The organism is Polaromonas sp. P3_B1 (genome assembly GCF_056402935.1).
Window position 1 is genome coordinate 1 of the sequence record NZ_JBFUGK010000039.1, and the last position, 54764, is coordinate 54764.

Sequence of the window (54764 nt, forward strand, 5' to 3'; positions counted from 1 at the left end):
GTGTGGCTGCTGGGATGTCTGGCTAGCGAAAGATAGGGCAGCGAACTATATCACTGATGAGAGTAATTCTCATCTGAAAGACGGTGGAGCCCGTGCGGTTTTTGCCGGACTTCCTTCTCTTATGCGCGCAAAAAAGCCGCCCGGTTGGGGCGGCTTTTTTGTGTTCAGCGCTTCATCGCATCAAGGTTTCATTGCGTGGCGATGGGACTGCGGATCAGGTAATCAAAGGCGCTGAGGGCCGCCTTCGCGCCTTCACCGGCCGCGATGATGATCTGCTTGAAAGGCACGGTCGTCACGTCGCCGGCCGCGAACACGCCAGGTACCGAGGTCTGGCCCTTGGCGTCGACGATGATCTCGCCGTGTTTGGACAGCTCCACCGTTCCCTTGAGCCAATCGGTGTTGGGCACCAGGCCGATCTGGATGAACACGCCTTCGAGCGCCACGGTTTTCAGCTCGCCGCTGGCGCGGTCCTTGTAGACCAGGCCATTGACCTTCTGGTCGCCGGTGATCTCGGTGGTCTGCGCATTGGTGATCACCGTGACGTTCGCCAGGCTGTTCAGTTTGCGTTGCAGCACGGCATCGGCGCGCAGCGCGGTGTCGTACTCGATCAGCGTCACATGGCCGACGATACCGGCCAGGTCGATGGCCGCCTCGACACCCGAGTTGCCACCGCCTATGACCGCCACGCGTTTGCCCTTGAACAGCGGGCCGTCGCAGTGCGGGCAGTAGGCCACGCCCTTGTTCTTGAACTCGTGCTCGCCGGGCACGTTGATGTTGCGCCAGCGCGCGCCGGTTGAGATCACGATGGACTTGCTCTTGAGCGAAGCGCCGTTTTCAAGCTGGACTTCGATCAGGTTTTTGTCCGGCCCGCTATTGGGGACCAAGGCCTTGGCGCGCTGCAGGTTCATGATGTCGACGTCGTAGTTGCGCACGTGTTCTTCCAGCGCGTGGGCGAATTTGGGCCCTTCGGTTTCCTTGATGGAGATGAAGTTTTCGATGCCCATGGTGTCCAGCACCTGGCCGCCGAAGCGCTCCGAGGCCACACCGGTGCGAATGCCCTTGCGCGCGGCATACACCGCTGCGGCGGCGCCGGCCGGGCCGCCGCCGACGATCAATACGTCGAAAGCTTCCTTGCCGTCTATCTTTTTGGCTTCACGCTCCACACCGCTGGTGTCGATTTTTGCGAGGATTTCTTCCAGGCTCATCCGGCCGTTTCCGAACATGGTGCCGTTGAGGAAGACCGTGGGCACGCCCATGATCTCGCGCTCCTTCACTTCGTCCTGGAAGGTACCGCCCTCGATCATGGTGGTCTTGATGCGCGGGTTCTGCACCGCCATCAGGTTCAGCGCCTGGACCACGTCGGGGCAGTTGTGGCAGGTCAGCGAGACATACACCTCGAAGTCAAAATCCCCGTCGAGTGCGCGGATCTGGTCCAGCACGGCTTGCTCGACCTTGGGTGGGTAGCCACCGACTTGCAGCAGCGCCAGGATCAGCGAGGTGAATTCATGGCCCATCGGCAGGCCGGCAAAACGCGGGCCGTGGTTCTCGCTGGGGCGGTTGATCGAGAACGAGGGCTTGCGGTGGTTGTCGTCGCGGCTCTCGGTCAGCTTGACCAGCGGCGACGCCTCTGCAACGTCCTTGAGCAGCGACAACACTTCGCCGGAGGCCTCGCTGTCGTCGAGCGAGGCAACGATTTCTATCGGTTGCGTGGCGCGTTCGAGGTAACTTTTCAGTTGGGCTTTGGTGGCGTCGTCGAGCATAAGGAACTCACTTTCAATTTCAATAAGGAACAAAAAAGCCCGGGACGGCACACCTGGGGTGTGCCGGGCCCGGGCCTTCTTCGGGAAGGCAGGGCGCTTGAACGCTTAGATCTTGCCGACCAGGTCAATGGACGGGGCGATGGTCTTGGCGCCTTCGTTCCACTTCGCGGGGCAAACCTGGCCGGGGTGGGCTGCCGTGTATTGGGCGGCCTTCAGCTTGCGCAGGGTTTCCTTGACGTCGCGTGCAATTTCGTTGGAGTGCACTTCAGCGGTCTTGATGACGCCTTCGGGGTTGATCACGAAGGTGCCGCGCAGTGCCAGGCCTTCTTCGGGGATGAACACGTCGAAGGCCTTGGTCAGCGTGTGGGTGGGGTCGCCCACCAGCGGGAACTTGGCTTTGCCGACGGCGGGGGAGGTTTCGTGCCACACCTTGTGCGAGAAATGCGTGTCGGTCGTCACGATGTAGACCTCTGCGCCGGCCTTCTGGAATTCGGCGTAGTTGTCGGCAGCGTCTTCGACTTCCGTGGGGCAGTTGAAGGTGAATGCGGCCGGCATGAAGATCAGGACCGACCATTTGCCTTTCAGCGATTCGTCCGACACGTCGATGAACTTGCCGTTGAGGAAGGCTTGGGTTTTGAAAGGCTGGACTTGGGTGTTGATCAGAGACATTTGTATGGCTTCCTATAGGTTGTGAAAAAAGGCTGAAAACTTGCCGGCGAATCGATAGTATATCGCTTTTAATTTGCAATCATCGATTGATATTGACTATTGATTGAATAGGTATGGCGGCCTTATCCGGTGCCCGCTCGGCCGCCATCCTCCGCGCCTCGTATGACCTGATCGTGACTCATTGGCGAGCGGGAGACGCAGCAGGGCAAGTGTTTCCTCAATTAATTTTGCATCCAAATGTTGCGAATGAGAACAATTCGCATATACTGCGGTCTCTCCAGAGCCAGCCACAAGTGACCGGGAGCCGACAGGCTTACCGTTGTCGCCGCAGCAAGCCCTCCAAACCTTCTACTTTGGGCTTGCATGACTTCCATCCATCCTTCCTCCCGCTTCGCGCTGCGCGAAATCTCTCTATTGACGGCGCTGGCCTGTGGCGCCGGTTTTGCCGCACAGGCGCAAACCGCGGCACCCGCTGCGGTGCAAGTCGCCGCGCTCAAAGAAGTCGTCGTCAGCGGCTCGCGCAACGAGCAATCGGTCGACGATATTTCGCAAACCATCGACGTGATCAACGCCGCCGACATCGAGCAGGGGCAGATCCGCGACATCCGCGATGCGGCGAAAAATATTCCCAACGTTTCCGTGCGCCGCGCGCCCGCGCGATTCGGCCTGGCGCAGGGCGACACCGGCCGTGAAGGCAATGCCGGCTTCAATATTCGGGGCCTCGACGGCAACCGCGTGTTGATGATGGTGGACGGCATCCGCATTCCGCGCAGCTATGCCTTCAGCCCCAATTCCTTCGGGCGCGACAGCGTGTCCATCGACCTCATCAAACGCATTGAAATCGTCAAGGGCCCGGCCTCCGCCCTGTACGGCTCCGACGGCATTGCCGGCCTGGTCAACTTCATCACCTACGAGCCCGACGACTACCTGCGGGCCGGCAAGTCGCTGGGCGGCCGCGCGTCCATCAGCTACAGCGGCGACAACCATGAGACCGCCGCCAGCGGCACGATCGCCGGCCGTGTCAACGACATGCTGGCCTGGCAGCTGAACATGGCCACCAGCAGCGGCAAGGAACTGGAGAACAAGGGCGAAAACAGCGGCACCGGTTTTACCCGGACCGCGCCGAACCCGCAAAGCGACAAGACCAACTCCTTGTTGGCCAAAGTCGTGCTGACGCCGACCGCTTCGCAAAAACACGTCATCACTTTCGAGCACGTCGACAAGAAGAGTGACTACAACCTGCTGACCGCGCGTTCGGCCACGGTGCTGGATTCGTACTCGACTGGAAAGATGGATCGCGACCGGCTGACCTGGGATGCCAGGTACAAGGTCGACACTTCGCTGGCCGACAACATCCAGACGGTGCTCAGCTACCAGGATGCGAAGTCCAGCGACTATACCTATGAGCGCCGCACGGCGCTGCCGCAGGAGCGCGTGCGCGACACCACCTACAGCGAACGCACGCTGCAGGCCAGCATCCAGGCCGACAAGACCCTGCGCATGGGCGCCAGCTCGGCGCAGAAGATCACTTACGGCCTGGACCACACCAGTGCCAAAATCGAAAACCTGCAGACCGGCCTGGTGCCGCCCGCCGGTGAGACATTCCCGCTCAAACGCTTTCCCGACACCACGGAAACCGCCACCGCCGTCTACGTGCAGGACGAATTCATCCTTGGCGACTGGAGCGTGACGCCGGGCGTGCGCGCCGACAGCTTCAAGATCGACGCGGCGCAGGCCGGCTTCCCGGTGCCCGCGGTGTCCATGTCGGGCTCGGCCGTGTCGCCCAAGGTCGGCGTCATTTACCGCGCTACGCCGCAGTGGAGCTTCTTCGGCAACTACGCCAGCGGTTTCCGCGCGCCCAATGCGGGTCAGGTCAACGGCTTCTTCCAGAACCTGGCCGGCGGCTACCGCACCGTGCCCAACCCCAACCTCAAGCCTGAAAAAAGCCGCAACGTCGAATTTGGCGTTCGCGGGCGGCTGGACCAGCTGAGCTTCGACACGGCCATTTTTTATGGCCGCTTCAAGGACCTGATCCAGGACGGTGCCATCGTGAGCGGTGCTTTTGGCAACCCTGCCAACCCCGCCGTGATCCAGTCGATCAATATCGACAACGCGACCATCAGCGGTTTTGAGATCAAGGGCGACATGAGTTGGGGCAAGTTCGGCGACGGCAAGCTCAGCACGCCGTTCTCCTATGGCTATACCAAGGGCACCGTCAAGAACACCGGCAAGCCGTTGGACACCATAGACCCGGCCAAGCTCAGCGTCGGCCTGAAGTACGAAACCGCGACATGGGATGTGCGCCTGGACGCGAGCCACCATTCGGCCAAGAAGTTTGACGACATCAGCGCGCAGACCATTGCCGCCTCGCCGCCCGCCGTGCCTGTGGCGACCACGCAGTTCGCCGTGCCGTCCGCGACCACGCTGGACCTGACCGGCCAGTGGCGTTTCAGCAAAACCCTGCGCCTGAACGCTGGCCTGATCAATCTGACCAACAAGAAGTACTGGAACTGGTCGGATGTCCGCGGCGTGGCGGCGAACTCCTCCTTCCGCGACGCCTACAGCCAGCCGGGCCGGTACTTCAACGTCTCGCTGGTCGCTGATTTCTGATACCGACCTGCACCTTTTACAAGCCAGAAGGAAAGCGCATGAGCCAGTCTCCCGACCATGGTGCCAACGACGGCGACACCGCTGCAGCCGACGTGCAGGGCTTGCCCCCGGCGCAAGCCCTGCTGGCCGGGACGCTGGCGCTGATGACCGGCCATGCCCAGGCCTGCTGCGAAGGGCAGCGCGCCTTGCTGGCCCAAAGGATTACCGACAACCTCCTCATGCTGTCGCGCCATGTCGGCGCGCCGCCGAATTTCAGGGCCATTGCCGCCAACCTGCATCCCCTGTGGGTGCGCCTGTTGCAGCAGGGCCCCGACCAGCCACAGCAGGGGCTTTCACCTGCGGACCCTTCTGATACCCATCGCGTGCTTTGGCACACAACCCCGGAGACCCTTCAATGAGCGCAGTCCTTCAAACCCAGACGCGGCCCGACGCCGCAAGCCAGGCCGATGCCGGCACTGCTCCCCTGAACCCCGCCGCCCTGCGCGAGCGCTTCGCCGCCGCGCGCAGCAGCGGCAAGCGCGCCAAGGACGCCGCCGAAAGCTTAGGCATCACCGAAGGCCAGGCCGTCGCGGCCCACGCCGGCACGCATGAGCATGCCCTCAAGGCCACGCCGCTCAAAGGCCCGTGGGTCGAGATCCTGCAGGCGCTGGAGTTGTGCGGCCCGGTCATGGCGCTCACGCGCAATGAAGCCACCGTGCATGAAAAAACCGGTGTCTACCGCAACATCAGCGCGCAAGGCATGATGGGCCTGGCGCTGGGTGAAGAGATCGACCTGCGCATTTTCTTCAGCCGCTGGCATGCGGGCTTTTACGTCTTCGAGCCCGCCAACGACCCCAAGAACCCGGCCTCGGAAAGCCTGCAGTTTTTTGATGCGCACGGCGTGGCCGTGCACAAGGTGTTCGCGCGGCCCGAGACCGACCGCGAAGCCTTCAGGGACGTCGCCAACCAGTTCAGCGACGCCGGCAAGGCGTATAGCTTCACGCCCGCCGTGCCCAAGGAGGCTCCCAAGCCTGATGCGGAAATCGACGCCGCCGCGCTGGCCCAGGGCTGGAGCCAGATGAAGGACACGCACGAGTTTTTCGGCCTGATCGGCAAGGCCGGCGCGGAGCGCCAGCAGGCCTTTCGCCTGGTTGAAGGCCGTTTCACCCAGAAAGCCGACCTGGGCATCGTGCGCAAGCTGCTCGACGAAGCCTCTGTGGACGGCACGCCCATCATGGTGTTTGTCGGCAGCCCGGGCTGCATCCAGATCCACACCGGGCCGGTCAAGCGCATCGAACCCATGGTCACCCCGACCGCGCAGTGGATCAACGTGCTCGATGCCGGCTTCAACCTGCACCTGCGCGAAGATATGGTCAAGAGCGCCTGGATTGTTGAGAAGCCCACGACCGAAGGCCTGGTCACCTCGGTGGAAGTCTTCGACGGCGCGGGTGAGTTGATGGCGATGTTTTTCGGCGCGCGCAAACCGGGCGTTCCCGAACTGCAGGCTTGGCGCGACATCGTGGCGCGCCTGCCCCGGCTTTCATGAAAGCCGGCCTTTCCCTGCTCCGACGGCGCGATGCCCTGCGGTATTTTTCACTGCCGGTGGTTTCCGTTGTCCCTGGCGTTGGCGGCCTGGGTGCAACGGCTGCGCGGGCCCAGGGCCAGGCGCCGGTGAGGATGCCGCGCATCGTCTCGGTGAGCGGCGCGACCACGGAAATCGTCTACGCGCTGGGCGCTGAAAAGCAACTGGTCGGCACCGACACCACCAGCCTTTATCCCGCTGCGGCCTTGCAGACGCCCAAGGTCGGCTATATGCGCCAGCTGTCGGCCGAAGGCCTGCTCTCGCTTAAGCCCGACGCGGTGATCGGCACGACTGAAGCCGGGCCTCTCGTGGTGATGGACCAGATCAGAAGTGCCGGCGTCAAGCTGGAGCTGGTAGAGGCCGACCACACATGGACCGAAGTGCAGCGCAAGGTCGCCGCGGTGGGGCGGGCCACGGCCCGTGTGGCGCAGGCCGCCGCGCTGCAGGCCAAACTCGATGCCCAATGGGCCGAGGTGCTGGCGGCTGTCGCCCGCAAAGGCGGTCGCAAACCGCGCGCCATCTTTATTCTTTCGCATTCGGGTTCGCCGCAGGTGGCGGGCGAGAAAACCGCCGCGCACGCCATGCTGAATTACGCGGACCTGGACAATGCCCTCATCAGCACTGGCGGCTCCGCCAATTTCGCCGGATACCGCGCCATGACACCCGAAGCGGTGGTCACCGCAGCTCCCGACGTGATCGTCACCACCACGCAAGGTGTCGAAGCTGTCGGCGGCCTGGAGAAATTCTGGCAACGACCCGGCTTGGAGCTGACGCCCGCCTACAAACGCCGTGCGCTGGTCGCGCTTGACGCGCTCTACCTGATTGGCTTCGGGCCACGCCTGCCGCAGGCCGTGGCCGAGCTGCACCAGGCTGGGTTGAAGGCCGTCGCATGAAGGCCCTCCAGCACGGCGACCACAGGCGCTTGCCCGCGTCGCTGGTGCTGGCCGGGGGCGTGCTGCTGCTGGCCCTGAGCTTTGTGATTGGCAGCGCGCGCGGCGCGTATGCCATCAGCCCGCTGCAACTTTGGAACGTGCTGCTCGACATGCTGGGCGGTAGCACCCAGCCCACGCCCGAGCACCTGGTTTTCATGAACATCCGCCTGCCGCGGCTGCTGCTTGGCGTGGCGGCGGGTGCGGCGCTGGGCCTGTCCGGCGCGCTGATGCAGGGCCTGTTTCGCAATCCGCTGGCCGACCCCGGCCTCATCGGCGTCAGCAGCGGCGCAGCATTGGCCGCCGGCATGACCATCGTGCTGGGCAGCCTGTGGTTCCCTGAAATGCCGCGCACGCTGGGCAGCTGGACGCTGGTGGCTGCGGCTTTCACCGGCAGCCTGTTGGTCACCATGCTGGTGTACGCCCTGTCCCAACAGGACGGTGCGACGCGGGTCGGCCTGATGCTGCTCGCAGGTGTCGCCATCAACGCCCTGGCCGGCGCCGGCCTGGGCTACCTGACTTTCCTGGCCACCGACGAGCAACTGCGCAACATCCAGTTCTGGCTGCTGGGCAGCCTGGGCGGCGCGCGCTGGAGCGCGGTGGCCCTGGTGTTCGCTATGGTGACGGCGGCCGTAGGCTCGGGCATCGCGCTGGCCAGGCCGTTGAACGCCATCGCGCTGGGTGAGGCGCAGGCCGCGCTGCTGGGTGTTCCGGTGGAGCGCGTCAAGCGCCTTGCGGTACTGCTGACGGCGCTGGCGGTAGGCGCCGTCACAGCCACCACCGGCATCATCGGTTTCATCGGCCTGGTGGCGCCGCACTGCGTGCGCCTGGTGGCCGGGCCTGACCACCGCATCGTGCTGCCGGGCTCGGCCCTGCTGGGCGCGGCCCTGGTGCTGGCGGCGGACAGCGTGGCGCGCACCATGGTCAAGCCGGCCGAGTTGCCGCTGGGTGTGCTGACGGCTTTTGTCGGCGTGCCTTTCTTTTTACTGCTGCTGCGGCACTTCCGCARCAGGCTATGAGGTGCCCTTGAACGCGCGCAACCAGACCGATTTTTTTCCGCTCGCCGGCCTGCTCGAAGTGGCGGGCGTGGGGGTCGAGGTGACGGGTCGCTCGCTGCTGCAGGCAGCCTCGGCGCAATTCATCGCGGGGCATGTTACGGCCGTGCTGGGCCCCAACGGCGCGGGCAAGTCGACCTTGATGTCGCTGCTGACCGGTCAGCGCCAGCCTTCGGGCGGCCATGTCCGACTGGCCGGCAAGGCGCTGTCCGCCCATGCCCCCGCCGAGCTGGCCCGCATGCGCGCCTGTGTAGCGCAGGAAACCCAGGTCGCTTTCGAGTTCACCGTGCGGGAGGTGGTGGAACTGGGCCGCTATCCGCACCGCAGGCATCCGAGTCGGAACGAAGCCGACGTCGTGTTGCTGGCCATGCAGGCCACCGCGGTCGAGCATTTGCAGCATCGCGTGCTCAACACGCTCTCGGGCGGTGAAAAAGCACGCGTTCACCTGGCGCGCGCGCTGGCACAGGTGTGGGAGCCCTTGGAGGGCCAGGACACACGTTGGCTGTTGCTGGATGAGCCCACCGCCGCGCTCGATCTGCAGCACCAGCACCGCATGTTGCAACTGGTGCGCGCCTGGGCGACCGCTCAGGGCGTGGGCGTCGTGGCCGTGCTGCACGACTTGAACCTCGCATTGCGCTACAGCGACCGCTGTGTGGTGCTGCAGGGCGGCGAGGTGGTGGGCAGCGGCGCCACCGCCGAGGTACTCACGCCTGCCTGCATCGAAAAGGTTTGGGGCGTGGTCGCGCACCCGGTCGCGCCGCAGGGTGGGGCGGCCAGGCCTTCCCAGTACCTGTTTGAGGCACCGATTTAAAACCTAGGCTGCCAGGGCGATCACGACAGCCGACTCGTCGACCAGGGCCTGCACCAGGACCTTGGCCTTCAGGCCGCTGCCCGCCGCCGCAAAACCCACGAGCTGCAGGCCGCCGTCGAGCTGCAGCGACACTTCATCGCCGCTGGCGCCTCGGCTGATGCGTACAGCCTGGCCCTTGAGATTTTGAACGCCCGGCGGTGTGGCGCTTTGTGCACTCACCGTCACCGCCGTGGCCTTGCACAGTGCCAGCACCGCCTGTCCCTTTTGCAAGCCCAGCAGCTCGGCGCTGGCCTTGGTGATGCGCGAGACCAGCGCGGCACCGCCGGCCAGTTGCAGGTGCACGCGCGCCACCTGGCCTCGCACCTCCAGTTTGTCGACTTGGCAAGGAAGCTGGTTGCGCATGCTGGTGCGCACGCCCATGTTCGACAGCACCGGCAGCGCGCGCGGCAGCAGCAATTCGTTGGACTTGAAGCCGGCCAGTACCTGGCTACGGGTGTCGCTCAAGAGTCCCGCCACCGCCAGCAGCTTCTGGCCAGCCGGCGTGAGGGTGGCGCCGCCGCCGCCCGAGCCGCCCACGGCGCGCTCCACCAGCGCCACGCCGGCCAGGTTGGTCAGGGTATCTATGGCCTGCCATGCGGCCTTGTAGCTGACTTTCGCCTGGCGCGCGGCCTGTGAGATCGAGCCGCTTTCGCCGACCAGGCGCAGGATGTCGATGCGCTTGTCGGCCGGCTCGTGGCCCAGGGCGCTGGCGAAGGAGGGGGCGGTGGATGGGGCTGCGTTTTTTTTCATGGAAGGCCCAAGGGCAGGCAGCGCTATTCTAAAATAGAATAGCGCTTGGGTGGAGGGCCTGGCGGCCAAGGCCGCTTCGCCCATCACTTTCCCTCTTTCAGTTCCGGAGCCTTCTGATGCCCAAAACCTTGTTGCGCTGGTTGCCTGCGTTGTGTCTTGCACTGGTCTCGACAGCCACGCTGGCCGACGACGTCCAGGTCGCGGTCGCGGCCAATTTCACGGCGCCCATGAAGCTGATTGCCGCCGACTTTGAAAAAGACACCGGCCACAAGACGGTGTTGACCTTCGGCGCCACAGGCAAGTTCTACGCGCAGATCAGCAACGGCGCGCCCTTCGAAGTGTTCCTCGCGGCCGACGATGAAACCCCCGCCAGGCTCGAAAAAGACGGCGTGGCCGTGAACGGCAGCCGCTTCACCTACGCCACCGGCAAGCTGGTGCTCTGGTCCGCACAGCCCGGCCTGGTCGACGCGCAGGGCGAGGTCCTGAAAAAGGGCGACTTTAAAAAGATCGCCATCGCCGCGCCCAAGCTCGCGCCCTATGGCGCCGCCGCCGTCGAGACCATGAACAAGCTGGGCCTGCAAGCCGCGCTGGAGCCCAAACTGGTGCAGGGCGAAAGCATTGGCCAGGCTTTCAGCTTTGTCTCCACCGGCAATGCCGAACTGGGTTTTATCGCATTGTCGCAGGTCTATGAAGGCGGCAAGATCAAGTCCGGCTCGGCCTGGATAGTTCCCGAAAACCTGCATAGCCCCATCCGCCAGGACGCGGTGCTACTGGCAAAGGCCAAGGACAGCAAGGCCGCGGTGCAACTGATGGCCTATCTCAAGACCGACAAGGCCAAGGCGGTGATCCGCGCCTTCGGCTACGAGCCCTGAAGCGCGGCCGACCATGCTGGACTCGGCAGGCCTGCAGGCCCTTGCGCTGACCTTGCGACTGGCGGCCACCACCACCTTGGTGTTGCTGTTGGCCGGAACGCCGCTGGCCTGGTGGCTGGCGCGCACGCGCTCCTGGCTCAAGGGGCCGGTGGGAGCGCTGGTGGCCTTGCCGCTGGTCTTGCCGCCGGTGGTGCTGGGCTTTTACCTGCTGGTGCTCATGGGCCCGAACGGCCCTATCGGCCAAGTCACGCAGTCGCTGGGCTGGGGCCTGCTGCCTTTCAGCTTTGCCGGCTTGGTGATCGGGTCGGTGCTGTATTCCATGCCTTTTGTGGTGCAGCCGCTGCAAAACGCTTTTGAAGCCCTGGGCGACCGCCCGCTGGAGGCCGCCGCCACCTTGCGGGCCTCGCCGCTGGACACCTTCTTCAGCGTGGTGCTTCCGATGGCCCGGCCCGCCTACCTGACGGCCGCCGTCATGGGCTTCGCGCACACGGTCGGCGAGTTCGGCATCGTGCTCATGATGGGCGGCAACATCCCCGGCAAGACGCGCGTGATGTCGGTGCAGATTTACGACCATGTGGAGGCGCTCGAATACAGCCAGGCGCACTGGCTGGCCGGCGGCCTGCTGGTGTTTTCCTTCCTGGTGCTGCTGGCGCTCTATACCTTGAATACCCTGCAGCCGGGTCGGCGCAAAGGGCAGGGCGCATGAAACCCGAGGGCGGTGGCATCACCGCATCTTTCCGCCGCGCATTCACCGGCTTTTCGCTCGATGTGTCGCTGGCCGTCCCGGGGCGCGGCGTGACGGCCATTTTCGGCCCCTCGGGCTCCGGCAAAACCAGCCTGCTGCGCAGCATTGCCGGGCTGGAGCGCGCAGGCAGCGGCTACCTCGCCGTCAATGGTGAGGTCTGGCAGGACGATGCCGCCGGCGTTTTCCTGCCTGTGCACCAGCGCCCCCTGGGTTATGTGTTCCAGGAGGCCAGCCTGTTTGCCCACCTGGATGTGCGCCGCAACCTTGACTTCGGCCTGCGCCGTGTGCCGCCGGCTCGGCGCCGCGTCTCGCTGGAGCAAGCCATAGCACTGCTGGGCCTGCAGGCACTGATGCAGCGCATGCCCGACACCCTCTCGGGAGGCGAGCGCCAGCGCGTGGCGATCGCCCGGGCGCTGGCCACCAGCCCGCGCCTGCTGCTCATGGACGAACCCCTGGCTTCGCTGGACATCGCGCGCAAGGCTGAAATCCTGCCTTACCTGGAGCGCCTGCATGACGAACTCGACATGCCCGTGCTTTATGTGAGCCACGCCCCTGACGAGGTCGCCCGGCTGGCCGACCACCTGGTACTGCTGGACGGCGGCCGGGTCACGGCCTCGGGTCCCACGCGTGAATTGATGACGCGGCTGGATTTGCCGCTGGCGCATGGCGATGCCGCGGCCGCGGTGCTGGACGCTGTGGTGAGCGCCGTCGAACCCGATTGGCACATGAGCCATGCCGAGTTTCCGGGAGGCCGCATCAGCCTGCTCAATCCTGCGTTGCAGGTCGGCCAGCGTGTGCGCGTGCGCATCCAGGCGCGCGATGTGAGCCTCACGCTGGCGCGCCAGGAAGGCACCAGCGTGCAGAACATCTTCCCCGTCACCGTCACCGGCCTGGCAGCCGACAGCCCGGGCCAGCTCATGGTGGGCCTGGACGCCGGCGGCAGCGCGCTGCTGGCCCGCATCACGCAGAAGTCGGCCCAGGCGCTGCGACTGCAGCCGGGCAGCCGCGTGTTCGCGCAGGTCAAGGGTGTGGCGGTGTTGGGCTAAGACGTTCGGCTAAGAAGGTCAGGATTTCATCGCGCCAACCCCAGCCGCTACCGCAGGACGCAGGCTGGTTCGCCGTAAGTAACAGCGGGTTTCATTTCAATCCGTGCGCTGCGGGAACTGCGGATCGACGCCCGCGCCTGCTTCGATGTATGGTCTTCCCCGCATCCCTCGTTCCTTGTTGTTGGCATGGGATGTGCATCAAGAACTCTACATACACATCCATCCAGGCAGGAGAACATCACATGCGTTTTAGTTTCAAGGGCACCGTTCTGGCGTCCGCTTGTTCCCTCGTGCTGGCGTTCGGCGTTGCCGTTCCCGCCGCACACGCGCAGGCACAGGCCGACAAGGCAGTCCTCGAAAAAGCCGAGAGTTACAAGGGCGAGGCACTGGCCTTGCTGGAGAAGCTGGTCAACATCGATTCCGGCTCGGGCTATGAAAAAGGCCTGGCCCAGGTGCGGGCGATTTCCGTGGACGAGCTCAAGAAGCTCGGTGCCAGCATCGAGACCGTTCCTTCCGGGGATGGCGGGGCTCATGTCCTGGCGACGTTCGTCGGCACCGGCAAGGCCAGGATCCTGCTGATGGCGCACATGGACACCGTCTTCAAGGAAGGCACGGCGGCCGCCAAACCCTTTTACGTCAAGGACGGCCGCGCCTACGGCCCTGGCGTGATGGACAACAAGGGCGGCATCCTCGCCGGCGTGTATGCGATCAAGATCCTGCAGCAACTTCAGTTCAAGGACTATGCAAGGCTGACCTTCCTGCTCGACAACAACGAGGAGACCGGTTCGGCCATTGCGACGGCCCTGATCCAGAAGGTGGCCAAACAACATGACGTCACCCTGAACCTGGAGCCCGGCCGCCCGGCCGATGGCCTGGTGATCTGGCGCAAGGGGAGCGGCACAGCCACGGTGGAGGTCAAGGGAAAGACCGCGCACGCCGGTGTGGCGCCCGAGCTGGGCCGCAACGCGGCCATGGAGGCAGCCCACCAGATCCTGCAGCTCGGCAAACTGGGCAGCCCCGAGAAACAGACGACGATCAACTTCACGGTGCTCAAGGCCGGCGACCGCACCAACGTGATCCCGGACTCGGCCAGTGCCAAGGCCGATGTGCGCGTGGCCGTGCCCGAGGAGTTTGACCGCATCGAAAAGGATCTGGCGCGGGTGTCGGCCAACAAGCTGATCGCGGACACCGAGGTCAAGACCAGCTTGAGCCGAGGCCTGCCGCCCATGCCCCAAACCGCTCATCAGGATGCGCTGGCCGCCAAAGCCCAGGCGATCTACGGCGAAATCGGCCGCAAGCTGACGCTGGAAGGCAGCGGTGGCGCGGCCGATGCCAGCCTGTCGGCCGGGGTAGGCGTGCCAACCCTCGATGGGTTTGGCATTGTCGGCGGCAACATCCACACTGAAAACGAATACGCCGAAGTGGAAAGCATCGTCCCGCGCTTTTATCTGCTGGCGCGCATGGTGATGGAGTTGAGCAAGCCGAATTGATGCGCTTGCCCCGCCTTGAGAAAAACGGCCCTTCGAAGGGCCGTTTTCCATGGGGTGGCGCTGTGTTCAGTACTCCAGCCGCTCGGGCCGGATTTCCTGCAGGATGGTGGTCGAAATCTCTTCGATGGATTTCGTTGTGGTTGAGAGCCAGCGTATGCCTTCGCGCCGCATCATGGCTTCGGCCTCATGGATTTCCTCGCGGCAGTTCTCCAGGCTCGCGTATTTCGAATTGGGCCGGCGTTCGTTACGAATCTGTGCCAGGCGCTCAGGCGCGATGGTGAGGCCGAAAATCTTCTTGCGGTGCGGCACCAGGGCCGGCGGCAGCTGGCGTCGCTCAAAGTCTTCGGGGATCAGCGGGTAGTTCGAGGCCTTGAGCCCGTACTGCATGGCCAGGTAGAGCGAAGTCGGTGTCTTGCCGCTGCGGCTCACGCCCACCAGAATCACGTCGGAGCCGGCCAGGTCGCGATTGCTCTGGCCGTCGTCGTGCGCCAGCGAGAAATTGATGGCCTCGATGCGGTCGTCGTATTCCTTGCTCTTGGAGGCATCCGAAAAGCGGCCCACCCGGTGGTTGGACTTGATGCCCAGTTCGCCCTCCAGCGGCGCCACGAACATGCCGAACATGTCCAGCAGCATGCCGTTGCAATGGGTTTTGATGACGGCCAGAATTTCCATGTTGACCAGCGTGGTGAAGACGATGGGGCGTTTGCCCTCGACTTCGGCCGTGTGGTTGATCTGCCGTATCGCCTGGTGGGCTTTGTCCACGCTGTCGATAAAGGGCAGGCGGACGTGGCGCGGCTTGAACTCGAACTGGGCCAGGATGGCGTTACCAAAGGTTTCCGCGGTGATGCCGGTGCCGTCGGAGATGAAAAACACGGTGCGTTGGGACATGGTGGTGTTTGAATGGGCGTCTGGCTGATTGAAAGCTGGGTGAAAGGCTGACGCGGCACATCCGGCGGCAGACCCCTACAATTGAGCCAATTATCCAGTTTGCCACGCCATGCCCCGCCACAACCCCCTAGAACAACAACAAGGYTGCCTGCCGCGCATGGCGAATTCCCCGGTTTTTAAACCTCCCGGAGTATTTTCATGTCCAAGCTGTTCGAGGCGACCGCCCTGGTCGTACCGTTTGAAAACCTGAGGATGACAGACGTCGAGGCCGTTGGCGGCAAAAACGCCAGCCTCGGCGAGATGATCTCGCAATTGCCCACCGGCCCCGAGGGCGTGCGGGTGCCCACCGGATTCGCCACCACGGCCCACGCTTTTCGCGTGTTCCTGGCCCACGACGGGCTGGATAAAAAAATCAACGGCGTGCTGGACGCGCTCAACACCGACGACGTGCGGGCCCTGGCTGAGGCCGGCGCCAAAATCCGCGCGCTGGTCGAAGCCCAGCCCTTCCCGGCCGACCTCGAAAAAGCTGTGCGTGACAGCTTTGCCGTGTTGAGCGCCGGCAACGCCCAGGCCAGTTTCGCGGTGCGCTCCTCGGCCACGGCCGAAGATCTGCCGGACGCTTCTTTCGCCGGCCAGCAGGAAACCTTTCTGAATGTGGTCGGCATCGAGGACGTGCTGCACAAGATGAAAGAGGTGTTCGCCTCGCTTTACAACGACCGCGCCATCAGCTACCGCGTGCACCAGGGCTTTGCCCATTCCGACGTGGCGCTGTCCGCCGGCATCCAGCGCATGGTGCGCAGCGACAAGGGCGCGGCCGGTGTGATGTTCACGATAGATACCGAAAGCGGTTTTGAGGACGTGGTCTTCATCACCTCCAGCTACGGCCTGGGCGAAACCGTGGTGCAGGGCGCCGTCAATCCCGACGAGTTCTATGTGCACAAGCCCATGCTCAAAGCCGGCAAGCGCGCTGTGATCCGCCGCAACCTGGGCTCCAAGCTGCTGCAGATGGAGTTCGCCACGCCGGAAGAGAAAAAGGCCGGCGGCAAGCTGGTCAAGACCACCGACGTGCCGACCGAGCTGCGCAACCGTTATTCGCTGACCGACGACGACGTTGAGCAACTGGCCCGCTACGCGCTCATCATTGAGGCCCACTACGGCCGCCCCATGGACATCGAATGGGGCAAGGATGGCACCGACGGCCTGCTCTACATCCTGCAGGCTCGCCCCGAGACGGTAAAGAGCCAGGCCAAGGGCAAGGCCGAGCAGCGCTACAAGCTCAAGGGCACCGGCACGGTATTGGCCGAGGGCAGGGCGATCGGTCAGAAGATCGGCACCGGCCCGGTGCGCATCGTGCACGACATCAAGGACATGGACCAGGTGCAGGCCGGCGACATCCTCGTTACCGACATGACCGACCCGAACTGGGAGCCGGTGATGAAGCGCGCCAGCGCCATCGTCACCAACCGCGGTGGGCGCACCTGCCACGCGGCCATCATTGCGCGCGAGCTGGGCATCCCGGCCGTGGTCGGCTGCGGCGACGCGACTGAGACGCTCAAGGACGGCATGCTGGTGACGGTGAGCTGCGCCGAAGGCGACACCGGCAACATCTATGACGGCCTGCTCGAAACCGAGGTGACCGAGGTGCAGCGCGGCGCGATGCCGCCGATAGACCTCAAGATCATGATGAACGTGGGCAACCCGCAACTTGCCTTCGACTTCTGCCAGGTGCCCAACCACGGCGTGGGCCTGGCGCGGCTGGAGTTCATCATCAACAACAACATCGGCGTGCACCCCAAGGCCATCCTGGAGTACCCCAACATCGACGCCGACCTGAAAAAGGCCGTGGAAAGCGTGGCCCGCGGCCATGCCTCGCCGCGCGCTTTCTACGTCGACAAGGTGGCCGAAGGCATCGCCACCATAGGCGCGGCCTTTTGGCCCAAGCCGGTGATCGTGCGCCTGTCGGACTTCAAGTCCAACGAATACCGCAAGCTGATAGGCGGCTCGCGCTACGAGCCCGAGGAAGAAAACCCGATGCTGGGTTTCCGCGGCGCGGCGCGCTACCTGAGCCCCGACTTCGCCGAGGCCTTCGCGATGGAATGCGAGGCGCTCAAGCGCGTGCGCAACGACATGGGCCTGACCAACGTCGAGGTCATGGTGCCCTTTGTGCGCACCCTGGGCCAAGCCAAGGCCGTGACCGAGCTGCTGGCCAAACACGGCCTCAAGCGCGGCGAGCAGGGCCTGAAGATCATCATGATGTGCGAGGTGCCCAGCAATGCGGTGCTGGCCGACCAGTTCCTCGAGTATTTCGACGGTTTCTCCATCGGCTCCAACGACCTGACCCAGCTCACGCTGGGCCTGGACCGCGACTCGGGCCTCGACATCCTGGCCAAGGATTTTGACGAACGTGACCCGGCCGTCAAGGCGCTGCTGGGCCAGGCCATCGCCGCCTGCAAGCGTGCCAACAAATACGTCGGCATCTGCGGCCAGGGCCCCAGTGACCATCCCGACTTTGCGCTGTGGCTCAAGGAGCAGGGCATAGGCTCGATCTCGCTGAACCCCGACACGGTGATCGACACCTGGAAGCAACTGGCCGGCTGAGCCGGCGCCGCCGCGCCCACCGAGGGAAAACCCCCGGTGGCCGGCACATCCGCGGTAAGCAATTGGCAAGTCCTCCGATGACAATCGGAGGACTTGCCTTTTTCGTTTGCCATCAGCCATGCTTGCCGTCGCCACCACCGTCAAACTGCTCGCTGAAATTGCGCTGCTCGCGCTGGCCGGTCAATGGTTGCTTGGCTTGCTCGCCGGCGAGGGGCGGGGCAGCAATCCGTTCTATCAACTGCTGCAGTTGCTGGGCCGGCCCTGGGTGAAGGCGGCGCGCTGGATTTCGCCACCCGTGGTTCTGGAGCGTCACCTGCCGCTGGTGGCCTTTCTGGTCCTGGCCTTGGTATGGGTTGCAGCGGCTGTCGCGAAAGTCCGCATCTGCCTGGAAATCGGGGTTGCGCTGTGCAAATGAGCTTGCCGCTTGCGTCCACTCTGCATTACCACTTCCTGAAAGCGCAGGCCTTGCTGCTGCTCGCGGCCGGCAAGCGCGCGGCCGCGTTAGCGAGGTTCGCGCGAATGCTGCGCTTGCGGCCGGCTGATCCATACGCCCTGGCCAGCCGTGGCCATGTAGAGGCGCAACTGCATCTCATGCAGGAGGCGATTGACAGCCTGCGCCAGCTCACCGCAGCCTGGCCGCAGCAGGCCGCAGGCTGGTTCAACCTGGCTTATGTATTGCAGCAGGCTGGGTACCATGAGGAAGCCGGTCCGGCCTTCGAGCGTGCGCTGGCGCTCGACCCACGCCTGGACAGGGCCTGGTACGGCCTGGCGATGGTGCGTATCCACCAGCAGCGCTGGCAGGAGGCTGCCGATGCGCTGGAGCACAACACCGCGCTGCAGCCTCTGGGCCCTTATGGCTGGTACCGGTTCGCGCAGGTCTCGCTGGCGTTGGGCGATGTGGGCAAGGCGCGCAAGGTGATTGCCCACCTGCGGCGCTTCGAGCCGCGCGTGGCCGCGCAGCTCGAGCGTGAAAACGCCGAGGCGCTGCGGGCGGGCAGGGCGCTTGACGAGACAGTTCATGCAGCCCGCTGACAGCCATCGCCGTTACTGGCGCAAGAACCTTGCGGTAACGGCCGTGCTGCTGCTGGTCTGGTTCGGCGTGACTTTCGGCGTGAGCTACTTTGCACGCGCGCTGAGCTTCCGGTTTTTCGGTTGGCCCTTCAGCTTCTGGATGGGCGCGCAAGGCGCCTTGGTGGTGTACTGCCTGATCATCGGCCTTTATGCCTGGTACATGAACCGGCTCGACATTGAATACGACGTGGCGGACGAGGACTAAATGGCCGGCTTTTTCGGTTCGCGCGACGGGGTCATGCTGTCCAGCCAGCAGTTCAAGGCGCAGCTCAACCGCGTCTACCGCTGGTATACGGCAGGCTTGGTGGTGTTCGTGCTCGTCCTCGCGGGCCTGGAGCGCATGGGCCTGCCGCGCTTATGGATAGGTACGGCCTTTTTGCTGGCCACCATTGGCTTGTATGCGGGCATTGGCATCATGAGCCGCACCACCGACGCCGGCGAATACTATGTGGCGGGCCGGCGGGTGCCGGCGGTGTACAACGGCATGGCCACCGGCGCCGACTGGATGTCGGCCGCTTCATTCATCGGCCTGGCCGGCACGCTTTACCTCAYGGGCTACAACGGCCTGGCCTTCATCATGGGCTGGACCGGCGGCTACTGCCTGGTCGCGCTGGTGCTGGCGCCCTATCTGCGCAAGTTCGGCCAGTTCACCATTCCCGACTTCCTGGGGGAGCGCTATGGCAAGCTGCCGCGCCTGCTCGGCGTTGGGGCCGCCATCCTGTGCTCCTTCACCTACCTGGTCGCGCAGATTTACGGCGTGGGCCTGATCACCTCTTACCTGACCGGCATCGCCTTCGAGCTGGGCATTTTCCTGGGCCTGGGCGGCATCCTGGTGTGCTCCTTCCTGGGCGGCATGCGCGCCGTGACATGGACGCAGGTGGCGCAGTACATCATCCTGGTGCTGGCCTACCTGATTCCGGTGGTGTGGCTCTCGGTCAAGCAGACCGGTGTTCCGGTGCCGCAGCTGATCTACGGTTTCCAGCTTGAGAAAGTCAGTGCCAAGGAAAAAGAGCTGGCCGCGGACCCCAAGGAGGTGCAGGTGCGCGAATTGTTCAGGGAGCGTTCGCAGGCCTTGTCCGGCAAGCTGGCACACCCGGCAGAAGCGCTGGCCGCCGACAAGCTGGCGGCGGCCAAACGCATGGAGCAACTCAAGGGCGGCAGTGCCTCGGTGGCTGAAATCACCTCGGCGGCGAAGATCCTGGCTACCATGCCCAAGGACGAAGCGGCCGCCGTCAAGGCCTGGACGGCTGCGAAGGCGGCGGCCGAGCTCAAGACCCAGCCGCTCAACGGCATGCCCGCCCATGCGGCGCAGTTTTCGGGCGACCCCGAGGGCACGCCCAGGGAGCAGGAGGCCTATGACACCTCGCGCCGCAATTTCCTGGCCCTGGTGTTCTGCCTCATGGTGGGCACGGCCGCCTTGCCGCACATCCTGATGCGTTACTACACCGTGCCCAGCGTGCGCGAGGCGCGGCAGTCGGTCACCTGGTCGCTGTTTTTCATCTTTTTGCTGTATTTCACGGCACCGGCCCTGGCCGTGCTCGTGAAGTATGAAATCTTCACCGTGCTGGTCGGCACGCGCTTTGACCAGCTGCCGTCCTGGGTCGGTGCCTGGAGCCGGGTGGACCCCAGCCTGCTGTCGGTGAGCGACATCAACCGCGACAACATCCTGCAGCTTAATGAAATGACCATAGGCGGCGACATCATCGTGCTGCTCACGCCCGAACTGGCGGGCTTGCCCTATGTGATTTCGGGCCTGGTGGCGGCCGGCGGGCTGGCCGCGGCGCTGTCGACCGCCGACGGCCTGCTGCTGACGATTGCCAATGCGCTGGGCCACGACCTCTATTACAAAATGATCGACCCCAACGCCTCCACCGTGAGTCGGGTGACGGTGTCCAAAATCCTGCTGCTCATCGTGGCCCTCCTGGCGGCCTACGTGGCGGCCCAGAAACCGGCGGACATCCTGTTCCTGGTGTCGGCGGCGTTTTCCTTCGCCGCCGCGTCATTTTTTCCGGCGCTGAGCCTGGGCATCTTCTGGAAGCGCGCCAATGGCATAGGCGCCGTCCTGGGCATGATGTCGGGCCTGGGCGTGACCTCGTACTACATGTTCACCAACCAGCCCTGGCTGCGCGCCACCTTCGGCATCAGCTCGCCGGTCCAGCTGTGGTGGGGCATAGACCCGATTTCAGCAGGGCTGTTCGGCGTGCCCGTGGGTTTTGCCGTGATGATCCTGGCCAGCCTTTCCACCCCCGCGCCCAGCCAGAAGATCCAGGATCTGGTCGAATACATCCGCTACCCAGACCTAAAACGGCTCTAAAACCCGGCCGGAGCGGTTATTCGGGGGCTTTTCGGCGATTTTAGGGCCTTTTCTCCAAAAAATGGGCCGGACCCGGACCCCTTTCCTTTACCAGCATGAGCCGTGGAACCGGCTTTGCCGGGCCACAGGCGGGCGGCCCCCTCGGGGGGCAGCGACCCACACGAAGTGGGGGAGCGTGGGGGTGCTATAATCATGGGCTTCGCCTTGCTGCACCCTTAACGACGCTGGGGCAGCTTTAACCAACCACAAGGAGAGTTTATGCGTCACTATGAGATCGTCTTGCTGATCCACCCGGATCAAAGCGAGCAAGTCCCAGCCATGCTGGAACGTTACAAGGGCATGATCACCGCCGGCGGCGGAAAAGTGCACCGTGTTGAAGACTGGGGCCGCCGCCAGCTGGTGTACCTGATCCAGAAGCTCGCCAAAGCCCACTACCTCTGCATCAACATCGAAGCCAGCCAGGCCGTGATGGAAGAAATTGAACACGCGTTCAAGTTCAACGATGCCGTGCTGCGCCACCTGACCGTGGTCAAGAAAAAGGCCGAAACCGGCCCATCCCTCATGATGCGCAACGTCGAGAGGGAAGAAGCCCGTAAAGCCCAACAGCAGGAGTATGCGGCTTAATTGCCACCATGCTGTTGAACGCCTCGCTGCCGCGCAGCTGCCATTGAGCAAAAGCCCGCAGTGAACCACGTTGAACTGACCGCCTGTATCGCCGAGGCAAGTCCTCTTCGCTACACGCCCGCTGGAATCCCCGCTGCCAATTTCGTCCTCGAACACGAGTCCGAAGTCATTGAAGCCGGAGTCACCAGACAGGTCAAGTTGACGGTCAGGGCAGTTGCCTTCGGAGCGCTGGCTGAGCAATCAGCCAAGTCACCCTTAGGCCAGCCCTTCAGGTTCACCGGTTTCCTCATCAATGCGCGCACCAGTAAAGGCGTTGTTTTCCACATTCAAGCTCTGCAGAAGGTAGAGCAAGTACTGAACCCCATTTAAGGAGTCCATCATGGCCGGACCAAAACGTTTCAACAAAGACAAGCGCCCCAAGCGCAATACCCAATCCCTGCTGTTCAAGCGCAAGCGTTTTTGCCGCTTCACAGCCGCTGGCGTTGAAGAAATCGACTACAAAGATATCGACACCCTGCGCGATTTCGTTGCCGAAAACGGAAAAATCATCCCCGCACGCCTGACCGGCACGCGCGCGATTTTCCAGCGCCAGATCAACACCGCCGTCAAGCGCGCTCGCTTCCTCGCGATGCTGCCTTACAGCGACCAGCACCGTACCCTGTAAGGAGCGCGACCATGCAAATCATTCTGCTCGACAAAGTCGTGAACCTCGGTAACCTCGGCGAAATCGTCAAGGTCAAAGACGGCTACGCACGCAATTTCCTGATCCCTTCGGGCCGCGCACGCCGCGCCACGGAAGCCAACAAGGCCGAATTCGAAGCCAAGCGCGTCGAACTCGAAAAGGCTGCGGCCGCCAAGCTGGCCGAAATGCAAGCCCAGGGCGAAAAGCTGAGCGGCACCACCGTCAAGCTCACGCAAAAAGCCGGTGTTGACGGCCGCCTGTTCGGCTCCGTCACCAACCACGACATCTCGGCCGAGTTGACCAAGCAGGGTTTCCCCGTGCTGAAGTCGCAAATCCGCATGCCCAACGGCCCGCTGAAGATCGTTGGCGACCACGCCGTGACCGTGGCCCTGCACACCGATGTGGCTGTGGACATCACCGTGACCGTGTACGGCGAAACCGCTTAAGCGTTTTTCCCTTCACAAAAAAGCCGCTCGCCGAGCGGCTTTTTTCATGGCCGGCCGCCGGTGCCGGCTGTGCACACCTTCCGGGTCCATTTCCACCCGATTTCCCCCGGTTATCCACAGCCTTATCCCGCGGTGTTTTGCGCCCACGGCGTACCATTCACCCTCTCCCAAGGAAACCCATGTCCGCCGTACTTTCCACCTATGACGATCCCGGCTACAGCCCCGACCGCCAGATCGCCCAGCTGCGCATTCCGCCGCATTCCATCGAGGGTGAATCCAGCGTCCTGGGCGGCCTGTTGCTCGACAACGGTGCCTGGGACCGGGTAGGTGACTTGCTGGTCGACGAGGATTTCTATCGCTCCGAGCACAAGCTGATCTTCGCCGCCGTGGGCGCGCTCATCAATGCGAACAAGCCGGCAGACATCATCACCGTCTACGAATACCTGCAGAACCAGGGCAAGGCCGACGACGTAGGAGGCCTGAGCTACCTCAATTCGCTCGCGCAATACGTGCCCAGCGCCGCCAACATCCGCCGCTACGCCGAGATCGTGCGCGAGCGCTCCATCCTGCGCAAGCTGGTGTCGGCCTCCGACGAAATCGCCACCAACGCCTTCAACCCGCAGGGCAAGGACGTCGCCACCATCCTCGACGAGGCCGAGCAGAAGATCTTCAAGATCGGCGAGCAGGGCTCGCGCATGAAGGAAGGCTTCCAGAGCATGGACACGCTGGTCGTGAGCCTGCTGGACCGCGTGACCGAGATGGCCGAGAACCCGCAGGACGTGACCGGCGTGCCTACGGGCTTCAGGGATTTTGACCACATGACTTCCGGCCTGCAGGCCGGCGACCTGATCGTCCTGGCCGCGCGTCCCTCGATGGGCAAGACCGCGCTGGCCATCAACATTGCCGAACATGTCGCGCTGAACGAGGGCTTGCCGGTGGCGGTGTTTTCCATGGAAATGGGCGCGTCACAACTGGCCGTGCGTATCGTCGGCTCCATAGGCCGCATTGACCAAACCCATTTGCGCACCGGAGCACTGACCGATGAAGAGTGGCCGCGCCTGACCGAGGCGATTGAAAAATTGCGTACCGTCTCGCTGCATATCGACGAAACGCCCGGCCTGACAGTGAGCGAGTTGCGCGCCAACGCCCGGCGCCTGGCACGCCAGTGCGGCAAGCTCGGCCTTATCGTGGTCGACTATTTGCAGCTCATGAGCGTCTCCGGCGGCATGGCCGAAGAGAACCGCGCCACCGCTGTCGGTGAAATCTCACGCGGCCTGAAGATGCTGGCCAAGGAGTTGCAATGTCCGGTGATTGCGCTGTCGCAGCTCAGCCGCGGCGTTGAGTCGCGCACCGACAAGCGGCCCATGATGAGTGACCTGCGCGAGTCCGGTGCCATCGAGCAGGACGCCGACATCATCATGTTCATCTACCGCGACGAGTACTACACCAAGGAAGCCTGCAAGGAGCCCGGTGTCGCCGAGGTCATCATCAGCAAGCAGCGTAACGGCCCCACCGGTACGGTGAAGCTGGCATTCATCAACCGCATCACCAAGTTCGAGAGCCTCGCGCACGGAGCATCGGGAGACTTCTAGCCGTCGCGGCAGGTCAAGGCGTAACGCCCATTTCAGCGGGTGTGCGCCTTTTTTTGCGTATCACCGTCACGGGCCCTGCAGCACTTGCCATCGTCAATGCGGAAGTCGAGACGGGGGTGGAAGTCGGAGGTAGCACAGGCCTCGCGGAAAACAGGTGCTCAGCGCTGTTGATGGCGGCATCGACATCGCCGCGATTCAGTCGCTGGACCACGGAACCATTGACTTGCAGATAGCCACCGTCGCGCGCGATGGCCAGGAAGCCGAACTCCATCCCGCGGTGCACGGTTCCGATGACGCGGTAAGAGTCCACTGGCGGTATGGCCCACGGTGCTCTCAGAATTTTGTGCAAGCGAACCGTCAAGCGCTCGCTCATGCAGCTTCCTTCCTTGTTCTGGTATCGGATGGCATCGAGCCCTGGTGCCGCGATGGCCGAAGTCGGCATGCCGCGCCGCAGATCGGCGGTGCTTTTGTCGGTTGCGCTTTCTTGCATCGTCCTCCCCCTCTTCAAAAAATTCGCTGACGCTTTTTGGGCCAAAGCCAGCGATGGCTGCCCGGTGTGGATTGAAAGGTATTCGAGTTCGCGAAGGGATCTGCGCGGATTGTCTGTGCGCGGTAAATCTTTGTTGGATTTCCAGAGTCCGGCTTGCTTGGGCCTGTTCTTCGCCGCGAAGACTGGCTAGCATCCGCCGGGACGGCAAGGGTGATTCGCGTACGTCCTGAAACAAGGCTTGTTTCGTCCAGTCGTTTCGCTGGCATCCGAACCGTCGCTTGAAGTGGAAGTTTTCAACCAACTAACCTGCAAGGAAAAAACCTATGCCTACCACCTCGAATAACGCGGAAGCCCACACCTTGTCGCGTAACCTGACGTCCAATTTCAAAGGGGACGTGAACTCGCTCAACCAGAAGGTTGTCGAAGGCCGCATCCTGGAAACCGCCATCGCCCAGCTCGCGGGCCGGCCCGGCTTCAACCCGGCCGCGATCAGCATCGTGTTCGGCCTGAAGTGGTAACCACCGGCTAGCCGCTGCGGGGCACGCATTCTTTTTGCGAGCCCCGCCCCGGCTCCGTCTCTTCATCCTTGTTGCCATCCCATGTTTCGTTCAGCCATCGTCAAACTGACTGCGGTGTGCGACATCGACTGCAGCTATTGCTACATGTTCAACCAGGCGGACCGCACTTTCGAGCGCATGCCGGCACGCATGGCATTGCCCACGGCCTTGTGCCTGCTGGATCGCATTTGCGACTACCACCCGCGGGGCGAGCCAGAGCCTTTTTCCATCGTCCTGCACGGCGGCGAACCGATGCTCTGGCCCGATGCGAGCTTTGCCGAACTGCTGTCGCAGGTCGCCATGCGCCGCGATCGGGGCTGGAATCTCGACGTCGCGATACAGACCAACCTGGTGCAGCCGATCGCGCCGCAACTGCTTGCCCTTTTTCGCGAACATCGCGTGTCGCTGGGCGTCAGCCTGGACGGTCCACGCGAGGTGAACGATGCCGCACGCGTGGACAAACTCGGCCGTGGCACCTATGCGCGTGTCATGGCCAACGTCGAGCGTATGCTGGCCGACGGCGACGGCGGTTTGATCGGGGGCTTTCTGGCTGTGGCCAATCCTTTGTTGCCTCCGGCGGAGTTCCTCGCCTGGGTGCGCAGCCTGCCGGTATCCAAAGTTGATGTTTTGTGGCCCATCGAATTCAACTGGCGCCACCCTCCCTGGCCGCTGGGGGCATCACAGGCCTATGCCGCCGCGCCGCGCTACGGCACCTGGTATGCCGAATTGTTTCGTGCCTGGTGGGCGCTGGACGATCCGGGCGTCACCATCCGGCTCTTCAACAACCTGCTTCACGTTGCGCTGGGAGGGCAGGGCCATATCGATGCCCTCGTGAACGATAGCTACAACATGTTCGTCGTCAATACCGACGGCAGCTACGAATACCCCGACTACCTGCGTGTGGCCGGAGACGGCTCGGCCTGCACACCCTTTCACATCAGTACGGACGGCATTGCCACGCTGGCTGCGGATCCCTTGTTCGCGCGACTTCTCAAGCTGCGCGACGAGCTTCCGGCGAAGTGCGCCGGCTGTCGCCACCGCCGGATCTGCGGCGGCGGCTTCCTTCCCGGCCGTAGCGATGCGAAAGACGGCATCGCGCAGCGCGAGTCCGTGCTGTGCGCGGACCAGATGCATTTTTTCGACGCCGCGCTCGGCCTTATCGAATCTTCCCTTCAACAGCGAGGTGCCCATGTCCACAGTGATCCGAAAAATACCACCGTCGCAGGCTTTCAAGCCTGAATTGCAGTGCGCCGATTTTGTCGAACTGGCCTTGATGCCGGACGCCGTGATCACGGCCGAACTGGTCCGTGACTCCGCTTCTGACCGCCTGGACGACTTTCGGGCCCTGGCCGACATCGTGCGGGTTTCGCCTTCGCTGGCCGCGCACCGTGAACGCTGGCAACAGGCGGCGCTCGACCTGGAAGCGCTATTGCCGCATGAGCGCATCGCCATCGGTTCGTCGCCGCTGTGTCGCCACTGGCTGCACGCGACAGGGCGCGCGCTAATTGCGGGTGCACCGGCTGTGGCGGTCGAGCCCTTGCTCGCATCGGTCGCAAATTACGTGCCGGGCTTCATCGAGATGCCGCCGGGCAGCAGGGTGCTGATGTCACGCGGCGGTCGCATCGAGACCTGGGATTGCACCAGCTGCGTCGAATTGCCGGCTGGTCATGGCGACGGTCCCTGGTTATGCCGGCGCAAGGGCGCGTGGATTCATCTGAGCCGTCCGTCCGCGGGCGGTCAGACTTTGACTTCCTTCCTTGTTGCTCCGGCGGCGGTACTGCCGAGATCCCACATCGTGGTCCGCAATGACTTGCCGGGTCTGCGCGTGTCACTTGACGAGACACGTACACCCGAGCGCGGCAGCGCCGTACGCGAACAGGAGACCGACGTGCGCGAACGCTCCTACCCGCAGGGCCGCCACCGTCCCATCGTGGAGGCTGCGCAAGCACTGTTGTCGACCTGGCCCGAGGAGTACGAGGACTGGCGCCGCATGATGCGCGTGGTGGTGCCGCGCCTGCCGCCGCCAGGCTGGCAGATGGAAGGGTTCACGATCTCCTCCATGCAGGGGGCGGCATGGATCCATCCGTCCAATACCCTGCGTACCCTCGAAAGCCTGGTCCACGAGCACAGCCACGTCAAGCTGCGCTATGTCGAGGAAGCCGTTCCGTTGCTGCAACCCGTTCAGACCGATGCGCGTTTTCCGGTCGGATGGCGCACGGACCCTCGCCCCATTGTCGGCATCTTCGAAGGTGTGTACGTGCACCTGCACTGTGTCATGGCGCTGGTTCGCTACCTGCAGGATATCGGCCTTGATGCCACGACGCGGCACGACGCCGCGACTCGCCTCGACGAGTTGCGTGTGCAGGCGCGCGAGGGATTTGAACTGTTGAGCCGGCACGGGCACTTCACCAAGGCCGGCCAGGGCTTTCTACGCTGGGCTGGATCCACCCTGCGCGACTATTGAGCCGCCGACCCCCTGGATGGGTATCAGAGGAAAAGCATCAGGGAGAGCGCCGCCTCAGCGCACGCACTCAAAGCCGTACTGGCCTTCAGCCGGCTTGGTGATCAGGCGGGCATGCCGGCCGCCGCGCTTCTGGCATTCGGTCTCGGCAATCTCGGTGGCGTCCGGCAACTGCGAAGGGCGGCCTTTGACGATGATCATCTTTTCGTTGGTGCTCAACAGTTCGGCAGCGCAGCCGGAGAGGACGGCAGCCGTTAGCAGAAGCGAAGACAAGAGATAGGGGTTTTTCATGAGAATTTCCTTGAAGGGATTAATGTAATCGGTGCTGTCGGCGTGCCATGCTATGCGTTGGCGCGATGTGCAACTGGACTGGATAATGGGTACTCATACGAGAAGACAAGAACACAGGAAAGAGGGACCACGATGTTGCGTTTGACCTTGCTGGTTGTCGGCGTTCTGGGAGCGGGCTTGTACAACCTGGCATGGGCCGGTGAAAACCTCCGTGCGTTTTCGTCCGACTTGCTGGCCTTTGAAAGCCGGCAGGTGCTGCTGTCGGGCCCGCCCGTCAAGTATTCTGACCCTGAGCATGGCGCGAATCTGCGCAAACTGCTGGATCCTGCCCGGGCATCAGGCATTGTCGATGAGTACCTCGACGGGCTGGCAAAAAACGCCGCCGAGCCTGAGGTCCCCAAACTGATACAGCCCTTGCTGGTGCGCTATGAGAAAGCGTTTGCCGCCAATCCTCGCGCCTATGAGGAAGAGTATCTGGACGCGCTCAACTGGAGCGTGCTGGTCGTGGAGCGCGGTGCCCGGACAACCGCCCAGGCATCCACGCCCGCGTCCGCTGGTTCCACGGAAGAGCAGGCGGCGATGCAGAAGCTTGTCGAAAGCCTGAAGGGCTTGACGAACACCATGTTGGGACTGCTGGCCCAAAGCATCCGGGACAAAGTGGCCAAGGGGATGTTCAGTGATCCGGGCGCGAAACGCGCGCTGGCGATGGCCGACAGGCTTAACCCGCAGCCTGCGGGTGTCGCCGTTGCCGTGCCCGAGGCTCCGGCCCAGATGCGCACGCGCAAGGTTGCGAGCGGCGAAGAAGTTTATCGCGCGCAATGCGTGGCCTGCCATGGCACCGGTATCGCGGGCTCGCCGAAGCAGGGCGACGTCGCCGCCTGGGCGCCGCGTATCCGTTCGGGTTTGCCGTCCATGCTTCAGTCCACCGTCAAGGGCAAGGGTGTCATGGCTCCCCAGGCGGGTGGTGACTTTACGGAACTAGAGCTGGCCAGGGCCGTGGCCTATCTGGCCAACACCGCAGGGGGTAAATTTGTGGAGCCGCCTTTGCCCGCCGGGCATCCCGGTACGGTCACGTTCAAGCTCGCTCCGCCAAGGGTCGCCACTCCCCGAGCCCCAGAGATTCCCTATTACGCGATGAATGCCAGCCAGAAAATGGGGCTGGGTGAACGCACCTACCAGTCGAACTGTGCCGCATGCCATCAGGCCAATGGCCGTGGTGCCGGGCCCATTCCAGATCTGAGCAATGCGCCTACGCTCGCCAAAAACGATGCGGCCATCGGGATCATGCTGAACGGGTCAAAAAACGGCATCATGCCCAGGTGGGTTGCGCTGCGCAACGAAGAAATCGCCGAGGTTATCAACTACGTCCGTTTTAAATTCACCAGCCTGTTGGTCGAATTCGTGACACCCGAAGAGGTTCAAGCCCGCCGCAAGTAAAAGGAAAAGGGCGCTCCAAGGGGCCGATGCACGGGAGTGCGCCTGGAAACTGATGGCCGAGTGGTTTTTTCACGGCAGACCCAGCGCCTGGTACACCCGCAGTGCCCCATAGGCGTCATTGGCCGCGTAGACGATCTGCGCCTCGGTGAGCCTTTCGTTGGCCCAGTTGGAGGTCGCCGCTTTTTTGGACTTGAGAAAGCGCTTGTTGAACATCACCGCCACGGCGCCGCGCACGCCCATGTCCTTGCGGTAGCCGCGCTCGCGGAACACCACGTTGAGGTCCAGCACACCCTGCAAATCCACGCCCAGCTTGCGGATGATGCGGCGCTGGTCGTCGCCCAGGCCGAAGCCGGCCTTGGTGACGGCCGGCGAGCCCAGCAGCAGGCCCACGGCGCGTCGGCATTCGGCGTCTTCGAGCTGGAAGATCCAGGCCTTGTGAAGGGTCGCGAGTTGCACGATGTGCGGCCCATCCGAGGCCTCATTCTTGGCAAAGGTGGGTTTGGATTCGGTATCAAAGCCCAGCACCGTGGCGCCGGCCAGGTCCGTGAGTGCCTGGGCTGCCCGGTCGGCTGTGGACACGACTTCGATCTGGTCCAGGCCCAGCCGCTCGAAGGGTTCGAGCAGCGCGATTTCTTCTTTACCGGGGGTGGGATGGCGCTCGGTCATAGGTATCCATGCAAAAAGGGCGTTTAAAAACCAGGATAGTCAGGGCTAGAGCTTACAGTCGGGGTGGGACGCCATTCCGGGCAACCCGCTTCCTGATTTCACCATGGCCGCACAAAGCATCACCACCGAGCATTACAAGCTCTTTCCATCGCCGCGTAACCGGCATCGCACGATTTTCCTGCACCAGGTGTTTGTGCCGCACTCCTACATGCTCATCGACATGGAAAGCTACCAGCTCAAGGGCAAATACAGCCTGTTCGGGGCTTGCCGGCTCGCCGACATGCGCATGGGCCAACTGGTCACACTGGAACTGGCCGAAGACGAAGCGACCTTCAACGCCAGGTTCGTGCCGGATTGAGGCGCCTCGCCGCCCGGGCCTAACGGACGGCGCCCACGCCGCGCAGCATTTCATGCACGTCGTGCGTCATCACGGCCAGGAAGCCCGCCAGTGCCAGGTAATAAAACCCATATTCGAAACGCGTGGCCGCGCTGACCGCGTAATAGGTCTGGGCTTCTTCGCTGTCGGATTTGTAGCGTATGGGCCTTGAGCAACTGCGGCGCGGCCAGCAGCGCCATCAGGATCAGCATGGGGCTGGGCCGCCAGAAGAACAAGGCCACCAGCACCGGAACCCCCAGCAGCCACACGCGCGGCGACAGCACGGCGGTGATGCGCCCGCCGTCAAACGGCGACAGCGGAATCAGGTTGAAGAGGTTCAGGAAAAAGCCCGAGTAGGCAATCGCGAGCAGCAGGTTGCTGTCCTGGTCGCGCGCAAAAAAGTAGCAGGCCAGCGCGCCTATCGTGCCCAGCAGCGGTCCGCCCAGCCCCACATACGCCTCGGTTTCCGCGTCGTGCGGCATGTCCTTGAGTTCCACCCACGCGCCGACGAATGGGATGAAGGTCGGTGCGCCCACATTCAGGCCGCGCTGGCGGGCGGCGATGTAGTGGCCCATCTCATGCACGAACAGCAGCACCACAAAACCCACCGCATAGCGCCAGCCGAACAGCAGCGCATACGCGAACACCGACACCAGCATGCTGCCGCCCGTCAGCAGCAGCTTGCCGAATTTGGCGCCGGTGAAGAGCAGCAACAGGAGTTTGGCCATATCGAAGCGTTGTTCAGGCTTTGGGCGGCGCGGGCGGCACGTCCGTCGCGGCGCTGCCGAACGCGGCGGGCACGGTGTCCTGCTCAGCCCGGCTGGGTATCGACATCGGCGCGGGCACGGGGTCAGGCTTGCGCTTGAAATACTTCACGAACACGGTGCCCAAACCTGCCAGGGCCAGCACGATCACCTTGGCGAACTTGGCGAAGAACAGCGCGATCACCGCGAAGAAACCCAGTTTTTTCGCGGCCACGCCCAGTACCAGTGCTGCCAGGCCGTACTCGGCGACCTTGTCCGTCTTGGAGTTGAAATCCGCGTAGCGTTTGCCTTCGTCGTACTGCAGGGCGGCCAGCAGTTCCGCCGCTGCGGGCTTGTCCTTCGGCAGGTCGTCCAGGGCCGTGACCAGGTTCATGCTGAAGTAGCCCTCGCGGCCCAAGGCGTAGGTGTTGTAGTTCACGCCTTGCGCGGCGCCGGCGGGCGCGCCGCGGTCCTTGCTGGACATGGCCCAGACCAGGCGGTGGGTGGCGGCGCTATAGGCCGGCTTTTCAGCCCAGCCCACGATCTCCAGCTCGGGGAAACCCATTTTCTTGCGCTCGGCGTTCGTGGCCTCGGTGCCTTCGCGGTAGCTTTTGAGCAGGTCGTCGGCGTTCCAGTCCTTGGCGTCGTCGTCCTTCACATAACCGGCAGCTTCAAAGCGCACCGTCATGAACCAGTTGTCGCCCGTGGCGGGAAAGACCAGGCCCTGCAGCCGCGTGTCGGTGCCCGGGTTGCCCATGGCATTGAGCAGCTTGCCCGCCTGGGGCTGCGGCACGAAGATGCGGCCGGCCGGCAGCTTGAGCACGGCCTGATTGGCCAGAGCGATGTCCTGCGGCCCTTCCTTGGAGGCGGCGCGGCCTTCGGCCCAGATCTTTTCGCTCTCTTCCTTGGACATCGTCTGCGCCATGGCGGCGGCGCAGGACAGAAAAACAGCCAGCGCAGCAACGCGCATCCACAAACGGTTCATGAAGCCCTCCTGTTGGAATAATTTGCGGGCTATTCTGACACGCCTGTACGAAGGAGGCCGGAAGGCGGCCCGAAAGTGCCGGGGGCGAGCCCGTAACCGAAGCTAGCCCTGCAGCTGCCGCGCCAGCAGCACCGCGACATGGATGGCCTCGCGCTGCGCACCGTCTTTGATCTGGTGGCGGCAGCTGGTTCCATCGGCCACCACAATCGCGCCGGGTTGTTTGCGCACCGCAGGCAGCAGGCTCAACTCGGCCATTTGCATCGACACCTCGTAGTGACCCGCTTCATAGCCAAAGCTGCCCGCCATGCCGCAGCAGCTCGATTCGATCAGTTCCGGCTGTGCACCGGGGATCAGCCTCAGCACTTCGAGGATGGGGCTCACCGCGCCGAAGGCCTTCTGGTGGCAATGGCCGTGCAACAGAATCGGCTGTGCCGCAGGCTTGAGCCGGCCCTTGAGCATCTCGAGCTTGCCGGCGGCCGACTCGCGCGCGAGGAACTCCTCCAGCAGCAGCGCATGGCGGCTGATGGCCTGCGCCGCCTCGCCCAGGCCCATCACCAGCATCTCATCGCGCAGCGTCAGCAGGCAGGAAGGCTCCAGGCCGACGATGGCGATGCCTTGTTCTGCGAAGGGCAGCAGGGCGCCGACCACTTCGCGCGCCTTGTCCTTGGCTTTGTCCACCATGCCGCCGGCCAGGTAGGTGCGGCCGCAGCACAGGCTCTTGCCATCGGGTGTGGTCTTGGCGGCTACATGCACGGTGTACCCGGCGGTTTGCAGCACGGCCAGCGCGGCCAGCGCGTTTTCCGATTCGAAGAACCCATTGAAGGTGTCGACGAAAAGCACCACAGGCCGCGTCGCCGCCAGCACCTCCTCGCGGGTGGCGGTGTGGATGCGGCCGTGCGGAGCCGCACCGGCTCCGCCCGATGCCTCGAGCTGCTTCCAGAAGGTGTCGCTGCGCCACTGCGGCAGGCTGCGGCGCGCCGAAAGGCCCAGCAGTTTTTCGCTCAACGCGGCCAGGCCCGGCAGCTTGTCGCGCAGGTTGAGCAGCGGTGCAAAGCGGCTGGCCCAGTGGGCGTAATCAGGCAGATGGGCGACCAGCCGGTCTTTCAGCGTGTAGCCGTGCCGCCCCTTGTAGTGGTGCAAAAACTCCACCTTCATCTTGGCCATGTCCACGCCGGTGGGGCAGTCGCGCTTGCAACCCTTGCAGCCCACGCACAAATCCATGGCCTCCTGCACGGCCTCGCTCGTGAAAGCGTCTTCGGCCTTGATGCCGTCAAGCTGCCCGCTCAGCGCCAGGCGCAGCGTGTTGGCACGCCCTCGCGTCAAATGTTTTTCGTCGCGCGTGGCGCGGTAGCTCGGGCACATGGTGCCGGCATCAAACTTTCTGCAGTGGCCGTTGTTGTTGCACATCTCCACGGCCTTGGCAAAGCCCTGGGCCGGGTCGCCGCCTGTGCCCGGCTCGCTGGTCTGCTCGGTCACCGGATCGTTCTGCACATTCCAGGCGCTCCAGTCCAGCGCGGTCTTGATCGGGATCACCTTGTAGCTGGGCGGAAAGCGCATCAGCCGCACATCGTCCATCCTGGGCGGGTTGATGATGCGATTCGGGCTCAGCAGGTTGATCGGGTCCAGGTAATTTTTGATCTGCGCGAAGGCCTCGTTGATCTTGGGCCCGAACTGCCACTCAATCCACTCGCCGCGGCACAGGCCGTCGCCGTGCTCGCCGCTGTAGGCGCCCTTGTAGTGGCGCACCAGGGCCGAAGCCTCTTCGGCAATCGCGCGCATCTTGGCGCCGCCCTCGCGCCGCATGTCCAGGATGGGCCGCACGTGCAGCGTGCCGACCGACGCGTGGGCATACCAGGTGCCCTTGCTGCCGTATTTGCGAAACACCTGCGTCAGCGCATCGGTGTATTCGGCCAGGTGCTTCAGCGGCACGGCGCAGTCTTCGATAAAGCTGACCGGTTTGCCGTCGCCCTTGAGGCTCATCATGATGTTCAGGCCCGCCTTGCGCACTTCCCACAGGTTTTTCTGCGGCGCGTCGTCCATCATCTCGACCACCGAGCCGGGCAGTCCCAGGTCGCCCATCAGCTCGACCAGCTGGCGCATCTTGGGCGCCAGTTCCGCCTTGGAGTTACCTGAAAATTCCACCAGCAATATCGCGTCGGGCTGGCCGATGAGCGCGGTGCGCACCGTGGGTGCAAAGGCCGGGTTTTGCAGTGAGAGCTCGATCATGGTGCGGTCCACCAGCTCGACCGCGCTCAGCGTGCCATCGCCGCCCAGTTGCACGATGTGCTGGGCCGTGTCCATGGCTTTGTAGAAGGTCGGGAAGTTCACCACGCCCAGCACCTTGGTGCGCGGCAACTCGGCCAGGCGCAGCGTGAGCGATTTTGTCAGCGCCAGCGTGCCCTCGCTGCCCACCAGCAGGTGGGCCAGGTTGACCGAGCCATCCTGGGTATAGGGCTTCTCGTTCTGGTTGTTGAAGATGTCCAGGTTGTAGCCGGCCACGCGGCGCAGCACCTTGGGCCAGTGCGCCTCAAGCTCAGGCCGCAGCTGGTCCGACAGTGCTTTCACATAGTCGCCTAACTCGCGCGCGGCGCCGCTTGCCGTGTCGTAGCGCCCCAGCTCCAGCAGGCTGCCGTCGGAGCGCCAGGCGCTGGCGCCCAGCACGTTGTGCACCATGTTGCCGTAGGCGATGCTGCGGCTGCCGCAGGAGTTGTTGCCGGCCATGCCGCCCAGCGTGGCCTGCGCACTGGTGGAAACATCCACCGGGTACCAGAGGCCGTGCTGCTTGAGCGATGCATTCAGGTGGTCCAGCACGATGCCGGGCTGCACCTCGGCCGTGCGCTCGCCCAGGTCCACGTCCAGGATGTTGCGCAGGTGCTTGGCGTGGTCGATGACCAGACCGGCGCCCACCGTCTGCCCGCACTGGCTGGTGCCGCCGCCGCGCGGGACGATGGGCACCTGCAGGTCGCGGCAGATGTCCAGCGCGGCTTTCACGTCATCGTCCGTGCGCGGCACAAATACGCCCACAGGGGTTACCTGGTAGATGGACGCATCGGTGGCGTAGCGCCCGCGGTCCGCCGGCGAGAACAGCACCTCGCCCCGGGTTTCGGCGGCCAGGCGCGCGGCCAGCTTGCCGGCAACTTCATTGCTGACGCGAGCCACGTCGTCATAAGCCTGGGCCGCAGCCTCGCGGCTGACCTTGAGGGGGAGGGGGGCGTTCATCGCGGCGTTTCGCCTTTTTAGTGGAGGACTGTTATGGAGGCCGGGCTCAGGCCTTGGCGCTGCTCTTGTTGCTGGTGGCATTGATGGCTCGCAGCTGCTGCACCACCACCTCGCGCTTGTTGGCCAGGTGGGCCAGCAGCACGCGCCGCATGGCGGGCGCGTCTCGCGCCGTCAGGGCTTCAATCATCAGTTCGTGCTCTTTCACGGCGGCTTTCCACTTCTCTTCATCCTGGTTGGAGCGAAAGCGCAGCGCCTGCAGCCGCGCGTTGACCTGCGCATAGGTGCTGGCCAGCACCGGGTTTTTGGCCGCCGCGTTGATGGCGTTGTGGATGGCGGCATTGAGCCGGTAGTAATTGGGCAGGTCGCGGCGCGTGTAGGCGGCCAGCATCTCGAAATGCATGGCCTTGATCTCCGCCAGCTCGGCTTCGGTGATGCGCTCGGCCGCCAGTTCGCCCGACTGCGCTTCCAGACCGGCCATCACCTCGAAGGTGTTGAGTACGTCGGCTTCGGTCAGCTCCACCGCGATCGCGCCGCGGTTCGGCAGCAGTTCCACCAAACCTTCGGCTGCCAGCATCTTGATGGCCTCGCGCAGCGGTGTGCGCGAGACGTTGAGCACCTCACTGAGTTCGCGCTCATTGAGTTTGGCGCCGGGCTGGATGCGGTTTTCCACCAGCATCTGGCGCAGCCGGTGCGCTACCTGTTCATGCAGCGCCGCACGCGGGATGGGGATGATTTCAGCAGCCATTCGCAAATTTTGTATGCAAAATTTCCCTGTGTCAAATCTGGTTTACAAGGAACGTAGTCCTTTGATGTATTGACAAATGAATTTTGTATGCAAAAAATAGCGACTTACTTCAGGAGCAGACCGCCATGTTGACGCTGGACTTCCACCCCACGGGGCGCCATTTTTTGCAGATCCCCGGCCCTTCGCCGGTGCCTGACCGCATCCTGCGGGCCATGAGCCTGCCCACCATCGACCACCGCGGTCCTGAGTTCGCGGCGCTGGGCCTGAAGGTCCTGGCCGACATCCGCAAAATCTTCCAGACCAAACAGCCCGTCATCATTTATCCGGCTTCGGGCACCGGCGCCTGGGAAGCGGCCCTGTCCAACACCCTGAACCCCGGCGACCACGTGCTGATGTACGAAACCGGCCACTTCGCCGCATTGTGGCAAAAGCTCGCCACCCGCCTGGGCCTGAAGACTGAAGTCATCAGCTATCCCGGCGCCGACATCTGGCGCCACGGCGTGCAGGCCGCGTTGATTGAAGAGCGCCTGAAAGCCGACACCCAGCACAGCATCAAGGCCGTCTGTGTGGTGCACAACGAAACCTCCACCGGTGTTACCAGCAACATCGCTGCCGTGCGCAAGGCCATTGATGCGGCAAAACACCCGGCACTCTTGTTGGTCGACACCATCTCCGGCCTGGCCTCGGCCGATTACCGCCACGACGAGTGGGGCGTGGACGTCAGCATCAGCGGCTCGCAAAAAGGCCTGATGCTGCCGCCCGGCATCAGCTTCAACGCGGTTTCCGCCAAGGCCATCGAAGCCAGCAAAAAGGCCACGCTGCCCAAGGCCTTCTGGGCCTGGGATGAAATCATCGAGATGAACAAGACCGGCTACTGGCCGTCCACCCCCAACACCAACCTGCTGTACGCCCTCAGCGAAGCCTGCGACATGTTGCTCGAGCACGGCCTCGAAGCGGTGTTCGCGCGCCACCAGCGCTGGGCCGTGGGCGTGCGCGCGGCGGTCAATGCCTGGGGCCTGCAGATCCAGTGCGCCGACCCGGCCGTGTATTCGCCCGTGCTCACCGGTGTGATGACACCTGAAGGCGTCGACGCCGACGCGGTGCGCAAAATCATTTACGAGCGCTTCGACTGCTCGCTGGGCACCGGACTGGGCAAGGTCAAGGGCCGCATGTTCCGCATCGGCCACCTGGGCGACTGCAACGACCTCACGCTGATGGCCGCGCTGGCCGGCTGCGAGATGGGCTTGAAACTTGCAGGCGTCAAGCTCGCCGGTTCGGGCGTGCAGGCCGCCATGGACCATTTCTCGAGCCACGCGGCCGTTGTGCCGCAGCGCAAGGCGGCCTGAGAGCCGCCACCGCTATTCAAAGTTCTCGCCTTCAAACTGTCACTTAGCTTCGTTCTACTACTGAACCAGAGGGAAACCATGCAACGCAGAACCTTTATCAGCGCGACGGCGGCCACGGCCGCCCTGGTGGCATCACCCATGCTCAAGGCGCAGACCCTGCCGTCCGGCCCGGTCCGCATCATCGTGGGTTTCCCGCCGGGCGGCGGCACCGATGCGCTGGCGCGCGTGGTCGGGCAAAAGCTCTCCACCATGTGGAACACCTCGGTGGTGATCGAGAACAAGGGCGGCGCCGCCGGCGTCATCGCGGCCGACTATGTGTCCAAGCAGGCCGGCGACGGCAACACGCTGCTCATGGCCCACATCAACAGCCACGCGCTGGCGCCGGCGCTGGGCCTCAAGCTGGGCTACAACGCCGACAAGGATTTTGTTCCCATCAGCATGGTCGGCGTCACGCCCAACATGCTGATCTGCAATGCCGACCAGCCCGCCAAGACCGTCAAGGACCTGGTCGCGCTGTGCAAGGCCAAGCCGGGCCAGATCAGCTTCGCCTCGGCCGGGGGCGGTTCGGCCCAGCACTTTGCACTCGAGATGTTCAAGCTGCAGGCGAAAATTTTTGCGCTGCACATTCCTTACCGCGGCTCGGGCCCGGCGCTGGTCGATTTGATAGGCGGGCAGGTGAACTACTGCTTTGAGACCATGACCTCGGCCACACCGCACGTCAAAAGCGGCAAGGCCATTGCGCTGGCGCAGACGCGCCTCAAGCGCGCCAAGGGCCATCCCAATGTGCCCACCATGGCCGAGTCGGGCTTTCCCGGCTTCGAGGCCACCGTGTGGTACGGCCTCATGGGCCCTTCAAAAATGCCGCCCGCCATGGTGCAGCGCATGAACGAAGACGTCAACAAAGTGCTGGCCATGCACGACGTGCAGGAAAAAATGGAGCAGTACGGCGCCGAAGACGGCGGCGKCAGCACCGAAAAATTTGCCACCTTCATCAAGGCCGAGCAAAAGAAATGGGCGCAGGTGGCCGAGCAGGCCAAGGTCAAGGTTGACGCCTGACATCCACTGCGCGCCTGGGTGAGACCGGCCTGGTGCCGGTTTTTTATTTGACAACAACAAACAAGTTTTTTATCAGCAAGAGCTAGGGATCGTTTCATGACAGTTGTGAATTTTTCAAAGGCCGGCCGTGTGCTGGCCGGTTTTTTTCTGTGCGCCGTCAGCATGGGCGCTTCGGCCGACATCATCCTGGGCCACTCGGGCGACCTTTCGGGCACCAGCGCCGCGCTCACCACCGACTATGTACGCGGCATGAACGCTTACTTTGACGACATCAACAAAAAGGGCGGCATACGCGGCGAAAAGATCAAGCTCGTGAGCCTGGACGACGGCTTCAACCCCGACAAGACCGCCGACAACACCAAGGCCCTGATCGAGCAGAACGCCGTGGCCCTGGTCGGTTTTCGCGGCACCGCCAATATGCTGAAGATCGTGCCCATCGTGCAGGCGGCAGGCATCGCCCAGATCGGCAACACCAGCGGCGCCAAATCCCTGCGCGACCCTTATGTGCCCAATGTGTTCCATGTGCGTGCCAGCACCACCGACGAGATCGAGGCGGCCGTCAACCACGCCTGGACCATAGGCATCAACAAGATCGCCGTCGCCTACCAGGACGACGCCTTCGGCAAGGAAGGCCTGGACGCGCTCATTGCCGCCATGCAAAAGCGAGGCTCGGCGCCCGCAGCCGTGGCCCCGGTGCCGCGCGGCACGGTGGACGTGGCCAAGGCGGTCGACGTGATCGCCGCCGCCCAGCCGCAGGCCGTCATGCTGATCGCCCAGGCCAAGCCCAACGCCGCCTTCATCAAGGCCTACAAGGCCAAGGGTGCGAGCGCGCAGTTCATGGTGCTCAGCGTGTCATCGGGCCTGCACGCCGAACTGAAAGAGCCGGCCGCCGGCACCATCGTCTCGCAGGTCGTGCCTTACCCCTTCACCGAACTCGGCAACGCCGTCGTGAAGGAATACCAGACCGTGATACTGGGAACCGCCGACAAGAAGTTCAGCTACAACAGCATGGAAGGTTTCCTCAACGCCAAGCTGGTGGTGCGCGCGCTGCAGAAAACCCCGGCACCCATCACGCGCGCCAAACTCATCAGCACGCTGGAAACCTTTACCAATGAAGACCTGGGCGGCTTTGCGCTGACCTACAGCAAGCAGAGCAATCTCGGTTCGCGTTTCGTCAACTTGACGATGATTCGCGCGGACGGCACCTTTGCCCGATAGAGCCGCACACAAAACCCTCCTGGCGTTGTTGCGCCGCCTTGCCGTGCTGGTGCACTGTCTGCGGCGACGCGCCTAGCCAGGACCGCTTCGCTGGGTTTTGTGCACGGCTCTCAATGAAGCGTCAAGCCGCAGGCGGCGGCGTCTTGGGCTCAAAATCGCACCAGGGTGCCACCGCGCACTGCCAGCACAGCGGCTTGCGCGCAATGCACACATAGCGCCCGTGCAGGATCAGCCAGTGGTGCGCGTCCACCAGGTACTCGGCGGGCACGCGCTTGAGCAGGTTCATCTCGACTTCCAGCGGGTTTTTGCCGGGGGCCAGGCCGGTGCGGTTGCTCACGCGAAAGATGTGTGTGTCCACCGCCATCACCGCTTCACCGAAGGCCGAGTTCAGCACCACATTGGCCGTCTTGCGGCCCACGCCGGGCAGGGCTTCCAGCGCTTCCCGTGTGCGCGGCACCTGGCCGCCGTGCTGCTTCACCAGGATTTCGCAGGTCGCCAGCAGGTTTTTGGCCTTGGTGCGGTACAGCCCTATGGTGCGGATATAGGACTCCAGCCCTTCCAGTCCCAGGTCGAGGATGGCCTGCGGTGTGTTGGCCACCGGGTAGAGCTTGCGTGTGGCCTTGTTCACGCCCACGTCGGTCGCCTGCGCGCTCAGCAGCACGGACGCCAGCAGCTCGAACACGCTGGTGTATTCAAGCTCGGTCACCGGCATGGGGTTGGCCGCCTTGAGCGTGGCGAAGAAAGGGGCGATGGCTTCTTTTTTCATGCCCCGCAGTGTAAAGGCGCACGGCCGCCTGGGCGGGTCTGCCGCGGGTTTCAAGCCACCATGCGCGGCACGTCCCACACCGAGCTCGGCGGCTCGCCGGCGCGCTGAAGCTGATCCTGCACGGCCCGCCAGATGGTGGGGTACTCGTCAGGCCTGGCGGTGCCGGCCGTGACATAAGTCAGGTGTGCCTGAGCGGCCATGGCCTGCATGCGCTGGTGTGCTTCGGAATGGGGTGCGATGCCCAGCAGGGTCGGCGTGGCCGGCAGGCCTTCGCAGGCAGCGGCCATGCGGCCCATCAGCGCATCATCGAATTTGGACGCACCTGAAAACAGCATCACAAAATACGGCCAGTCGGGCAGGAAGGCGCGGCGCAGGCCGTGGGTCAGGCCGTTGCGCGCCACGGCGATCATGCGGCAGGGATGGCCGCCCTCCATGAACTCCACGTACTCGCTGCTGCCGTCCATGTCCTGCTCGCCTGCGAAGCGCCGTTTCGCCACAGCCACGCCGCGCTGTTGCGCGAGCCAGCCGACCACTGAGAAGGCATCGTTGCCGCCCGCCGCGCAAATGCCGACGCGGTGAAAAGCCTCGGGGTCGGCCAGGCCTTGCGCTTGAGGCAATTGCATGGGCGCCGACAGGCGCCGCAGCACGGAGGAGGGCGCGTACTGCACGCCTTTTTCAAATTGCTCCCGCAGCGCCATCACGCGGCGGCCGAACTGCACGGCCGACTCGGTGGCTTGCGACATCACCATGGACCAGGGCGTGGGCAGTATGCGCCGGCCGCGGCTGCTGTGCAGCGTATGGGGCGAGTGGTGGCGCGGGTCGCCGGCCATGCGCAGCAGCAGGGCGCGTATTTCTGCAGACGGGCCTTCCGCCCAATGGACGAACCAGCCGCTCTGGTAGTGCAGGATGGCATGGATGCCGCCTTCGGCGTTGCGCGGCAGGGAGTGCGCGCGAATGTCTTCCATCTGCGCGTAGATGCCTTCCTTCATGTGGCAGATGCTGGCCGTCACCACGCGCTCAACTTCAATGTGTCCCGGGGGCGCCGCGTAAGGCGCGATGCTGTTCACCATGGAGACATCGTGCCGCAGAACCAAAAACCCCGTCAATTGCCGAGCTTAAAAGTTACCCGTGAATAGTGGCAAAAAAACCGATTCAAAAAAGCTGCAACATTTTCTTGCAACTCGGCGGCGGCAAGGCGTGCATGATGCGCGCGGCCGACGACAGCGCAGCAAGCCAGTCGTGATGCGCCAGGCGCGGGTCAATACGGAGGCGACCCGGCCTGATCTGCTTTAGCATCGCAGCCATGAAAGCACACACACTTTTACGACTGCTGGCGGCCTCCTTCACCGCCGCGCTGCTGGCCGGCTGCACTGCCGCACCCGGCACCACGGCAGGCGCCGCGCCGCGTCCCAAGCTTGTGGTCTTCCTGGTCGTCGACGGCCTGCCGCAGCGCCAGGTGGTGGACTACCGCGACCAGCTCGCGCCCGACGGCTTCGCGCGTTTCCTGGATCGCGGCGCCTGGTTCGCCAACGCGCACTACGGCCATGCCTTCACCGTCACCGCGGCCGGCCATGCCACCATGCTCACCGGCGCCTACCCGCACCGCACCGGCATCATCGGCAACGACTGGCGCGACCCCGTTACCGCCGAGCCCGTGTACTGCACCGGCGACACCTCGGCCACCTACATCGGCCATGCCACCAACGCGCTTGACGGCACCAGCCCGAAAAACCTCAAGGCCGAAACCGTGGGCGACGTGCTGCGGCGCGTCGACAGCCGCTCAAAGGTCATAGGCATTTCGGGCAAGGACCGCGGCGCCATCCTTCCCGCAGGCAAAACCGGCGTCGCCTATATGTACATGGGCGCCACCGGCCAGTTCGCCTCCAGCACGCACTACATGTCCGCGCACCCGGCCTGGGTCGACAGCTTCAACGCCGCCAGGCCTGCCGACCGCTACTTCAAAACCGAATGGAAGGCCGTGCTGCCCGAAGCGGCGTATGCCCGTTCGCTGCCCGACCAGCAAGCCTGGTACGGCCCTGCCGGCGGCGGCCTGCCGGCCATGTTCGGCGCCGAGGACGACAGCGCACCCGGCCCGCGCTTTTACACCTCGCTGTTGCGCGGCCCCTTTGTCGATGCGATGTCGCTGGACTTCGCGCGTGCGGCGATTGCCGGTGAGCAGCTGGGCCAGGACGACGTTCCCGACATTCTTTCCGTGAGCCTCTCGGGGCATGACTATGTGAACCATGCCTTCAGCGCCGAGTCGCGCCTCTCGCATGACCACCTGCTGCAGCTGGACCGCCTGCTGCAGGCTTTCTTCCGCGACCTGGATGCGCGCGTCGGCAAGGACAACTACATCGCCGTGCTCACCGCCGATCACGGCTTCATGCCCGCGCCGGAGTACAACGCCAGCCAGGGCCGTGAGTCCGGCCGCGTCAACAGCAGCCAGGTGCTGGGCCGCATCAATGCGGGTCTTGAAAAACGCTTCGGCCCGGGCAAGTGGGCCGCCGGCTTTTCAGGCTCCAGCGTGCTGTTCGACAAACAGCTCATCGCGCAAAAGCAGGCCAATGCCGACGCCCTGGCCGAAGAAGCCCGCGCGCTGCTGATGGCCGAGCCCGGCTTTGTCGCGGCCTACACCCGGCGCGAACTGCAAAGCGGCAGCCGCGCCGGCGCGCCTTTCTTCGATCAGATCCGCAAGTCCTGGCACGCGGATGTTTCGGGTGACGTGCAGTACTCGCTCAAGCCCGGCTGGATGTTCGGCAACACGGTTGCCACGCACGGCTCGCCGCATCCCTACGACACGCAAGTCCCCATCCTCCTGTACGGCCCCGCCTGGATCAAACCCGGCCGCATTGATGCACGTGTGGAGGTGGTGGACATCGCGCCCACCTTGTCGCACGTGCTGCGCGTGGCGCCGCCATCATCGGCTGAAGGCAAGCTGCTGCCTCTGCCGGGCCTGTAAAAAAAGATGCGGCGCTGACTGTATGCGAGTTACTCCTTCCCCCGCTGGGGGAAGGCAGGGATGGGGGCTTGCGGCGTTTGAAATTTCGCCGGAGTATGGTTGAAGGCCGCTGGCCCCGTCTTGCAGACCGCCGCCCAGTCGGAGCCTGGGCTTCTTCGCGCTGTCCAGATGCGCGCAGGCGCACCTGGAGCCGCAGCACTCAGCCCCAGCCCTCCCCCAGCGGGGGAGGGAGGAATCAGGGGGCAGGGCGCTAGCCGCTTTTTTTCGTGCTGCGCCTGCGCGCCGGCACCATGCCGTCGCCCGACTGGCGTATCGCGGCAATCAATTGCGTCGTGAAGTCCTGTACCAGCGGCGCCGGCGTCTGCCCCTGCAGCGACAGGACCTGCAGCACGCGCTGGCTCAGCTGCGGCTCGGCAAAAGGCACGGCGACCAGCCGGCCCTGGCGCACCAGGTGCGCGGCCGTCAGGTAGCCCGACAGCATGATGTCATCGCCGCGCACGCTGGGCAGCAAAGCCGATGAGAAATTGCTGACCACCGAAGCCTGGTATTGCAGGCCCTGCACGCTCACGGCCATGTCGAAGAGCTGGCGCCCCGTCATGCCTTTGGCGCTCATACCCAGTGGGTACTTCACCACGGCGGCCACCGTTAACACGCGGGCCCGTGCCAGCGGATGCGTGGGCAGCATCATCGCGTAGATGGGTGCCGTGGCCGCATGCCGCACCGTCATGCCTTTTTCCGGCGCTACCGTGTACTTGAGCGCCACGTCGGTCTCGCCTTGCAGCAGCAGGCGGCTGACGTTTTCGGGCGAGGCCACGCTCAGTTCAATCAGGGCCTCGGGATGACTGCGCCTGAAGCCCGTGATCACCTCCGGCATGAAGCCCGTCGCGAAGCCTTCGGTGCAAGCCACGCGCACGCGTCGTGCGCCAAAGCCCGCCAGGCCGCGCACCTGTTCCATCACGCGTTCGGCGTCCTCGCTGCCCGTGCGCACATAGGCCATCAGGCGCTCGCCCGCATCCGTGGGCACCATGCCGCGCGCCCTTCGCTCGAACAGGGCGCAACCCAGCTGGTCTTCAAGCTTGCCGACCTGGCGGCTCACGGCCGAGGCGGCCACATGCAGCTGCCCCGCGGCCTGGCTGACCGATCCGGTGCGGGCCACCTCGAGGAAGTAGCGGATCTGCGTGCTGAAAAAAGAGGTTTTCATACGAAGGCGGTCAGGGAAAGCAGGGCGAGTGAACACGTGGTTTGCCAAAAAGGCAAACCTTTGTTGCGATATCTCTCATTGTAGTAAAGGCCGATTCTTCTTACATTTGGTTTCATGTCGCGCTTTTGACTTTTGAGACTTTTGAGTTTGCCCCTTGCTTCCCGCGGCACCAATGAAACGATGAAACATGCAGAGATCCGACTGCCTTGACGCCGCCACCGCCTGGTTTGACGACGGCCATTTTTTCGATGCGCTGCAAAGACGCGTCGCGCTGCGCACCGAAAGCGACTCCGGCAAACCCAACCCCGCGCTTGACGACTACCTGCGCGGCGAGATGAGCGACTCGCTGCGCGCACTCGGCTTTTCCTGCAGCATCCTGCCTAATCCTGTCGAGGGAGCCGGCCCTTTCCTGGTCGCGCGCCGCGTGGAAGACACGGCCCTGCCGACCGTACTCACTTACGGCCACGGCGATGTGGTCAGCGGCCAGGAAGGCCGATGGCGCGAAGGGCTGCAGCCCTGGGAGCTGCTGCGCGAAGGCGAGCGCTGGTACGGCCGCGGCACCGCCGACAACAAGGGCCAGCACACCGTCAACCTCGGCGCGCTGGCCGCCGTGATCAAGGCGAGGGAAGGGCGCCTTGGCTACAACGTCACGCTGCTGCTCGAGATGGGCGAAGAAGCCGGCTCGCCCGGCCTGCATGCCTTTTGCGAAAGCCAGCGCGCCCAGCTCGGCGCCGATCTGCTGATCGCCTGCGACGGCCCGCGCGTGCACGCCGCCAAGCCCACGCTGTTCCTGGGTTCGCGCGGCGCAGTCAACTTCAGCCTGCGGCTGCGCGCGCGCGACAGGGCCTATCACTCGGGCAACTGGGGCGGCGCGCTGCTGAACCCGGCCACCGTGCTGGCCAGTGCGGTGGCCTCGCTGGTCGATGCGCGCGGCCGCATCCAGGTGTCGGCCCTCAAGCCCCCCTTGCTGTCCTCGTCCGTGCGCCGCGCGTTGGCCACTGTGGACATCGGCGGCGGCGAGGATGACCCCATTCTCGAAGCCCGCTGGGGCGAGCCCGGCCTCAGCACTGCCGAACGCCTGATCGGCTGGAACACCATCGAGGTGCTGGCGCTGGGCGCCGGCTCGCCGCAGCGCCCCGTCAATGCCATCCCCGGCGAGGCCGTGGCCCATTGCCAGCTGCGCTTTGTGGTCGGCACGCCTTACAAGGACCTCGCGGACATCCTGCGCAAGCACCTGGACCGCTATGGCTTCCATCGGGTCGAAGTCGAGATCACCCTCACCGGTGCGGCCACGCGCCTGGACCTCGACCACCCGTGGGTGGGCTGGGCGCAGCGCTCCATCGGGCTGAGCAGCGGCAAGGATGTGGTCACCTTGCCCAACCTCGCCGGCTCCCTGCCCAATGATGTGTTCGCCGACCTGCTGGGCCTGCCCACGCTGTGGGTGCCGCATTCCTACCCGGCCTGCGCGCAGCATGCGCCCGACGAGCACCTGCTCGCGCCCGTGGCGCGCGAAGGCCTGCGCATCATGGCCGGCCTGTACTGGGACCTGGGCGCGTCCGCCGGGCTGCCCTGGCACGCCGCGCGCGCGGCTGCCTGAGTTTTATTGTGTTGCCTCAAACCCTCCTGGAGATGCCCATGCCATCCACCCCACAACGCTCTTCGCGCCGCGCGCTTGTTCTTGGGGCCGCCGCATTGGCCCTCGTGCTTGCGGGCGTGTCGCAAGCGCAGGCGCAGGGCCAAGCGCAGGCCTGGCCCACCAAGCCCATACGACTGGTCGTTCCTTTTCCGCCGGGCGGCGGCACCGACGTGTCGGCCCGCATCATCGGCGACCGGCTCAGTGCCCGCCTGGGCCAGCCGGTCATCATCGACAACAAGCCCGGCGCCTCCACCGCCATCGGCGTGGTCATGGTCAGCGCGGCCGAGCCCGACGGCTATACGCTGCTGTTCTCAGGCTCCAGCAGCTACACCGTCAACCCTGCCGTGCGCAGCAAACTCGGCTATGACCCCTTCAAGCAGCTCTCGCCCATTGCCATGGTCGCGCGCACGTCGCTGGTGCTGGTGACGTCCTTCACCGGCCCCTACAAAACCCTCAAGGACATCCTGGCCAAAGCCAAGGCGAATCCGGGCACTCTGACTTACGCCACCTTTGGTTCCGGCTCCGCGCCGCACCTGGCCGGCGAGCTGCTGGCCGACGCCGCCGGTGTGAAGCTGTCCGCCATCCCCTACAAAGGCAGCGCCGAGGCCGACATCGGCGTGGTGCGCGGCGACGTCGCCCTGGGCATAGACACCATGGCGGCGGTCAACCCGCTGGTGCAGTCCGGCAAGCTGCGCGCCCTGGCGGTCGTCAGCGAAAAGCGCTCGACCTACATGCCCGGCGTGCCTGCGTATGGCGAATTGCAGTTGTCCTCGGCCCTGCTGGATGGCTGGTATGCGGTCGCCGCGCCCGCCGGCATTTCGCCTGCCGTGCGCGACCGGGTGCTGCACGCGCTCACAGCCGTGATGGCCGAGCCCGAAGTGCGCAAGAAGCTGCAGCTGCAATCCATGGAGCCCGCCATGCTGGGCCCGCAGGCATTGCGCGACGTGATGGATACGGAGATCGCGCGCTACCGCGCCCTGGTGGCGCGCGCCAATATCCGCATCGATTGATTCTCAGAGCGCCCGCACCGGAACGCACAGCCAGCAGCTGAAGGCGCCGGTTTTGGGGTCCACCACAAAGTCTTCTTCATAGAGCTCCAGCGCCGGGTTGTTGTCGGGCTGGTAGCCGCTTTGCGGCAGCCACACCGCAAACATATGCGTCCAGGCGTCGTGCACGTCGTTGCCCGGCCGGCCCGTGAAGCGGCCGCAGGCATAGCGCCCGCCGCCGAAGTTTTGCACGCCGATGTCGCCTTGCGGCTTGAAGTTGCCGTCCACCTCTATGCAGGCGTCATAGCGGCATTTCTCGGGCGGCGTGATCTCGGGGTTGTCCTGGCTGATGCCGTACATCTTGCGGCGCGGGTTCATGTAACCCTGTTGGCCGCACCAGGCGGCAAAGCGCTGCCACAGCTGCGCCACAGCCGGGCCGTAAGGGCCGGTGTTGCGCAGGTAAGCCAGGCGCATGGCGGGGAAGGTCTTCAGTTCGATGTGCATGGTCGTCAAGCCTCTTTCAGATGAAACCGGCCCGGCGGGCCAGAGGTTTCTATCTTTGAACAGCGTCGCCGCCACGTCTTGACTTGCCTTGTGCTGGGCTTGATGAATCTTGCGCAGTTCAATCTGGTGGCGCTCCGCCCAGTCGCGCCAGCCGCCGCGCCGCCAAACCGTGGGTGTCATGCCGAAGTGGGCGCGAAAGGCCCGGCTGAAGACCTCGGCTGAAGCAAAGCCCACGTCCAGCGCTATCTGCAATGCGGTTTGCGGCGTAAAAATCAGCCGCTGCGCGGCGGCCTCCAGCCGCAGGCGGCGCACGCAGTCGGCCAGGCTTTCGCCCGTCACTGCCTGGAACACGCGGTGGAAATGCCAGGGCGAGAAATGCGCCACGTCGGCCAGCGCCTGCAAGTCCAGCGTGCCGGCCAGGTTGGCGCTGATGTGGTCCACCACCCGGTTGATGCGGGCGATGTAGGCACGGTGGGCCGAGGGTTGGGAAAGATGCCCGGTCATCAGCTCCATCATGGCAGCTCATCCACAAACTTTTCGGCCTGCGCCAGCATGCCGCGGCGTATCGCCGCAAACACCGGTTCCGGGAAGTCCGCCGGCAGCTGCGCGGCCACGCGGTCCAGCGCATCAGGCACCTGCAGCACCAGCGCGACCATCTGGTCGAAGGCGCCCGGAACACCGCTTTGCCGCGCCAGGCCTTCCCAGTGGCGGGTGTGAATTTCGTGCAGGTGGTAGTGCGCGTTCTTGTTGCGCAAGGCCATGGCCAGGCGGGCGCGGCGCGGGCTGACCTGGTTGGGGCCATTGCCGATGATGGGCCAGGCCGACAGCACGTCGTACAGCGGCGTCATGCGAAAGCTGCCGCCGCGCTCCAGGAAGATGGAGAAGTTTTTGGCATGGCCGTCGGTGGCACCCATGATCCAGAAGGCCAGCTGGGCCTGCGCGAAATGCAGTGCGTCCGCGCGTGCATTGCTGCCACCGCCCAGCAAGTCCAGGCCCGCGCGTATGCCGGGGCCGCTATCGCTTTCATACTTGAGGTCGCCGGGCGTCCCGGTGGCCTGGCAGAAATCCTCTTGCGGCAACCTCGCGATCCATGCGCCGCCGTCCATCCAGCGCCTGTCGAAGCGCTCCACGATCAGCACTTTTCGATCGCCGAAGCGGCCCATCTGTGTGGGCGCGACCTCAAACCCCAGTTCCCCCAGCAGGGTGGCGCAGAGCCACTCGTTTTCCACTGAGTCCGTCATGTCGGCGCGCATATTGCCCACCAGGCCCAAGGGCAGCTTGAAGATGTGCGTGGTCGGCGTAGAGCCCGAAGGCAGGTGCCAACGCTGGCCTATGCGCAGCAGTGCTGTTTTTTCCTGCGCGCCGGCAATCGAGATCCGGAAATCATCCGCCAGCGAGGCGCCTTCCGCGCCGTCCCCGGTTACCTCGCCCAGCAACTTCTCCACCTGGTTATCGCTCAGCGGCGTGCTGTCGATGCGGTCGTGCGGCGGTGGCTGCAGGCCTTGCGGCATCAGCTGAAGCGCGCCCACGCAATCACGGCCCACGGCGGCCAGCAGGTCGGCCGCGCGAATGGAAGAGGTCCCGAAGCGCCGCCGCAGCCGTTCGCGGATGCGGCCGCTGTCGGGCAGCAGGTTGTCGAAGTAATGCTCGACCTTGGCGCCCATCACGTCGCCGCCGCCGGCCGGCATGGGGAGCGAGACCGACAGCGGGCGCGCCTGGGGCGAGCGCAGCCAGTTCTCGTCGTAGCGAAAGCCCGGGGTGCCGGTGCGCGTCCAGAACCACAGGCCCACGTGCTGGCCGTTCATCCACACATCAAGATCGGCGAATGCCATGGGCCACCTTTTGAAACTGTCTCGTCATGATTTTTTCAAGCGTTTTCCCCGGCTACCAATCGGCCGTGGGGCTGTTCGCAGTGGGGGCGGGTGGTGCGTCGGTTTCGGCATAGCGCCGCAAGTCTGCCAGCAGCACTCGCGCATCCAGCGCGTGCAACACCTGAAGCAACTGGTCGAGGCTTACCGCGCCGGGGTTTTTTTCAATATCGGCCATGCGGACTTGTTTGACGCCTATGCGCTGACCCAACGCGGTCTGCGTCAGCCCGCGTGCTTTTCGCAGCGATTTCAAATGCACCGACAGCTGTGCCGATGTCTGAACGGGAAAGGTTTGAAGCGTGCTCATTAATACCACCTTTGAGTGATATTTGCACAATATCGTTTTTATGCAATATTGTCAATATATCGTTCAAGGGCGATCAAATGGCCCGGCTTGTACTGTCCCGCCGGCACCGCATTTTGCGAGGCCTGGGGTCTGTTAACAGTCCCTAGGCCGCCTTGCGAATCGTGCCCTGCGCCGCGGCGCACAACGTGCGCTCCTCACCGCGCAGCACAAAAATATCGCAGCGGCACACCGCCTGTGTCTTGCCGCTGCCCACCACCGTGGCCACGGCCAGCAGGCGCTCGGCATCCCTGGCCGGCCGCAGGTAGTTGATCTTGAACTCGGCCGTCACCGAATCGCCCAGCACCGAACCGCCGGCAAAGGTCAGCGCATTGTCCGCGAGATAAGACAGCACACCGCCGTGCACAAAGCCATGCTGCTGCAGCAAGCCGGGCACCACCGGCACCGACAGCTCCGCGCTGCCGGGCGTAAAGGCGTCGAGCCGCGCGGCCAGCAGCGCGCTGAAAGGCTGCCGGCTCAATACCTCGCGGCCGAAGCGCAGCAGCTCATCCGGTTGCTCAGCGGGCATGCCGGCTCCCCGCAAAAGGCGGTGCCGGCCGGCGGCGGCCGCCCGAGGCCAGCCAGCGCAGCAGCCGTACACCCGCCGTCCGCGCTACAGGCCGGGGCTCAATGCCCAGCGAGACCTGGGTCTGCGACAGCACGTCCTCCACGCACACGTCGTGCAGCGGCCTTATGACCAACAGCCAGTAGAGCAGGGCAGCGCCGCGCGTTCGCATCTCGATGCGATGCTCGAGCACGCAATGCGCGGGCGTAGCGTCCAATACCTCAAAGCCGTGCCAGCCATCAAACCCCTTGGGCCTGGTGAACCGGAAGCGCACCGACTGGCCCGGTGTGTAGGCCTCCACCGTATAGCGTATCGGGCCATGGCCGCCGATGGCGCCTACGGCCAGCGGCCTGTCGAACTTCATGCGCGGCCAGTCCCACCCCGGCCATAGCGCATCCGCCGGAGAACCCAGCGAGTCAATCAGCGTACCCACGCGTTCGGGGCTCGCATGCAGCAGGCGTTGGTGAACGTTTACGACTTTCATACGGACACTCCTTGTTGAATTTCTCTGGGGTTCTTGGGGTGGGGTTCCCGGGTATCGGTCAGGCCGCCACGGCCATCCAGGCGCCGTGTTCCAGCGCGGCCCGCAGCTTGGGCGCGACGGCCGGCACAGGCTGGTTGACCCAGCGCTGCGTCAGCGAAAACGCCGGCGAGAACACCAGCGCCATCCACACATGAAACGGCATAGGCCGCAACTCGCCGGCTTCCACACGCTGTTCCATCCAGGTTTTTAGCGCACCAAAGGCCTGCTCGTTGGCGGTGCTGGTCTCGGCACCGTCCGTCATGTCGCCGCCGCGGCGCAGCGCGTGCAGCAGCCGCGCCTGGTCCGGGTGCTGCAGTACCCACTGGATGTAGGCGCGCACCAGGCCCTTCACGCCGGCCTGGGCCGAGGCCTTGCCGGCAATCGGCTGCATCAGCGCCGCATGGAAGTCGCGCAGCATGTGGGCATACAGCGCATCGGCCAGCAGCGCCTTGGTCGGGAAGTGGTGATACAGGCTGCCGTTGCTCACGCCGGCCTCCTGGCGCACCATGTCCATGGAGGCGGCCGTGAAGCCCTGGGCCAGGAACACCTTGGTGGCGGCCTCAAGCAGGCGATCGCGAGTGGATGCAGTGGAGGATGGGGTAGCGGCGGAGCTCATGACTAGAGTATTACTCTAGACCAACACTCTGTCAACCACTGCCCGCCCGGCCCGGCCGCGGGCAGGCCGCGCCCAAATTGGCGACAATGCAGCCCAGAAAGCGAGAAACCGAACATGCCCCTGCACTTTGCCGACCGCCTCAACAACGTTGAAACCTCCGCCATCCGCGAACTCTTCAAACTGCTGGGCAAGCCCGGCATCGTCAGCTTTGCCGGCGGCTTCCCCGACCCCGCCATGTTCGACGTGGCCGGCATCCAGGAAGCCAGCAACAAAGCCTTGAGCGAAGAGCCCGGCGGCGCGCTGCAATATGGCGCCACCGAAGGCTACGGCCCGCTGCGCGAACAGCTCAGCGCCTTCATGGCCACCAAGGGTGCCAAAGACGTCGCCCCCGAGCACCTCATCGTCACCACCGGCAGCCAGCAGGCGCTTGATTTGCTCGGCAAGACCATGATCTCCCCCGGCGACAAGGTCATCGTCGAAGGCCCGACCTTCCTCGCCACCATCCAGTGCTTTCGCCTTTACGGCGCCGAACTCATCAGCGCGCCCATCGATGCCCACGGCGTCAAGACCGACGAGCTCGAAAAACTCATCGCCCAGCACAAGCCCAAGTTTGTCTACCTGATCCCCACCTTCGGCAACCCCAGCGGCGCGCTGCTGAGCCTGGAGCGCCGCAAGCAGGTGCTGGCCATGGCCGTGAAGCACCAGACCCTCATCGTTGAAGATGATCCTTACGGCGATCTCTACTTCGGTGAAGCCCCACCCCCCTCGCTGCTGGCCCTGAGCCCCACCGTGCCCGGCAGCCGCGAGCTGCTCGCCCACTGCGGCTCCCTCAGCAAGGTACTGAGCCCGGGTCTCCGCGTAGGCTGGATGGTCGCCCCCGCCGAGTTGCTGGCCAAGGCCACCATGTGCAAGCAGTTCAGCGACGCCCACACCAGCACCTTCGCCCAGGCCACCGCCGCCCAATACCTCAAGGCCGGCCGCATGCCCGACACCCTCCAGCGCGTGCGCAAGGTGTATGGCGAACGCGCCACCGCCATGGGCAATGCCTTGAAACGCGAACTCGGCGACGCGATTGAATTCACCCAGCCGCAAGGCGGTTTGTTTTTCTGGGCCCGCCTTACGGGCGCGGGTGGCAAAAGCAAGGACGCCGGCGAATTCGCGAAGAAGGCGATCGAACAACTCGTGGCCTTTGTGCCCGGCGCGCCTTTCTACGCGGCCAACCCCGACCTCGCCACGCTGCGGCTGAGTTTTGCCACGGCCGATGTGGCGAAGATTGAGGAGGGTGTGGGGCGGCTGGGCAAGGCGCTGTAAGGCGTGGCACGACGTGGTGGGCTTCACATGAATCTTGATGTGCCGGTTGAGGGTGCTCTTGCGAAGCCTGCCGGCGTCCTCAGGAGGCTGCTGTGCGAAGCGGCCGTATGGCTGCCTCTTGCCGCTGTCCTCTGGTTTGTGCCGCAAGCCGATCTTGTTGACCAGTTCTTTTTTGTGGCTTACAGCATCCTGGTGATCGGTATCAGGTTTAGGCGCGGCACCGAGTACAGCAACTGGCCCTGGCTGGTTTTGCATGGTGCGATCTGCTGCACCTTGCTGAGCGAACTCGACAAGCTGCAGGGTTACCACAGCGACCTGGCCCAGGATTTCGCCTTGCTCTTTGCACAGGGCTTGCTGTGGATCGCCACCTTTGTGGTTCTGGTCACCAAAATCCACCACCCCAAGCATTGGCGGGCTGGTGTGCTCGCTGTCCTGGTGCTCGTCGGCACGGTGCTCACTGGCCCTATGCAGTTCGCAAGGCAGCTTTGGTACCAGTCCATGGACCATCGCAAAGCCTGTGTGTATGCCACCAAGATAACGTCCGACACGATTTACGGTGTAGCGTTTGAAAACAAATCAAAAGTCGTCTGGTTTAGCCGCGAACAGGGCTCCGAAGCAGACGAGAATTTCGTCGACGTGGCGGGGCTGGGGGGCGGCAGCATGGACGCTCAGGGGCCCAATCTGAACCTGCCCGTGTTCAAGCTCAGCCAACTCCTGTTTTGCAAAACTTGACGGCCAAGGCCTCCTCCCCGGGCCCCACTGCTCCGTCCTGCTACTTCTATTCCGCTAACCTGGAGCCTTACGATGCGCGAAATGTCAAAACAACCAACGGCATGGCTGGCAGCGGCGGCGCTCTCGCTCCTGAGCGCCGTCCCCGCCCTCAGCCAGCCCGCCGCGCCGGCAGCACCCCCGCTAGCGGCCGCGGCGCTCAGCCCTGAAGACGCCGCGCTCGGCCAGCAGCTGATGGCCGCCGCCCAGCTGGTGCAGACCGGCCAGTCGGCCCGCGCCATCACCGAGCACCTCGACAAAATCATCGCCGCCTATGAGCTGCGCTACCAGGGCCAGGCATCCAGGCCCTACACCGGCCGCTGGCAGTTGGAAAGCCTGATGTACCTCGTGGAAGCGGCGGCGTCCAAGCAAGAGCCCAAGCGGGGCGCCATCATCGTGCCGCAGATCTGGTCCGACGCCTGGTACCTCAAGGGCTATGCGCTGATTGAACTCAGGCGCCCGATCGAAGCGCGCAGCGCCCTGGAAGCCGCGCTGGCCCTGGCGCCGCGCAATGCGCAGTACCTGGGCGAACTGGGCAACTGGTACCTGGGCCAGCGCAACTGGCCCCAGGCCCTG

Annotated in this window: 54 protein-coding genes and 1 pseudogene (1 of these 55 running past the window's edge); 35 read left to right on the top strand and 20 right to left on the bottom strand. The window is 64.3% G+C overall.

The genetic code is table 11. The annotated features are described in order from the left end of the window. Positions 1 to 188 precede the first annotated feature (188 nt). A complete protein-coding gene (gene ahpF / locus AC1DXS_RS19810) occupies positions 189 to 1760 on the bottom strand; it encodes an alkyl hydroperoxide reductase subunit F (RefSeq protein WP_477739179.1) in 1572 nt (523 codons plus the stop codon). 105 nt (positions 1761 to 1865) lie between these two features. Further along, positions 1866 to 2429, bottom strand: a complete 564-nt coding sequence (gene ahpC, locus AC1DXS_RS19815; protein WP_007874200.1) for an alkyl hydroperoxide reductase subunit C — start codon at positions 2427 to 2429, stop codon at positions 1866 to 1868. 363 nt (positions 2430 to 2792) lie between these two features. On the opposite strand from ahpC, the gene AC1DXS_RS19820 reads away from it, so the two are divergent. From AC1DXS_RS19820 to AC1DXS_RS19845, 6 genes are read left to right on the top strand one after another with little or no spacing between them, the layout of a single operon-like run. Beyond that, a complete protein-coding gene (locus AC1DXS_RS19820) occupies positions 2793 to 5039 on the top strand; it encodes a TonB-dependent hemoglobin/transferrin/lactoferrin family receptor (RefSeq protein WP_477739180.1) in 2247 nt (748 codons plus the stop codon). A 38-nt stretch (positions 5040 to 5077) separates the two neighbouring features. Next, on the top strand, positions 5078 to 5437 hold the full coding sequence (locus AC1DXS_RS19825) for a hypothetical protein (protein ID WP_477739181.1): 360 nt from the start codon (positions 5078 to 5080) through the stop codon (positions 5435 to 5437). Next, positions 5434 to 6564 carry a hemin-degrading factor gene (locus AC1DXS_RS19830; RefSeq protein WP_477739182.1) on the top strand — a complete coding sequence of 377 codons (1131 nt, stop codon included), beginning with the start codon at positions 5434 to 5436 and terminating at the stop codon, positions 6562 to 6564. The genes AC1DXS_RS19825 and AC1DXS_RS19830 overlap by 4 nt, the downstream gene beginning before the upstream one ends. Beyond that, positions 6561 to 7493 (top strand): heme/hemin ABC transporter substrate-binding protein, encoded by a 933-nt coding sequence (locus tag AC1DXS_RS19835; protein WP_477739183.1) that lies wholly within the window; start codon positions 6561 to 6563, stop codon positions 7491 to 7493. Before AC1DXS_RS19830 ends, AC1DXS_RS19835 begins: the two co-directional genes overlap by 4 nt. Next, entirely contained in the window at positions 7490 to 8548 is a 1059-nt protein-coding gene (locus AC1DXS_RS19840) for a FecCD family ABC transporter permease (protein ID WP_477739184.1), read from the top strand. The genes AC1DXS_RS19835 and AC1DXS_RS19840 overlap by 4 nt, the downstream gene beginning before the upstream one ends. A 7-nt stretch (positions 8549 to 8555) precedes the next feature. After that, positions 8556 to 9395 (top strand): heme ABC transporter ATP-binding protein, encoded by an 840-nt coding sequence (locus AC1DXS_RS19845; protein WP_477739185.1) that lies wholly within the window; start codon positions 8556 to 8558, stop codon positions 9393 to 9395. 3 nt (positions 9396 to 9398) lie between these two features. On the opposite strand, the gene AC1DXS_RS19850 is transcribed toward AC1DXS_RS19845, so the two are convergent. Continuing rightward, the gene (locus AC1DXS_RS19850; RefSeq protein ID WP_477739186.1) at positions 9399 to 10184 is read right to left on the bottom strand and encodes a TOBE domain-containing protein; all 786 of its coding nucleotides are present in this window, start codon (positions 10182 to 10184) and stop codon (positions 9399 to 9401) included. 116 nt (positions 10185 to 10300) lie between these two features. On the opposite strand from AC1DXS_RS19850, the gene modA reads away from it, so the two are divergent. From modA to AC1DXS_RS19870, 4 genes are all read left to right on the top strand, one after another. Further along, a complete protein-coding gene (gene modA / locus AC1DXS_RS19855) occupies positions 10301 to 11056 on the top strand; it encodes a molybdate ABC transporter substrate-binding protein (protein WP_477739187.1) in 756 nt (251 codons plus the stop codon). 13 nt (positions 11057 to 11069) lie between these two features. Continuing rightward, positions 11070 to 11762: a molybdate ABC transporter permease subunit gene (gene modB, locus AC1DXS_RS19860; protein WP_477739188.1), complete on the top strand. Its 693-nt coding sequence runs from the start codon at positions 11070 to 11072 to the stop codon at positions 11760 to 11762. Then, positions 11759 to 12847 carry a molybdenum ABC transporter ATP-binding protein gene (gene modC, locus AC1DXS_RS19865; RefSeq protein ID WP_477739189.1) on the top strand — a complete coding sequence of 363 codons (1089 nt, stop codon included), beginning with the start codon at positions 11759 to 11761 and terminating at the stop codon, positions 12845 to 12847. Before modB ends, modC begins: the two co-directional genes overlap by 4 nt. 242 nt (positions 12848 to 13089) lie before the next feature. After that, positions 13090 to 14337: a M20/M25/M40 family metallo-hydrolase gene (locus AC1DXS_RS19870; RefSeq protein WP_477739190.1), complete on the top strand. Its 1248-nt coding sequence runs from the start codon at positions 13090 to 13092 to the stop codon at positions 14335 to 14337. A 66-nt stretch (positions 14338 to 14403) separates the two neighbouring features. Here the strand turns inward: AC1DXS_RS19870 and ppsR are convergent, their stop codons facing one another. After that, a complete protein-coding gene (ppsR, locus tag AC1DXS_RS19875; RefSeq protein ID WP_092126396.1) occupies positions 14404 to 15225 on the bottom strand; it encodes a posphoenolpyruvate synthetase regulatory kinase/phosphorylase PpsR in 822 nt (273 codons plus the stop codon). Between the two features lie 198 nt (positions 15226 to 15423). Here ppsR and ppsA point away from each other — a divergent pair, with 198 nt between their 5' ends. The 10 genes from ppsA (at position 15424) to dnaB (ending at position 24552) form a co-directional block, all read left to right on the top strand. After that, positions 15424 to 17823 (top strand): phosphoenolpyruvate synthase, encoded by a 2400-nt coding sequence (gene ppsA / locus AC1DXS_RS19880; protein WP_477739191.1) that lies wholly within the window; start codon positions 15424 to 15426, stop codon positions 17821 to 17823. A 118-nt stretch (positions 17824 to 17941) separates the two neighbouring features. Continuing rightward, positions 17942 to 18238: a hypothetical protein gene (locus tag AC1DXS_RS19885; RefSeq protein ID WP_477739192.1), complete on the top strand. Its 297-nt coding sequence runs from the start codon at positions 17942 to 17944 to the stop codon at positions 18236 to 18238. Continuing rightward, the gene (locus tag AC1DXS_RS19890) at positions 18235 to 18855 is read left to right on the top strand and encodes a tetratricopeptide repeat protein (protein ID WP_477739193.1); all 621 of its coding nucleotides are present in this window, start codon (positions 18235 to 18237) and stop codon (positions 18853 to 18855) included. The genes AC1DXS_RS19885 and AC1DXS_RS19890 overlap by 4 nt, the downstream gene beginning before the upstream one ends. Continuing rightward, complete coding sequence (locus AC1DXS_RS19895) at positions 18842 to 19099, top strand: DUF4212 domain-containing protein (protein ID WP_477739194.1); 258 nt, start codon at positions 18842 to 18844, stop codon at positions 19097 to 19099. The genes AC1DXS_RS19890 and AC1DXS_RS19895 overlap by 14 nt, the downstream gene beginning before the upstream one ends. Next, positions 19100 to 21208: a sodium:solute symporter family protein gene (locus tag AC1DXS_RS19900; RefSeq protein ID WP_477739195.1), complete on the top strand. Its 2109-nt coding sequence runs from the start codon at positions 19100 to 19102 to the stop codon at positions 21206 to 21208. Positions 21209 to 21466: 258 nt separating this feature from the next. After that, entirely contained in the window at positions 21467 to 21832 is a 366-nt protein-coding gene (gene rpsF / locus AC1DXS_RS19905) for a 30S ribosomal protein S6 (RefSeq protein ID WP_007871089.1), read from the top strand. 60 nt (positions 21833 to 21892) lie between these two features. Further along, positions 21893 to 22201 carry a primosomal replication protein N gene (gene priB / locus AC1DXS_RS19910; RefSeq protein WP_477739196.1) on the top strand — a complete coding sequence of 103 codons (309 nt, stop codon included), beginning with the start codon at positions 21893 to 21895 and terminating at the stop codon, positions 22199 to 22201. Positions 22202 to 22211: 10 nt separating this feature from the next. Next, the gene (rpsR, locus tag AC1DXS_RS19915; RefSeq protein WP_007871078.1) at positions 22212 to 22496 is read left to right on the top strand and encodes a 30S ribosomal protein S18; all 285 of its coding nucleotides are present in this window, start codon (positions 22212 to 22214) and stop codon (positions 22494 to 22496) included. Positions 22497 to 22507: 11 nt separating this feature from the next. Next, on the top strand, positions 22508 to 22960 hold the full coding sequence (gene rplI, locus AC1DXS_RS19920) for a 50S ribosomal protein L9 (protein ID WP_007871075.1): 453 nt from the start codon (positions 22508 to 22510) through the stop codon (positions 22958 to 22960). A gap of 179 nt (positions 22961 to 23139) precedes the next feature. Next, the gene (dnaB, locus tag AC1DXS_RS19925) at positions 23140 to 24552 is read left to right on the top strand and encodes a replicative DNA helicase (protein ID WP_477739197.1); all 1413 of its coding nucleotides are present in this window, start codon (positions 23140 to 23142) and stop codon (positions 24550 to 24552) included. Between the two features lie 13 nt (positions 24553 to 24565). Here dnaB and AC1DXS_RS19930 read toward each other — a convergent pair whose 3' ends face one another. Continuing rightward, a complete protein-coding gene (locus AC1DXS_RS19930) occupies positions 24566 to 24862 on the bottom strand; it encodes a hypothetical protein (protein WP_477739198.1) in 297 nt (98 codons plus the stop codon). 61 nt (positions 24863 to 24923) lie between these two features. Between AC1DXS_RS19930 and AC1DXS_RS19935 the strand changes: the two genes are divergently transcribed. The 4 genes from AC1DXS_RS19935 (at position 24924) to AC1DXS_RS19950 (ending at position 28063) form a co-directional block, all read left to right on the top strand. Further along, complete coding sequence (locus AC1DXS_RS19935; RefSeq protein ID WP_477739199.1) at positions 24924 to 25232, top strand: hypothetical protein; 309 nt, start codon at positions 24924 to 24926, stop codon at positions 25230 to 25232. Between the two features lie 133 nt (positions 25233 to 25365). Next, entirely contained in the window at positions 25366 to 25560 is a 195-nt protein-coding gene (locus AC1DXS_RS19940; RefSeq protein WP_007871063.1) for a hypothetical protein, read from the top strand. An 81-nt stretch (positions 25561 to 25641) separates the two neighbouring features. Continuing rightward, complete coding sequence (locus AC1DXS_RS19945; protein ID WP_477739200.1) at positions 25642 to 26838, top strand: radical SAM protein; 1197 nt, start codon at positions 25642 to 25644, stop codon at positions 26836 to 26838. After that, the gene (locus AC1DXS_RS19950) at positions 26789 to 28063 is read left to right on the top strand and encodes an aKG-HExxH-type peptide beta-hydroxylase (RefSeq protein WP_477739201.1); all 1275 of its coding nucleotides are present in this window, start codon (positions 26789 to 26791) and stop codon (positions 28061 to 28063) included. Before AC1DXS_RS19945 ends, AC1DXS_RS19950 begins: the two co-directional genes overlap by 50 nt. Positions 28064 to 28117: 54 nt before the next feature. On the opposite strand, the gene AC1DXS_RS19955 is transcribed toward AC1DXS_RS19950, so the two are convergent. Then, complete coding sequence (locus AC1DXS_RS19955) at positions 28118 to 28351, bottom strand: hypothetical protein (RefSeq protein WP_477739202.1); 234 nt, start codon at positions 28349 to 28351, stop codon at positions 28118 to 28120. A gap of 132 nt (positions 28352 to 28483) precedes the next feature. On the opposite strand from AC1DXS_RS19955, the gene AC1DXS_RS19960 reads away from it, so the two are divergent. Continuing rightward, a complete protein-coding gene (locus AC1DXS_RS19960) occupies positions 28484 to 29788 on the top strand; it encodes a c-type cytochrome (RefSeq protein ID WP_477739203.1) in 1305 nt (434 codons plus the stop codon). A gap of 69 nt (positions 29789 to 29857) precedes the next feature. On the opposite strand, the gene AC1DXS_RS19965 is transcribed toward AC1DXS_RS19960, so the two are convergent. After that, positions 29858 to 30454: a 3'-5' exonuclease gene (locus tag AC1DXS_RS19965; protein WP_477739204.1), complete on the bottom strand. Its 597-nt coding sequence runs from the start codon at positions 30452 to 30454 to the stop codon at positions 29858 to 29860. A 103-nt stretch (positions 30455 to 30557) separates the two neighbouring features. Here AC1DXS_RS19965 and AC1DXS_RS19970 point away from each other — a divergent pair, with 103 nt between their 5' ends. Then, on the top strand, positions 30558 to 30812 hold the full coding sequence (locus AC1DXS_RS19970; protein WP_477739205.1) for a hypothetical protein: 255 nt from the start codon (positions 30558 to 30560) through the stop codon (positions 30810 to 30812). 19 nt (positions 30813 to 30831) lie between these two features. Here AC1DXS_RS19970 and AC1DXS_RS19975 read toward each other — a convergent pair. From AC1DXS_RS19975 to AC1DXS_RS19990, 4 genes and pseudogenes are all read right to left on the bottom strand, one after another. Beyond that, positions 30832 to 31558 (bottom strand): annotated as a pseudogene (locus tag AC1DXS_RS19975) (site-2 protease family protein). A 13-nt stretch (positions 31559 to 31571) separates the two neighbouring features. Continuing rightward, on the bottom strand, positions 31572 to 32558 hold the full coding sequence (locus AC1DXS_RS19980) for a DUF2167 domain-containing protein (protein WP_477739206.1): 987 nt from the start codon (positions 32556 to 32558) through the stop codon (positions 31572 to 31574). A gap of 102 nt (positions 32559 to 32660) precedes the next feature. Continuing rightward, positions 32661 to 35777, bottom strand: coding sequence for an FAD-binding and (Fe-S)-binding domain-containing protein (locus AC1DXS_RS19985; protein WP_477739207.1), 3117 nt, complete (start codon positions 35775 to 35777; stop codon positions 32661 to 32663). A 46-nt stretch (positions 35778 to 35823) separates the two neighbouring features. Continuing rightward, positions 35824 to 36522 (bottom strand): GntR family transcriptional regulator, encoded by a 699-nt coding sequence (locus AC1DXS_RS19990; RefSeq protein ID WP_477739208.1) that lies wholly within the window; start codon positions 36520 to 36522, stop codon positions 35824 to 35826. Between the two features lie 125 nt (positions 36523 to 36647). On the opposite strand from AC1DXS_RS19990, the gene AC1DXS_RS19995 reads away from it, so the two are divergent. The 3 genes from AC1DXS_RS19995 to AC1DXS_RS20005 all read left to right on the top strand — a co-directional run bounded on the left by AC1DXS_RS19995 (position 36648) and on the right by AC1DXS_RS20005 (position 40142). Next, positions 36648 to 37868 carry a pyridoxal-phosphate-dependent aminotransferase family protein gene (locus AC1DXS_RS19995; RefSeq protein WP_477739209.1) on the top strand — a complete coding sequence of 407 codons (1221 nt, stop codon included), beginning with the start codon at positions 36648 to 36650 and terminating at the stop codon, positions 37866 to 37868. 78 nt (positions 37869 to 37946) lie between these two features. Next, positions 37947 to 38924: a Bug family tripartite tricarboxylate transporter substrate binding protein gene (locus AC1DXS_RS20000; protein WP_477739210.1), complete on the top strand. Its 978-nt coding sequence runs from the start codon at positions 37947 to 37949 to the stop codon at positions 38922 to 38924. Between the two features lie 96 nt (positions 38925 to 39020). Then, entirely contained in the window at positions 39021 to 40142 is a 1122-nt protein-coding gene (locus tag AC1DXS_RS20005) for an ABC transporter substrate-binding protein (RefSeq protein ID WP_477739211.1), read from the top strand. A 121-nt stretch (positions 40143 to 40263) separates the two neighbouring features. Here AC1DXS_RS20005 and nth read toward each other — a convergent pair whose 3' ends face one another. Next, the gene (gene nth, locus AC1DXS_RS20010; protein WP_477739212.1) at positions 40264 to 40908 is read right to left on the bottom strand and encodes an endonuclease III; all 645 of its coding nucleotides are present in this window, start codon (positions 40906 to 40908) and stop codon (positions 40264 to 40266) included. Positions 40909 to 40958: 50 nt separating this feature from the next. Further along, positions 40959 to 41978: a BLUF domain-containing protein gene (locus AC1DXS_RS20015; protein ID WP_477739213.1), complete on the bottom strand. Its 1020-nt coding sequence runs from the start codon at positions 41976 to 41978 to the stop codon at positions 40959 to 40961. A gap of 233 nt (positions 41979 to 42211) precedes the next feature. Here AC1DXS_RS20015 and AC1DXS_RS20020 point away from each other — a divergent pair, with 233 nt between their 5' ends. Continuing rightward, positions 42212 to 43867, top strand: a complete 1656-nt coding sequence (locus AC1DXS_RS20020) for an alkaline phosphatase family protein (RefSeq protein WP_477739214.1) — start codon at positions 42212 to 42214, stop codon at positions 43865 to 43867. A gap of 250 nt (positions 43868 to 44117) precedes the next feature. Here the strand turns inward: AC1DXS_RS20020 and AC1DXS_RS20025 are convergent, their stop codons facing one another. After that, the gene (locus AC1DXS_RS20025) at positions 44118 to 45068 is read right to left on the bottom strand and encodes a LysR family transcriptional regulator (RefSeq protein ID WP_477739215.1); all 951 of its coding nucleotides are present in this window, start codon (positions 45066 to 45068) and stop codon (positions 44118 to 44120) included. Positions 45069 to 45255: 187 nt separating this feature from the next. Between AC1DXS_RS20025 and AC1DXS_RS20030 the strand changes: the two genes are divergently transcribed. Both AC1DXS_RS20030 and AC1DXS_RS20035 read left to right on the top strand, forming a co-directional pair. After that, complete coding sequence (locus AC1DXS_RS20030; RefSeq protein ID WP_477739216.1) at positions 45256 to 46665, top strand: M20 family metallopeptidase; 1410 nt, start codon at positions 45256 to 45258, stop codon at positions 46663 to 46665. Between the two features lie 38 nt (positions 46666 to 46703). After that, positions 46704 to 47714 (top strand): Bug family tripartite tricarboxylate transporter substrate binding protein, encoded by a 1011-nt coding sequence (locus AC1DXS_RS20035; protein WP_477739217.1) that lies wholly within the window; start codon positions 46704 to 46706, stop codon positions 47712 to 47714. 3 nt (positions 47715 to 47717) lie between these two features. Here the strand turns inward: AC1DXS_RS20035 and AC1DXS_RS20040 are convergent, their stop codons facing one another. From AC1DXS_RS20040 to AC1DXS_RS20065, 6 genes are all read right to left on the bottom strand, one after another. Continuing rightward, positions 47718 to 48710 (bottom strand): AraC family transcriptional regulator, encoded by a 993-nt coding sequence (locus tag AC1DXS_RS20040; RefSeq protein WP_477739218.1) that lies wholly within the window; start codon positions 48708 to 48710, stop codon positions 47718 to 47720. Beyond that, on the bottom strand, positions 48707 to 50026 hold the full coding sequence (locus tag AC1DXS_RS20045; protein WP_477739219.1) for a type II toxin-antitoxin system HipA family toxin: 1320 nt from the start codon (positions 50024 to 50026) through the stop codon (positions 48707 to 48709). The genes AC1DXS_RS20040 and AC1DXS_RS20045 overlap by 4 nt, the downstream gene beginning before the upstream one ends. A gap of 52 nt (positions 50027 to 50078) precedes the next feature. Next, positions 50079 to 50369: a helix-turn-helix domain-containing protein gene (locus AC1DXS_RS20050; RefSeq protein WP_007873948.1), complete on the bottom strand. Its 291-nt coding sequence runs from the start codon at positions 50367 to 50369 to the stop codon at positions 50079 to 50081. Positions 50370 to 50511: 142 nt separating this feature from the next. Next, complete coding sequence (locus tag AC1DXS_RS20055) at positions 50512 to 50934, bottom strand: PaaI family thioesterase (RefSeq protein WP_477739220.1); 423 nt, start codon at positions 50932 to 50934, stop codon at positions 50512 to 50514. Next, positions 50924 to 51454, bottom strand: coding sequence for an SRPBCC family protein (locus tag AC1DXS_RS20060; protein WP_413328329.1), 531 nt, complete (start codon positions 51452 to 51454; stop codon positions 50924 to 50926). The genes AC1DXS_RS20055 and AC1DXS_RS20060 overlap by 11 nt, the downstream gene beginning before the upstream one ends. A gap of 58 nt (positions 51455 to 51512) precedes the next feature. Then, positions 51513 to 52109: a TetR/AcrR family transcriptional regulator gene (locus tag AC1DXS_RS20065; RefSeq protein ID WP_477739221.1), complete on the bottom strand. Its 597-nt coding sequence runs from the start codon at positions 52107 to 52109 to the stop codon at positions 51513 to 51515. A 120-nt stretch (positions 52110 to 52229) separates the two neighbouring features. Between AC1DXS_RS20065 and AC1DXS_RS20070 the strand changes: the two genes are divergently transcribed. The 3 genes from AC1DXS_RS20070 to AC1DXS_RS20080 all read left to right on the top strand — a co-directional run. Beyond that, positions 52230 to 53420 carry an aminotransferase-like domain-containing protein gene (locus AC1DXS_RS20070; protein WP_477739227.1) on the top strand — a complete coding sequence of 397 codons (1191 nt, stop codon included), beginning with the start codon at positions 52230 to 52232 and terminating at the stop codon, positions 53418 to 53420. Positions 53421 to 53447: 27 nt separating this feature from the next. Further along, the gene (locus AC1DXS_RS20075; protein ID WP_477739222.1) at positions 53448 to 54152 is read left to right on the top strand and encodes a hypothetical protein; all 705 of its coding nucleotides are present in this window, start codon (positions 53448 to 53450) and stop codon (positions 54150 to 54152) included. Positions 54153 to 54233: 81 nt separating this feature from the next. Beyond that, positions 54234 to 54764, top strand: partial view of a tetratricopeptide repeat protein gene (locus AC1DXS_RS20080; RefSeq protein WP_477739223.1) — the 5' portion only. It continues 246 nt past the right edge of the window; 531 of the gene's 777 nt are visible here — the first part of the coding sequence; it begins with the start codon at positions 54234 to 54236; its stop codon lies off the right edge, out of view.

Excerpts from the sequence above, each read along its gene's own strand:
- ahpF (WP_477739179.1), bottom strand. The coding sequence starts at position 1,760 with ATGCTCGACGACGCCACCAAAGCCCAACTGAAAAGTTACCTCGAACGC.
- ahpC (WP_007874200.1), bottom strand. The coding sequence starts at position 2,429 with ATGTCTCTGATCAACACCCAAGTCCAGCCTTTCAAAACCCAAGCCTTC.
- AC1DXS_RS19820 (WP_477739180.1), top strand. The coding sequence starts at position 2,793 with ATGACTTCCATCCATCCTTCCTCCCGCTTCGCGCTGCGCGAAATCTCT.
- AC1DXS_RS19825 (WP_477739181.1), top strand. The coding sequence starts at position 5,078 with ATGAGCCAGTCTCCCGACCATGGTGCCAACGACGGCGACACCGCTGCA.
- AC1DXS_RS19830 (WP_477739182.1), top strand. The coding sequence starts at position 5,434 with ATGAGCGCAGTCCTTCAAACCCAGACGCGGCCCGACGCCGCAAGCCAG.
- AC1DXS_RS19835 (WP_477739183.1), top strand. The coding sequence starts at position 6,561 with ATGAAAGCCGGCCTTTCCCTGCTCCGACGGCGCGATGCCCTGCGGTAT.
- AC1DXS_RS19850 (WP_477739186.1), bottom strand. The coding sequence starts at position 10,184 with ATGAAAAAAAACGCAGCCCCATCCACCGCCCCCTCCTTCGCCAGCGCC.
- modA (WP_477739187.1), top strand. The coding sequence starts at position 10,301 with ATGCCCAAAACCTTGTTGCGCTGGTTGCCTGCGTTGTGTCTTGCACTG.
- modB (WP_477739188.1), top strand. The coding sequence starts at position 11,070 with ATGCTGGACTCGGCAGGCCTGCAGGCCCTTGCGCTGACCTTGCGACTG.
- modC (WP_477739189.1), top strand. The coding sequence starts at position 11,759 with ATGAAACCCGAGGGCGGTGGCATCACCGCATCTTTCCGCCGCGCATTC.
- AC1DXS_RS19870 (WP_477739190.1), top strand. The coding sequence starts at position 13,090 with ATGCGTTTTAGTTTCAAGGGCACCGTTCTGGCGTCCGCTTGTTCCCTC.
- ppsR (WP_092126396.1), bottom strand. The coding sequence starts at position 15,225 with ATGTCCCAACGCACCGTGTTTTTCATCTCCGACGGCACCGGCATCACC.
- ppsA (WP_477739191.1), top strand. The coding sequence starts at position 15,424 with ATGTCCAAGCTGTTCGAGGCGACCGCCCTGGTCGTACCGTTTGAAAAC.
- AC1DXS_RS19885 (WP_477739192.1), top strand. The coding sequence starts at position 17,942 with ATGCTTGCCGTCGCCACCACCGTCAAACTGCTCGCTGAAATTGCGCTG.
- AC1DXS_RS19890 (WP_477739193.1), top strand. The coding sequence starts at position 18,235 with ATGAGCTTGCCGCTTGCGTCCACTCTGCATTACCACTTCCTGAAAGCG.
- AC1DXS_RS19895 (WP_477739194.1), top strand. The coding sequence starts at position 18,842 with ATGCAGCCCGCTGACAGCCATCGCCGTTACTGGCGCAAGAACCTTGCG.
- rpsF (WP_007871089.1), top strand. The coding sequence starts at position 21,467 with ATGCGTCACTATGAGATCGTCTTGCTGATCCACCCGGATCAAAGCGAG.
- rpsR (WP_007871078.1), top strand. The coding sequence starts at position 22,212 with ATGGCCGGACCAAAACGTTTCAACAAAGACAAGCGCCCCAAGCGCAAT.
- rplI (WP_007871075.1), top strand. The coding sequence starts at position 22,508 with ATGCAAATCATTCTGCTCGACAAAGTCGTGAACCTCGGTAACCTCGGC.
- dnaB (WP_477739197.1), top strand. The coding sequence starts at position 23,140 with ATGTCCGCCGTACTTTCCACCTATGACGATCCCGGCTACAGCCCCGAC.
- AC1DXS_RS19935 (WP_477739199.1), top strand. The coding sequence starts at position 24,924 with ATGCAGCTTCCTTCCTTGTTCTGGTATCGGATGGCATCGAGCCCTGGT.
- AC1DXS_RS19940 (WP_007871063.1), top strand. The coding sequence starts at position 25,366 with ATGCCTACCACCTCGAATAACGCGGAAGCCCACACCTTGTCGCGTAAC.
- AC1DXS_RS19945 (WP_477739200.1), top strand. The coding sequence starts at position 25,642 with ATGTTTCGTTCAGCCATCGTCAAACTGACTGCGGTGTGCGACATCGAC.
- AC1DXS_RS19950 (WP_477739201.1), top strand. The coding sequence starts at position 26,789 with ATGTCCACAGTGATCCGAAAAATACCACCGTCGCAGGCTTTCAAGCCT.
- AC1DXS_RS19955 (WP_477739202.1), bottom strand. The coding sequence starts at position 28,351 with ATGAAAAACCCCTATCTCTTGTCTTCGCTTCTGCTAACGGCTGCCGTC.
- AC1DXS_RS19960 (WP_477739203.1), top strand. The coding sequence starts at position 28,484 with ATGTTGCGTTTGACCTTGCTGGTTGTCGGCGTTCTGGGAGCGGGCTTG.
- AC1DXS_RS19965 (WP_477739204.1), bottom strand. The coding sequence starts at position 30,454 with ATGACCGAGCGCCATCCCACCCCCGGTAAAGAAGAAATCGCGCTGCTC.
- AC1DXS_RS19970 (WP_477739205.1), top strand. The coding sequence starts at position 30,558 with ATGGCCGCACAAAGCATCACCACCGAGCATTACAAGCTCTTTCCATCG.
- AC1DXS_RS19980 (WP_477739206.1), bottom strand. The coding sequence starts at position 32,558 with ATGAACCGTTTGTGGATGCGCGTTGCTGCGCTGGCTGTTTTTCTGTCC.
- AC1DXS_RS19985 (WP_477739207.1), bottom strand. The coding sequence starts at position 35,777 with ATGAACGCCCCCCTCCCCCTCAAGGTCAGCCGCGAGGCTGCGGCCCAG.
- AC1DXS_RS19990 (WP_477739208.1), bottom strand. The coding sequence starts at position 36,522 with ATGGCTGCTGAAATCATCCCCATCCCGCGTGCGGCGCTGCATGAACAG.
- AC1DXS_RS19995 (WP_477739209.1), top strand. The coding sequence starts at position 36,648 with ATGTTGACGCTGGACTTCCACCCCACGGGGCGCCATTTTTTGCAGATC.
- AC1DXS_RS20005 (WP_477739211.1), top strand. The coding sequence starts at position 39,021 with ATGACAGTTGTGAATTTTTCAAAGGCCGGCCGTGTGCTGGCCGGTTTT.
- nth (WP_477739212.1), bottom strand. The coding sequence starts at position 40,908 with ATGAAAAAAGAAGCCATCGCCCCTTTCTTCGCCACGCTCAAGGCGGCC.
- AC1DXS_RS20015 (WP_477739213.1), bottom strand. The coding sequence starts at position 41,978 with ATGGTGAACAGCATCGCGCCTTACGCGGCGCCCCCGGGACACATTGAA.
- AC1DXS_RS20020 (WP_477739214.1), top strand. The coding sequence starts at position 42,212 with ATGAAAGCACACACACTTTTACGACTGCTGGCGGCCTCCTTCACCGCC.
- AC1DXS_RS20025 (WP_477739215.1), bottom strand. The coding sequence starts at position 45,068 with ATGAAAACCTCTTTTTTCAGCACGCAGATCCGCTACTTCCTCGAGGTG.
- AC1DXS_RS20030 (WP_477739216.1), top strand. The coding sequence starts at position 45,256 with ATGCAGAGATCCGACTGCCTTGACGCCGCCACCGCCTGGTTTGACGAC.
- AC1DXS_RS20035 (WP_477739217.1), top strand. The coding sequence starts at position 46,704 with ATGCCATCCACCCCACAACGCTCTTCGCGCCGCGCGCTTGTTCTTGGG.
- AC1DXS_RS20040 (WP_477739218.1), bottom strand. The coding sequence starts at position 48,710 with ATGATGGAGCTGATGACCGGGCATCTTTCCCAACCCTCGGCCCACCGT.
- AC1DXS_RS20045 (WP_477739219.1), bottom strand. The coding sequence starts at position 50,026 with ATGGCATTCGCCGATCTTGATGTGTGGATGAACGGCCAGCACGTGGGC.
- AC1DXS_RS20050 (WP_007873948.1), bottom strand. The coding sequence starts at position 50,369 with ATGAGCACGCTTCAAACCTTTCCCGTTCAGACATCGGCACAGCTGTCG.
- AC1DXS_RS20055 (WP_477739220.1), bottom strand. The coding sequence starts at position 50,934 with ATGCCCGCTGAGCAACCGGATGAGCTGCTGCGCTTCGGCCGCGAGGTA.
- AC1DXS_RS20060 (WP_413328329.1), bottom strand. The coding sequence starts at position 51,454 with ATGAAAGTCGTAAACGTTCACCAACGCCTGCTGCATGCGAGCCCCGAA.
- AC1DXS_RS20065 (WP_477739221.1), bottom strand. The coding sequence starts at position 52,109 with ATGAGCTCCGCCGCTACCCCATCCTCCACTGCATCCACTCGCGATCGC.
- AC1DXS_RS20075 (WP_477739222.1), top strand. The coding sequence starts at position 53,448 with ATGAATCTTGATGTGCCGGTTGAGGGTGCTCTTGCGAAGCCTGCCGGC.